Origin of the sequence: Agrobacterium sp. Azo12 (genome assembly GCF_029193765.2) — a bacterium.
In the GTDB taxonomy this organism is placed as follows: Bacteria; Pseudomonadota; Alphaproteobacteria; order Rhizobiales; family Rhizobiaceae; genus Agrobacterium.
Genome location: NZ_JARFYO020000001.1, coordinates 850,845 through 908,515, shown reverse-complemented (window position 1 = coordinate 908,515; position 57,671 = coordinate 850,845). Strand labels below are relative to the sequence as shown.

The window sequence follows — 57,671 nt, the reverse complement described above, 5'->3', positions numbered from 1 at the left end:
AAGCCTGCCAACCGAACGCCACGCCGAGACCGACAAAGATCAACCCGCAAACGGCTTCGGACATATTGAAGGAAACTGATTTCATAGAAGCTCCGCTTCCGCGCATGCATCAGACGCTAGCGCACCATGGAAAGGGCTAAAGGGACCGGCGGCCTTGCCGCCGGTTCTTTCAGATAGAGGTATCAGTCGGCGTATTGGCCAGCAGACTCGATGACCGGCTTCCAGCGGGCGATTTCGCTTTCAAGCTTGGCCTTCAGCGCGGCTGGCGTACCATCTGCTTCCGGGGATGGGATGGTGCCAAGTTCAGCAAAGCGCGCTGCAATGTTCGGGTCCTTCAATGCGACCTGAAGCGACTTCGAGAGACGATCGACAGCCTCCTGCGGTGTGCCCTTTGGTGCATAGACACCATGCCAGATACCCACTTCAAAGCCGGGAAGGCCTGCTTCAACAGCAGTTGGTACGTCAGGCAGAACATCAAGACGATTTGGCGAGGTCACTGCGAAGGCTTTTACTGTTTTACCCTGGATCTGCTTGGTGGTGTTGGTTGTCTGGTCGCACATGATATCAACCTGGCCGCCGAGAAGGTCAGTCATCGCTGGACCAGTTCCCTTGTAAGGCACAGTCACCAGCGGTGTCTCAATCGCGCTCATGAACAGCATGCCGCACAGATGCGAGGCGGCACCGATACCGGCATTGGCAACCGTTACTGTGTCCTTGTTGGCCTTGGCATATTCAATCAGGCCCTTGAGGTCCGTCGGCTCCAGATCCTTGCGTGACAGGATGGTCATCGGCACTTCAGTGACGAGGCCAACATATTCGAATGCATTGAGCGTATCATAGGCCAGCTTGCGATAGAGCGTGGCGCTGGTTGCCATGCCGATATGGTGCAGCAGGATCGTGTAACCATCAGGATCAGCAGCGGCGACGCGACCGGCACCAAGCGTGCCGCCGGCACCGCCAACATTTTCAACGACGATTTGCTGGCCAAGGTCTTTGGACATGGATTCCGCAACCAGACGGGCTACAGTATCGGTGGGACCACCGGCTGCAAAAGGCACCACCATGGTGATACCGCGATCGGGATAGGTCTGCGCAGAAGCAGACATCGCAATCAGCGAAACGGTTGCAGCCATGACGGCAGACGACAGTGTCTTAAAAAAATTCATCGGTTCCTCCCAGAATGTGACGATGATGTTCGCAAGAACCGACTCCTCAATCGGAACCTGCGGATACGTCATTTGCAGCGGGGGGAAACGAAACTGCAATCGGCTTCGCATGACGCCGCAGCATCTTTTGCTATGAACAAATGGTAAATGGGTGGAATTCGAAACATTGCGGAAAAATGACGGGTGGAAATCCACCCATCTGGCCAGTTGGCGTTACAAAGCTTCTTCATCAAGTTGGGTCATACTACCCAAATGGCGTTTATCGAGGCCGTATTTCTGCATTTTTTCGTACAGCGTTTTGCGTGAAATGCCGAGCGCTTCATAGACAGCCTTCAGATTTCCGGCATTAAGGGCGATTGAACGGGCAATCAGATCGCGCTCATAAGACGCCACTTTATCCGCCAGACGATGTGGTTGCCTGTTATCATCATCGGCGACCACCTGCTCGGCATTTTCAGATGAAAGGCCAAGCACAAAACGGTCGGCAGCATTGCGCAGTTCACGCACATTTCCTGGCCATTCCCGCGTCGCTATATCCGCGATAACACTTTGCGGAACCTCCCTATCCTCGCGGCCATAACGAGCCGCCGCCTCACGCACCAGATGCAGGAACAGCAGCGGAATATCGGACCGCCTTTGTGCCAGCGATGGCACGTGCACGGTTGCGACGTTTAGCCGATAGAGCAGATCAGGCCGAAAACGGCCGGCAGCCACCTCTGCCTCAAGATCGACCTTACTGGTGGCAATAAAACGGACATCCAGTTCCACAATGTCGTTGGAACCAAGACGGGTAATAACCCGCTCCTGCAGTACGCGCAGGAATCTTGCTTGAATGTCGATTGGCATCGAACCAATTTCATCCAGCAGAATGGTACCGCCACGAGCGTGTTCAAATTTGCCGTAGCGGGCACGAATGGCCCCGGGAAAGGCGCCTGCCTCATGGCCAAACAATTCGCTTTCAATCAGGTTCTGTGGCAAGGCCGCACAATTGATCGCCACGAACGGACGATTGGCGCGGTTGCTGACATCATGCAGGGCACGCGCCACGACTTCCTTGCCGGCACCGGTTGCGCCAATAATCAAGGTATCGGCATCGGCGGCACCAATCGCTCGGATACGATAGCGAAGATCCACCATGACTTGGGTGCGCCCGGGAAGCCTCGTTTCAAGATCATCACGTTTGCCAGCGACGGCGCGCAGGCGTCTGTTTTCCAGAACCAGCGACCGTTTATCCATGGCGCGGTGAATGACACCTGACAGATATTGCGCAGTGAAGGGCTTTTCCATGAAGTCGTAAGCGCCATTGCGCATGGCATTAACGGCCAGTTGCACGTCGCCGTGGCCGGTTACCAGAATAACCGGAATTTCTGCATCCAGTTCCCGGACCTTTTGCAGCAATGTCATGCCATCCATGCCAGGCATCCTGATATCGCTGACGACAACACCATCAAAACTATAACCGATCAGTTCAAGGGCATGTTCGGCACTGGACAGCATGGTCACGGAAAAACCGGACAGTTCCAGCGCCTGCGCCGTGGAAAGGCGAAGCTCTTCCTCATCATCGATCAGCAAGACACGGGCACCATTCATTCCGCAGCGACCTCCGCAATACGCTCAGCCACCGACAATTCGATAACGAACTCGGCACCGCCGCCGTCGGGGTTCCGTACGCGCAGTTCTCCGCCAAAATCCTTGATAATGTTGTACGAGATGGACAGGCCAAGTCCCAAGCCACGACCGACGCCCTTGGTGGTAAAAAACGGATCGAAGATACGTTCCATGATCGCGGCTGGCACTCCCGGGCCATAATCCCGCACCGAAATCAGGACCCTGCCATCATGCTGTTTCGCAGTAACAAAGATCCGGCGGTCTTCCAAAGTCTCCACCGCATCCGCAGCATTTGAAATGATATTCACCAGAACTTGCTGCAAACGGACGAGGCCCGCCTTGACGCTCAAGGGGTTGGTCCCAAAATCCACGATAAGATCGGCGTTGGCGGCCCTCAATCGCGCATGCAGAATTTCCAGCGTGTCCTGCATTGCCTCTTCAAGCGAGACAGACGTCATCTTTTCATTCGGCTTGCGGGCGAAGTTACGCAAGTGGCGACTGATTGACGCCATGCGATCGATCAAAGCCGAGATCCTCTTGAGGTTGTCGCTGGCCTCCTCCACCCTGTCACGTCCGATAAGGAGGGCCGCACTGTCGGCGTAGGTTTTTGCTGCCGCCAGTGGTTGGTTGAATTCATGCGACAGGGCGGCCGACATCTGGCCGAGACCGGCCAGCTTTCCGGCCTGAATGAGGTCCCCTTGCGTTTTTCGCAGCTGTTTTTCGGTTTGCCGGCGTTCGGCAATTTCACGCTCAATATGGCGGTTGACCCGCGCCAGATCTTGCGTGCGCTCCGCCACCCTTCGTTCCAGTTCGGCCTGCGTTTCGGCCTGCAGCACCATACGTTCCTGTAAACGTGCTCGGCGCTGCAAAACTGCGGCAAGGATGAATCCTGCAAGGCAAAGGCAGAGCACCGCGGCAATGACCGTCGTACGTACTTGGTTGCGCACCGAACTGGTGTCCATCAACACCCGCACGGTCCAGCCGGCTTCTGGCATCAGTTGCGACAGGGCGAGATATTCCTGCTCCCCCTGCCCGCTGGCGATCTTGAATAGCGTATGTCCGTCACTGCTTTCGATGCTTAATGGCAATTCACGCAATGTCGCATCGGAGTAGCGGCGAGATGTTTCGGTTCGCAACAACCGATCCTTGGTTAGTGGCAGCAGTGAGGCATAGAGCCACTCCGGCGTACCAGTCATGAAGATGATACCTTCAGGATCAGACACGATGATCCGGTTTTCACCATTACCGAAAGAAGCCTCAATGCCTTCAATATCGACCTTAAAAACGATCACGCCCTTGATGACATTCTCGAACAAAATGGGTGAGGAGAAATAATATCCACGCTTATGCGAGGTGGTGCCAAGGGCAAAGAACCGCGATTGCTGGCCTTTTGCTGCCTCCTGAAAATAGGGCCGGTAGCTGAAATTCTGGCCAATGAAGGTGGCTGGTCCATCGAAGTTGCTGGCAGCAATCGTTTCACCGTCCAGCGTCATGACATAGATGTCCGACGAGTGCAGAAGCGTATTGATCTCTTTCAGATAGATATTGGCGCGGTCACGCAGCAACTGGTTGGAAGGGTTGCTGACCAGTTCCTCAATATCGTCGTGATCGGCCATCAGGGCGGGTAAAGGCTCGTAGCGGCTCAGATGCCCACCGAGAGCCGAAACGGCCAGCCTGAGCGTTGTATGAGCCTGGGAGGAGGCTTCATTCATGAAATGGCGGGAAACAAGTTCGCTGCCCTTGGTCATGGCGACAAGGCCCAGGACCAGACACACGATAGCCACGGGTATCCAGCGATGCTTCACCGGTCATTTCCTCCACTACAGCGCTTTCACGCAATCCCGAACAGTCGCCCGGGTCTCCATCCTCGATGGGAGTGTATGTGGAAGATTGCCGATTTCCAAGATGGCCAATACGCACTGTGCTGCCGTCTGAGTCGTCGGCCAATTGCAGGCACAAAAAAAGCTGGCACAAGGCCAGCTTTTTTTAATCAGTCAGTCAGAAAACGCTTATGCGCTTTCCTTCGGCGTCAGAACCTGACGGCCACGGTACATACCGGTCTTCAGATCGATATGGTGTGGGCGACGCAGTTCGCCGGAGTTCTTGTCTTCAACGTATGTCGAAGCCTTGAGAGCGTCAGCCGAACGGCGCATACCGCGCTTGGACGGGCTTGTTTTTCTTTTAGGTACAGCCATTTGTGTTACTCCACTTAACGGACGAAACGGAGCATGTTGCCACTTATGGCTGAATGCCGCATGTTTCGAAATCGGAAATTTGGCGCGCTTATACATGCCTTACTGGGTCTTGACCAGTCCCCACGCATATTTTTTCAGGTTTTGCAGGGTTATGCCTCACCCTCAGGAACGGTCCACGGCTCGACAATTGCCGCCTGATACCACTTTTGCCATGCAGGATGCGTCTTGATCTCCTGCATATACTCCACAGTATCTTCATTGGAAACCAGATCATAGACATCAAAACGGCAAACAACCGGTGCAAACATAGCGTCTGCAGCCGAAAAAGTCCCGAAAAGATAGGGTCCGCCAGAGCGGGCTCGCAATTCACGCCAGATGTTTTCAATACGCTCGACATCCTTGCGAACCGCGTCGGAGACCTCAAGTTTACTCTTTTTCCTGCGCATGTGCATTGGGCAGGCCTGTCGTAAGGCCCGGAAACCGCTCAGCATCTCCATGGAAACAGAGCGTGCGACTGCCCGGTCTTTTATATTTGTTGGCCACAGCTGTTTTTCAGGGAAGAGATCAGCCACATATTCGATGATCGAAAGTGATTCCCAGACACGCAGATCGCCGTGGTGCAGGACAGGAACCAGCTTGGTGGGCGAGATATCCTTGAACTTCGGGTTGCCAGCCGCAAAGTCGAAGGGAATCAGAACTTCCTCAAAAGGAATTCCCGCCGCTTCCATGGCAAGCCATGGACGGAAGGACCATGAGGAATAATTCTTGTTGCCTATATAGAGCGTCAGCTTTTCCATTCGCTACTCCTGTCACAACGCTTTTAAAACACGCCTGTTGCCAGGCGCGTTTTCAGCCTCTTCCATGACAGATACACGACCGACTGACGATCCTTTGACGGTGATCCGGTTGATGAAGTTTTTTGATGGATGCTCCAAAACCGGGATTAGTGCGCCTCATCCCAGTTGGTCGCGGCTCTCGCATCAACCTTCAGCGGCACGGCCATGGATACGGCAGGCATTGCCGCGTTTTCCATGACAGACACGACAAGCTCCAACGCCTTGTCGATTTCCGCGTCTTCAACCTCGAATATCAATTCGTCGTGCACCTGCAACAGCATCCGCGCCGAAAGCTTTTCCGCCAACAGTGCCGGTTCGACACGCACCATGGCGCGGCGAATGACATCCGCAGCAGAACCCTGAATAGGCGCATTTATAGCCGCGCGTTCGTTAAAGGCACGGACAGACGGGTTGGACGAGCGGATTTCAGGATAATAGGCCCGGCGACCAAAAATTGTTTCTACGTAACCCTTGTCTCGTGCAAAGGCCTTGGTCGCTTCCATATAGTCCTTGATGCCGGGGAAACGCTCAAAATACTTTTTGATGTATTCGCCGGCTTCCGAGCGGCCAATGCTCAGCTGATTGGCAAGACCGAAAGCGGAAATGCCGTAGATGATGCCGAAGTTGATGGCCTTGGCGCGGCGGCGCACTTCTGAAGGCATGCCCTCAACCGGCACGCCAAACATTTCAGAGGCGGTCATGGCATGAATATCGACGCCATTCTCAAAGGCCTGCCGCAGCTGCGGAATATCCGCCACATGCGCCAGCACACGCAATTCAATCTGGCTATAGTCGGCAGACAGAAGCTTGTGACCGGGCGTGGTGATAAATGCCGTTCTGATCTTGCGACCTTCGGCTGTACGAACCGGAATATTCTGCAGGTTCGGTTCGGACGATGACAAACGTCCTGTCGTTGTCGAGGCCATTGCGTAAGATGTATGAACACGCTTTGTCTCGGGATGAATGTAACCCGGCAGTGCATCTGTATAGGTTGACTTCAACTTGGTCAGCTGACGCCAGTCAACAATCTTCGAGGGCAGCTCCGCACCCTCGGCAGCCAAATCTTCCAGCACCTGTGCAGAGGTGGACCATTGTCCGGTCTTGGTTTTGGAACCCCCGGGCAGCCCCATCTTGCCAAACAGGATGTCACCAAGCTGCTTGGGCGAACCGACGTTGAACCGTTCACCTGCCAACGTATAGATCTCTTCTTCTGCGGCAGCGGCCTTTTGCGCCAGCTCCCCAGAGAGACGCGACAGGATTTGACGGTCAATGGTGATGCCGCGCTCTTCCATGCGGCACAGCACAGCCACCAGCGGCCGCTCCAGCCTTTCATAGACTGACGTCAGGCCTTCAGCAGCCAGACGCGGTTTCAGCACGAGCCAGAGGCGGAGTGTGACATCCGCGTCTTCACCGGCATAGGCGGTGGCTTTCTCAATGTCGACGAAATCGAAGGTGACGCTGGCTTTGCCAGAGCCCGCAACGTCCTTATAGGCAATCGGCTTGTGACCAAGCCAACGCTCAGACAGAGCATCCATGCCGTGCGTGCCTTTGCCCGCCTCCAGCACGTATGACATCAGCATCGTGTCGTCATAACCGTCAATCACCACGCCGTGGCGCTTCATCAGCAGGTAATCGTATTTGAGGTTCTGTGCGACCTTCAGGACGGAAGGGTCTTCAAGCAGGCGCTTCAGCCGCTCAAGAGCATCACGGAAAGGTATCTGGCCTTCGCTCAACTTGATGCCATCGCTGAATAGGTCACCACCAGACCCAGTCTTGTGGGTCAAAGGCACATAGGCGGCGCGAATGGTTGTTCCGGAACCATCCTTGTTGTTATCAGCGAGTGCCAGCGAAAAACCGACAAGCTCGGCCTGCATCGGGTCAAGAGACGTTGTCTCGGTATCGAAAGCAACAACGCCTGTCTCGTACGCATCCGCTATCCATCTATCCAAACTCTGCACGTCACGGATCGTCGTATAGCCGGTCGTGTCGATGGGCGATGATGCAAACAGCGCAGCACGCGATGCTGCCAGATCAGACGGCGCAAAACCGTCCTTGTGGACGACCTCTACAGCGTCTGCCGACGCCGCTGCCTGCGATGGCTGTGGTGCAGCTGTTGTGCCAGCACCGACATCAGGACCATGGGCATCTGCGCCCCATTCGACGGGTACGACTGCAGCCTCAATCTCGCCGGCTTCCGCACCTGTGGCCTCTGCCACACGGCGGGTCAGCGTCGTGAACTCCATGGCCTTCAGGAAGGCAACCAGCTTGGGTCCGTCCTGCGGCTCCAGCACCAGCTGGTCGAGCTGCATTTCAAGCGGTACGTCTGTGCGCAACGACACAAGCTGGCGGGAAAGCCGAGCAAGCTCGGTATTGGCAATGATGTTTTCACGCCGCTTTTGCTGCTTTATTTCGCCCGCACGCTCAAGCAACGTATCGAGATCACCATACTCTTCCAAAAGCTGGGCCGCCGTTTTCGGACCGATGCCTGGAATGCCCGGAATATTGTCGGTCGAATCTCCCGTCATTGCCTGCAGGTCGATCATCTTTTCCGGCGGTACACCCCATTTTTCGATGACTTCCGGGATGCCGATCTGCTTGTCCTTCATGGCATCGTACATGTGCACGTTGGCCGTGATGAGCTGCATCAGGTCCTTGTCAGACGAAATGATGGTGGTGTCGGCGCCCACCGCCTCGGCCTGCCGGGCGTAGGTGGCGATCAGATCGTCGGCCTCAAATCCTTCCTTTTCGATGCACGGCAGGTTGAACGCACGGGTCGCATGACGGATCAATCCGAACTGCGGGATCAGGTCCTCTGGCGGTGCAGAGCGGTTTGCCTTGTAAAGGTCATAAAGCTCGTTGCGAAATGTCTTTGAGGAATAGTCAAAAATGACGGCAAAATGCGTGGGCGTAACGCCAACATCGGTATTGCGTGCATCCCTGAGCAATTTCCAGAGCATGTTACAGAAGCCGGAGACTGCATTCACCGGCAAGCCGTCAGACTTGCGGTTCAATGCTGGAATTGCGTGAAACGCCCGGAAAATAAAGCCGGAACCGTCAACGAGGAAGAGATGATCGCCTTTTTTCATGGTGCCATCGTTACCTTGCGCCTCATCTTGCGTCCACAGAAAGTTAGATTTGGCCCGGTTTCATGCCCAGAAAGATTCAGTCAAAATCCGTGCTCACCGCTCACCTTAACGTTACCGATTTGTAATAGTTTCTTCCCTTGAAAAGCCTCATTTGCAGCCACAATTATTACTCAACGGCGCCTGATCACGCCGTAGTCTGATAGCTGGCTCGTCCCCCGCCGCGTCAGACCGGACAAAGGCCTTCCCCCCTCTCCGGGCCTTTGTCCCTCGATAAGCCGCCATGGCCGACCCCCTCCCGGCCGTGGCGGTTTTTTTATTGGCCTCACCCCGCAAAAATACCTCAGCTTTGACGCCTAAAAATGTCGCCGCATGTTTGGGGAAAGAATGGACCATTATGCGTAAGCCGCCCTGCCGATGCCATCGACCAGTGCGAGACTTGTTTTCAGGACCTCAAATCGCATGCGCTTTTCAAGAACCGATTCTGCTGCCTATCTGACTGCCCAGCTGGCCAAGGCCTTTTCACGTGCCTTGCATAAAAAAGCCTCGGCACTTGGCTTTTCTCCAGGCCAATTTCCGATCTTGCTCGAGCTCTGGAATGAAGATGGCATCACACAACGGCAATTGCTTGATCGGCTGGATATCGAGCAGGCAACGCTTGCCAATACATTGGCCCGCATGCAGCGCGACAGCCTGATCACCCGCAAGCAGCACCCCAAGGACAAACGCGCCCAGATCATCGAACTTACCGCGCAGGGTCGCTCGCTCGAGGAACAGGCTATTACCGCTGCCAAAGAGGCGGATGAATTGGCATTTTCCGGCTTCCGTCGCTTCGAGCGCGAGTTGCTGATCGAGTATGTACAGCGCGCACTCAAAAACACTTCCGCGATGTAGGTCGATGCGATAACGTTGTTATCGGCAACTGACTGCGCATTTCGACTAAATGCGCAAGCCCGGCTTCGAATTAAAAAGGCAGCATTCCCATCAAACCCCGCGGGTTTCAGAATGCTGTCCAATGGCAGGATACCCAATGACTGATATTTCCAACGTTTTGGCCAAGGCCGATGAAAATCTGACGTCGAGCCTCGACAGGTTGTTTGAACTTGTCAGAATAAAGTCCATCTCTACCGACCCGGCTTTCAAGGCTGAATGCCGCAAGGCCGCCGAATGGCTGACAGCCTCGCTGTCGTCGATTGGTTTCGACGCGTCGGTTCGTGATACCGCAGGCCACCCGATGGTCGTTGCGCACCATGCGGCAGCGACAGCGGATGCTCCACACGTTCTGTTTTATGGCCATTATGACGTACAGCCGGTCGACCCGCTGAACCTGTGGGAAAACGATCCGTTCGAACCTGCGATCAAGGATCTTGGCAACGACCGCAAGGTCATCACCGGCCGTGGCACATCTGACGACAAGGGTCAGTTGATGACCTTCGTTGAGGCATGCCGCGCCTACAAGGAAATTCACGGCTCGCTGCCGATCCGCGTGACCATCCTGTTTGAAGGTGAAGAAGAGTCAGGCTCCCCGTCCCTCAAGCCATTCCTCGAAGCCAATGCCGGCGAGTTGAAGGCAGAGTTTGCACTCGTCTGTGATACCAGCATGTGGGACCGGGAAACACCGGCGATTGCGGGCGCATTGCGGGGTCTGGTTGGCGAAGAAGTCGTCATCACCGCTGCGGACCGCGATCTGCATTCCGGCCTGTTCGGGGGTGCCGCCGCCAACCCGATCCACATTCTGGCCAATATCCTGGCCGGTCTGCACGACACGACAGGTCGCGTGACGCTTGACGGTTTCTATGACGGTGTTGAAGAAACGCCAGCCAATATCAAAGCTTCCTGGGAAACGCTCGGCCGCACCGCAGAGGCTTTCCTTGGCGAAGTTGGCCTGTCCGTACCTTCAGGTGAACAAGGACGCTCGGTTCTCGAGTTGACATGGGCCCGACCCACCGCCGAAGTGAACGGGATTATCGGCGGTTACACCGGCGATGGCTTCAAGACCGTTATCGCCGCGCAGGCATCGGCAAAAGTCTCCTTCCGTCTGGTTGGCAAGCAGGATCCGGCCCAGGTGCGTGAAGCATTCCGCGCCTATGTTCGCGCCAAAATTCCAGCGGATTGCTCGGTCGAGTTCCACGAACATGGTGGCTCACCGGCTATCCAGCTGTCTTATGATTCTCCGGCATTGACGAAGACAAAAAATGCGCTCTCCGACGAATGGCCAAAGCCTGCCGTTGTTATCGGCATGGGCGGCTCGATCCCAATCGTGGGTGACTTCCAGAAGATGCTCGGCATGGATTCGCTTCTTGTCGGTTATGGCCTCACCGATGACCGTATCCACTCCCCGAACGAGAAGTACGACCTGCAGTCCTTCCACAAGGGTATCCGCTCCTGGATCCGGATCATGGATGCGCTGGCCGCGAAATAAACAAAAGCCCCGCTTCGGATCACCGGAGCGGGGCTTTCTAAAATAAAGGCGTCTTAAAAAATATCAGACAAAGGCCAAAAAATCAGAAGCCTTTGCCACCCTTGAGTTCAGACCACAAAGTTCCGAAAATAATTCTGATATCCAGCCACACCGAGAAATTGTCGACGTAGTAGATATCCGATGCGATACGGGCTCTTGCCTTGTCGGCACGGTCCGTCGGGCCACGAAGGCCACGCATCTGCGCAAGGCCGGTAATGCCTGGACGCACAGTGTGACGCTTGTGGTAGTTTGGTACGAGATCCTCATAAAGACGGCCGCCTGCAAACATGCCAATGGCATGGCAACGTGGTCCGACCAGCGACATGTCACCCTTCAGGACATTGATCAGCTGTGGCAGTTCATCAATGTTGGTCTTGCGCAAAATAGCGCCCATCTTTGTAACACGAGGATCATTTTTCACGGTCTGCGCGACACCCGTTGCGTCGCACAAATCTGTTCTCATCGAGCGGAATTTATAAACGCGGATTTTCTCTCCATTCATTCCCCAGCGAATCTGGGAGAAGAATACCGGCCCCTTGCTATCAAGTTTCACAAGAAGAGCGACGACACCAAAGAGTGGAGACAACATTAAGAGAGCAGAAAAAGCACCAAAGACATCAATAAGGCGCTTAACTGCAAACTGCAATTTCAGCATAGGTGTTTGTTCAACCTGATCATTCTCAAATAAAATATTTTGTGGTTCTAGAACAATACTACCAGACTGCTGAATCTCTTCGAACCCACCTGCGCGAGCCTCGCCAAGTCTAAACATCTTAATCCTCAATTAAAAAAATTTAGTACAGCAACTAAGCATTCCAATAATCATAAGTAATAATTCATTTACCCTGGAAAGTCATCAGAAATGGGGCAGCCAATGAAAAAACAAGCCTTAGGGTTAATTGAAACGAGCCAAACGGGCGTTAGAAATTAGATATTATTGATAAAAATCAGAACTTTAGAAAAACGATTGGAAAAATCAACCAAAACACGAATTCCAAATTTTGAAGGCCGAATGAACGAATTCTGCCCAAGGCGTCGGTAACATCGCTGGCAATCGCCCGGCACCAAGATGTCGCATTAAGAGACAAGACTCACCTGCAGCCTCCTGCTCGTCAATTTCCCATCAGAAAATCGAGAAGCGTCGTCTGTCTTGCCGGCTGAGGACCGCGTTGATCACTTGCTCCAACATCGGCGGGCGGCACCGGCCCATTTGAATAGGATGGCTCGCCCGGATAAGAGCGCTGCGGAATATCCATCGGCTGACCATTGGCCGAACCAACCTGCTCAGGCGGCATGCCTTGCGATGACGGACGGTCACCGAAGGCGCCAGAGATAATGTCAGTTATAGACCCCGGCTGGTTCTCGTTGGGACGATCGGATGGAAAAACCGGTTCATCGGTCACATAACCCTGACCAAACAATGGTGATGGGGTCAGGCCCGAATGCGCGGCGGTCATGAAGTCATGCCATACTTTTGCAGGCAGGCCACCGCCGGTCACCTTCTTCATGGGCGTACCGTCATCATTGCCGAGCCAGATGCCGGTCGTCAGGTTGCTTGTGTAACCAACGAACAGCGCATCACGGAATGACTGGGTTGTGCCGGACTTACCAGCAACCTGCCAACCCTTCAGCCTGGCGGCCTTACCCGTGCCTTCATCGACAACACGCGTCAGCATGCTATTCATGGCAGCGACGATCGCTTCGCTTAGCACACGAGGTGGATTATCATATTTGTTTTCATAGAGTACGTTGCCGTCCATGTCAGAAATGCGTTTGACGATATGAGGCGTAGCCTTGTAACCGCCATTCATGAAAGGCGCATAGGCGGCCGTCAGTTCTGTCAGAGAGACTTCCGAAGTCCCGAGCGCAATCGAGGCATTGGCTTGCAACTGGGATTCGATGCCCAGACGATGCGCCACCTTGGTCACATGGTCAGGACCGACCTCCATCACCAATTGCGCAGCGATGGTGTTGAGCGATTGTGCCAGAGCGGATGACAGCGTTACCTCGCCCCTATATTTCTGGTCATAGTTCTCAGGCGTCCAATTGCCGATGCGAACCGGACCGTCATTACGGATGGAGTTGGGATGCAGACCGGCTTCCAAAGCCGCCACATAAACGAATGGCTTGAAGGCGGAACCGGGCTGACGCTTGGCTCTGGTTGCGCGGTTGAACTGGCTGTCAGCGTAGCTTGCGCCACCGACCACTGCACGAATGGCGCCGGTGCCATCGATCGCCGCGAGAGCGGCCTGCGAAACGCCGAGCTTCTTTCCTTCGGAAGCCAATGCCTTGGTAATGGCCTCATCAGCCTTTTCTTCAAGGCCGAGATCAAGGGTGGTATCGACAACCAGATCCTGCTTCACCTCACCGACCAGCGAGCGTACCTCATCGATCACCATGTCGGCAGCGTAGTGCTGGGCACCCGACCAGAAATGTTTGGCCTTGGTTGGCGGCTGCGACATCGCCGTCGCGCTTTCGCTATCGGTGATGTAACCTTCCTCGCGCATGGCAGAGAGAACGATCTGTGCCCGTTCTTCGGCGGCTTGCGGATCTCGCGCAGGCGACAGACGGGACGGCGCCTTCAGGAGGCCAGCCAAGAGAGCGGCTTCTCCAAGGTTTACATCCCGTGCAGACTTGTTGAAGTAACGGCGGGATGCGGCCTCCACACCATAGGCATTCGAGCCGAAATAAACGCGGTTCAGATACATCGCAAGAATCTGGTCCTTGCTGTATTTTTGCTCCAGCCAAAACGACAGCAGCACTTCCTGTACCTTGCGCTCAAGCGTGCGCTCTTGGGAGAGGAACAAGTTCTTGGCAAGCTGCTGGGTTAGTGTGGAGCCACCTTGTACCATACGCCCTGAGGTCACGTTGGTGACCACGGCACGCGCCAAACCGAGCGGGTCAACACCAAAGTGCGAATAGAACCGCCGGTCTTCAATGGCCATGACCGCCTGCGGTATGTAAGGAGACATGTCCTCAAGCGCGACAGCTTCACCGCCGGTAGTCCCGCGGTTGGCAATGACTTCGCCATCAACGGAAACGATCCTGACGTTCGGTGGTCTCTCAGGAATAGACCAGGTGCTGGCAGCAGGCATGCGTGCACCATAATAAAGAACCAAACCCGTGACGGCGATGCCGCCCCAGATGCCCAGCACCACACACCAATAAAACAAGCGCCTGACCAAGCGGACCAACCCTCCTGATTTCGCGACTTTTACAGGTGCTGCTTTGCTCTTTCTGGATTTCTTGGGTGCGGCCGCAGTAGCGGCGGTTTTGCGGCGAACGGCGGAATTTCCGGCAATGCGGTCGCCAGCATCAAGGCGCATCTCTTCATCTTCGAGCTCATCATCCTCGAATGAAGGTTCTATTCTGCGACCTGATTTGCTTTTGCCTGCCATATGGCCGAAACCACTCCTGATACGATAAGCCCTTGCAAACGGGCGTGTTTCGACGCTCGATCTGCATTTCATTCGAATGAGAATAAAATACGGCGATTTAAGGTGCGGTTAAACTCACGGGCCTACCAACTTTATGTTATTGGCAGACATCAACCCATTGTGCGTTGGTGAGCGATGCCATCAGATCCGGCGAGATGCGGACAGCAGCATTGGTAGCGCCAGCCGCAGGCACAACTTCCTGATAGTTCTTCAATGACACATCGCAATAAACCGGAACATCCGTGGCAAGGCCGAACGGGCACACACCACCGATCGGATGACTGGTAACAGCCACGACCTCTTCCCCATCCAACATGCGGGGTTTAGCTTGAAACTGCTCCCGGAACTTCTTGTTATCAAGCCGCCTGGTTCCGGCTGTTACAACCAAAAGAACAGTCTCACCGGCACGCAGGCAGATAGTTTTAGCAATCTGATCTGGCTCCACACCATGCGCCTCAGCGGCGAGTGCCACCGTTGCGGAGCTTTTCTCCGTCTCGATGACGGTGATGTCAGGGGATCTGGAGGCGAAATATGTACGGACCGATTCAATGCTCATGCTTAAATGATAGGCGGCCGATTGAGTAAGGGCAATAGAACAGCCCCAAGCCATGCACTAACTGCAAAGCTGCGCTGCAATCATGTGGCTGTATTTTGTGCGGGTTTCCGGTACATTTAAATCATCGACGCGGCGCACTCCTCCTCCCAGCGCCCGCCGATTTGGACTGACAATACTCCTCCTCCCAATTGTCAGTCAGTTTCAAGAACCCGGTGCACCTCCTCCCGCACCGGGTTTTTGCTTTTCAAGCCTTTGACAAACTTTCCTGTCTCTTGACAAGCAACTGCAAAGCCAATTATGTCGGCGCCATCGATATTTGTTTGACGACCAGACTTCGGCGCCGCATAGACGCAAACGACGATCTTTTTTCTGCAAATTCGACCAACTGCTCTCGAAAGGACTATTTTTCGAGGCTAATTCAATTTGCCAACGGAAGGAAATCGTTATGGCAACTGGTACAGTTAAATGGTTCAACTCGACCAAGGGTTACGGATTCATTCAGCCTGACGACGGCACACAGGACGTATTCGTACACGTTTCTGCTGTTGAGCGCGCTGGCATGAACGGCCTCAAGGATGGCCAGAAGATCACCTACGAACTGGTTCAGGACCGTCGTTCGGGCAAGATGTCTGCAGACAACCTGCAGGCTTAATAAGCTTTCAGTTTTTTGCACACGATTAAAGGCCGGTTTTACCGGCCTTTTTTATTGGCGTTATATTTGAGGTTGCAAAAGCTGTTTTATTTTAGCAGGCCTTGAAAAAGCCCTTATGCGACGGCATATAGGGTTCACATGTATTTCACACGTCGCTCACGGCACAAGATTACTGCATTCGCTGCCTTGACGTTAACTTGATGTTAACCAATTGGCGCGAGGATGTGAGCAACGAGACGAAAACCTCAGGTTGTGGTCCAGAAATACAAAATCGCTTCGCCATGACCACGGATGTACTGGCATGAAGCAAAGCGGTTGTGAAAGGTCGGGCTTGCCCGGCCTTTTTGTTTTATGTGCTTTCTGCATAGACAAACGGGGCCTTCGGATATCATCCTGAAAGCCCCGTCTACATAATCCCTTATTCACTCGACTCTATACCGAGGCCTCAACGGCCGTAGCGGGAAATCGAAAGATCGGCCGTCTCAATGTCTGGTTTTTGACCGCTGATCAAATCAGAAAGAACGCGGGCGGAACCACAAGACATGGTCCAGCCGAGAGTGCCATGACCGGTGTTGAGATACAGGTTTCCATAACGGGTCTTACCGATAACCGGCGTACCATCTGGTGTCATCGGGCGTAGGCCCGACCAGAACAGGGCCTGCGACTGATCTCCTGCCCCGCCAAACAGATCTTCCACGGAATGGGTCAGAGTTTCCTTGCGTGCCTGGGGCAGATCGTTGCTGAAACGGGCGATTTCCGCCATGCCGCCCACACGGATGCGCGAGCCCAAGCGGGTAATGGCAACCTTGTAGGTTTCATCCATGACGGTCGAAACAGGTGCCCGTGCTTCATCGATGATCGGCACGGTAATCGAGTAGCCCTTCACTGGATAAACTGGCAGATCAAGGCCGAGTGGCTTGACCAGCGCCGGCGAGTAGCTGCCAAGGGCCGCGACAAACACATCAGCTTCAATCCGGCCCTTGGAGGTTTCAACTGCCTTGACGACCGAACCTTCTGTGACCAGACGATGGATCGCCGTATCGTAGAGGAAGGTCACGCCAGCCTGCTCGGCCAGCTTCGCCAACTCCGTGGTGAACATGTAGCAATCACCGGTCTCGTCGCCTGGCAGGCGCAGACCACCCACGATCTTGTCACTCGACGGCGCAAGGCCTGGCTCAATTGCCACGCATCCCTTGCTGTCGAGTATTTCAAACGGTACGCCGCCCGCCTTCAGGACGGCGACGTCCTTGGCAATACCATCAAACTGCTTCTGGGTGCGGAACACTTCCAATGTGCCCTGCGTGCGATGGTCATACTGAATACCGGTTTCATCACGAAGTGCCATCAAGCAATCGCGGCTGTATTCGGCAATTCGCACCATGCGACCTTTGTTGGTCGCATACCGGGCTGCCGTGCAGTTGGACAGCATCTTCAGCATCCAGCTCCATGTTGCCGCATCCAGCGTCGGGCGCACGATCAACGGGGCATGTTTCATGAACAGCCATTTCAGCGCCTTCATCGGAATACCTGGCGCTGCCCAAGGCGATGAATAGCCGGGAGAAATTTCGCCGGCATTGGCAAAGCTGGTTTCCAGTGCCGCGCCCGACTGCCGGTCAATAACCGTTACCTTATGCCCTGCCTTGGCGAGGTACCACGCAGATGTCACGCCGATAACACCGGCTCCAAGGATCGTAATGTTCATGCCATTCTCACGCATTGGGGGCACGGTCAGTCAATGCTGCTGCGACGTCCCGAGGTTGGATGTATTTTCTCTGATAACGACGGCCGAGGCTCGTCAAAATTTCATAGGCAATGGTACCGGCATCATCGGCCACGTCTTCCAGACTCTGCTGCGGCCCAATCACTTCAACGAGTGAACCGTGCTGCAAGGTTCCCTCAGGCAAAGCGGATATGTCGACAATGATACTGTCCATCGACACACGTCCGACAATCGGCAAGCGCTGGCCATTAAACCACACCGCTCCGATGTTACTCAAAGACCGTGGCAGCCCATCCGCATAACCGGCCGCCAGTGTCGCCAGACGCATCTGGTCCTTTGCAACGAAGGAACCGCCATAACCAACCTGTGAGCCTGCGGGTACGATGCGGGTTTGCACCACAGCGACCTGAAGCCCGACAACCGGCTTCATCGGATTTGGTCGCAGCACCGACGGTGCACCGCCGTAAAGTGCAATACCTGGCCGCATCAGGTGGTTGTGATATCCGCGACCGAGAAAGATACCGCCGGAATTTGAAAAGCAGATTTTGGCATTCGGCAGGCCAAGTGCCGCTTCCAACATGACAGCCAGTTGCGCTGCATTGGCGAGGTTTTCCGGTTCATCAGCGCAAGCAAGATGGCTCATGATATAATCAATGCGCAGCCCCGAAAGTCGGCTTTGGTCCTTCGCCAGGATTTCAAGTTCTTCCGGCGGCAGGCCAAGACGGCACATGCCGGTGTCGACCTGCAAGATTGCTGGCAGCGTCTTGCCGATGCTGATTGCGAAGTCGGACCATTGCGCGACCTGCGCCAAAGAATTGAGAACGGGCGTGATATCGAACGCTTCACAGCTTGCTTCATTGCCGGGCTGCAATCCATTCAGCACATAAAACCGTGCGTCCTGTGCAATAAGTTTGCGAAGGCTGATAGCCTCGTCGATATGCGCAACGAAAAAGTCGCGACATCCGGCGGCGTATAGCGTGGTCGCGACATGGTCTGCGCCCAGCCCATAGGCATCTGCCTTCACCACGCCAGCCACGGCACTTGCTGGTGCCTGCGCCTGCAAAAACCGGTAATTGTCGAATAGAGCGCCCAGATCGATTGTCAGCCAACCGCTTGCATTACCGCTCGCATGTGTGCGGCTGATTTGCATGTTCATTATCGTTCACCCTCATTATTAATGAAGGATGGTAATGCACGTATTGTCGAATTTTCCGGCTATGATGTGTTGATTATTCAGATTATTGCTATTTATTGAAACAATCTGCGACGAAATGAAAGAAACCACATGTCAGGACTCGATGCGATAGACCGGCATATCATCAGGGCGCTACGCGCCAATGCGCGCATCAGCAACACCAAACTTGCAGAGGCCGTTGGTTTGTCACCCTCGGCATGCCTGCGCCGTATCAATATTCTGGAACAGTCCGGCGCAATCCGTGGCTACACGGTACTGACGGGCAATACGTCGGGCGAAGAAGGTATTGCGGTCATCGTTCAGATAACCCTTGATCGACAGACGGAAGACTATCTCAACCGTTTCGAAGTGGCAGTGCGCAAACACTCTGAAATTCGTGAGTGTTTTTTGATGACCGGTGGCGCCGATTATTTCGTGCGGGTGGAAATTGAAAGCGCCGGAGACTTTGAGCGTGTCCACAAGGACATTCTGTCAAAGTTACCCGGCGTTTCACGTATTCATTCGAGCTTTGCGATCCGCAATGTGCTGGCATCGCAAAAAGTCAGAAAGTCCTGACATCAAAAAATCCCGCAAAACCATTGCTTTCGGTTTTGCGGAACATCTTTTTTGTCTCTTACTTCTGTGCGCTCAGGATCTTGAAGCGGGAGTTACGGCATACTTCACCGCTTGTTTTGAATTCGCCGGCAAGAATGGTTTCATAGGGAAGACCACGGTTGGCAACCATCAGCAGCTTGCCGCCATTACGCAGAGCACCTGCCGCTGCCTTGATCAGTGCCTGACCCAAGGCAGGCTCAGCTGCCTGTCCACCTGCATGGAAGGGCGGATTCATGATGATCAAGTCGTACTTCTCTTTTGGTAGCTCAGCAGCAAGATCCTGCCAGAAGAAACGTGTCGTCAGTTTCGGGCAGTTTTCTTCGAGATTGGTCTTGGCGAATTCCAATGCATTCCAGTCTGCTTCAAACAAATCGATGCGGGCGGTGCGCGGAGACTTCTCTGCGAGCATGACCGAGAGATAACCCCAGCCGGCGCCAAAATCTGCGGCATTGCCATCAAAATCGGTTGGCAGGCGCGATGCCAGCAATTCGGAGCCATCATCGATACGATCATGCGAGAACATGCCCGGCATTGCCGTGAACCGTCCATCAACCGTGACGGCGTCATGCTTCAGTTTCGCAACGTAAGCAGTCACCTCTTCGGGGCGCTTAAACCACACTGCAATACCATGATATTTTGGTGTGGATTCGACTTCCACACCCAGCTTCAACAGCATCTTGCGCATGGTGGCGATGCCATCTTCTTTTGAACCGGCAATGACGATTGTGCCGCCTGCCTTGACGCGTTCAAGCGCTTCAGCAACGCGGTTTTCATTTTCACCACGGTGCTTGCCGCACAGGATAAGCGCCGCATCGAACGCCTCGCCTGACAGGTCAGGTGTGACATTGGCATGTTCGGCCTGCAAGGCGCGGTAAAGCGGACGAAGGCTCTGAACCGCAACAATCTCGGCCTCAAATCCTTCGAGCCTTGGTGCGCCGGCTTCGGCTCCAAGAAACAGTACGCGTTCACCCTGCACAGGTGCTTCGACCATGCCTGCGGCGAACGGGTGGAACAGGGTTTTGACGGCGTCACGGCTCATATTTGCGACCTTTTTGAAAATAGAAAAAAGGCGCGGAAATCTTCCGCGCCTCGATATCGGAAAGAAACGAAGGCCTTATTCGGCTGCTTCGCCGTCCTTCTTCTCGGCTTCCTTGCCAGTTGCCTGATCGACAACCTTCATGGACAGGCGAACCTTGCCACGCTCATCAAAGCCCATCAGCTTGACCCAAACCTTGTCGCCTTCCTTGACGACGTCGGAGGTCTTGGCAACGCGCTCGGAAGCGAGCTGCGAGATGTGAACCAGGCCATCACGTGCGCCGAAGAAGTTAACGAATGCACCGAAGTCAGCGGTCTTGACGACTGTGCCTTCGTAGATTGCGCCGACTTCTGGCTCTGCAACGATCGAGTGGATCCACTTGCGAGCAGCTTCGATTTCCTTGCCGGAAGAAGAAGCGATCTTCACGGTACCATCGTCTTCGATGTTGATCTTTGCGCCGGTCTTCTCAACGATTTCGCGGATGACCTTGCCGCCCGAGCCGATAACTTCACGGATCTTGTCGACCGGAATGTTCATCACTTCGATGCGTGGAGCAAATTCACCAAGCTGGCCGCGGCTTTCTGTGATGGCGTTGGCCATCTCGCCGAGGATGTGCTTGCGACCGCCCTGAGCCTGCTCGAGAGCAACCTTCATGATCTCTTCGGTGATACCGGCGATCTTGATGTCCATCTGAAGCGAGGTGATGCCGTCCGCAGTACCAGCAACCTTGAAGTCCATGTCGCCGAGGTGATCTTCGTCGCCGAGGATGTCGGAGAGAACCGCAAAACGGTCGCCTTCGAGGATAAGGCCCATGGCGATACCCGCAACTGGCTTGGCCAGAGGAACGCCAGCGTCCATCAGAGCGAGCGATGTGCCGCAAACGGTTGCCATCGAGGAAGAACCGTTAGACTCGGTGATTTCAGAAACCACACGCAGTGTGTACGGGAACTGCTCAGCGGTTGGCAGCATTGGGCGGATTGCGCGCCATGCCAGCTTGCCGTGACCGATTTCACGACGGCCTGGGGAACCCATGCGACCTGTTTCACCGACCGAGTAGGGCGGGAAGTTGTAATGCAGCAGGAAGCGTTCCTTGTACATGCCGGTCAGGCTGTCAACATACTGCTCGTCTTCGCCGGTGCCGAGTGTGGCAACAACAATCGCCTGCGTTTCGCCGCGTGTGAACAGCGCCGAACCATGCGTACGTGGCAGAAGGCCAACTTCCGAAATGATCGGACGAACGGTGGACAGGTCGCGGCCGTCGATACGGCTCTTGGTGTCCAGAACGTTCCAACGAACGATCTTGGCCTGCAGGTGCTTGAACACTGCGCCAATTTCTTCGGCTGTGTACTTTGCTTCGCCTTCTTCCGGCAGGAAGTGAGCCTTCACCTTTGCCTTCACTGCGTCGACAGCAGCGTAACGTGCAGCCTTTTCAGTGATCTTGTACGCGGTACGCAGTTCTGCTTCGGCAAGGCCGAGCATTTCTGTTTCGAGCGCGGAGAAATCTTCCGGTTCGAATTCGCGTGGTTCCTTGGCAGCAACTTCGGCCAGCTTGATGATGGCGTCGATAACTGGCTGGAAGCCCTTGTGGCCGAACATGACGGCGCCGAGCATGATTTCTTCGTTGAGTTCCTTTGCTTCGGACTCAACCATCAGAACTGCGTCCTGCGTACCGGCGACAACCAGATCGAGAACAGACTCGTCCATCTCGTCAAGGTGTGGGTTCAGTACGTATTCGCCGTTGATGTAACCAACGCGCGCGCCACCGACCGGGCCCATGAAAGGAACGCCAGAAAGTGTCAGCGCAGCAGAAGTTGCGACCATCGACAGGATATCAGGGTTGTTTTCCAGATCATGCTGGATAACGGTCACGACAACCTGCGTGTCGTTCTTGTAGCCTTCAGGGAAAAGCGGACGGATTGGACGGTCGATCAGGCGCGAAACCAGTGTTTCGTTTTCGCTTGGACGACCTTCGCGCTTGAAATAGCCGCCTGGGATTTTACCGGCAGCATAGGTCTTTTCCTGGTAGTTTACGGTCAGCGGGAAGAAGTCCTGGCCTGGCTTTGGAGCCTTGGCAGAAACGACTGTCGCGAGAACCATGGTCTCGCCGTAGGTTGCGATGACGGCGCCGTCAGCCTGACGGGCAACTTTGCCTGTCTCAAGCTTGAGCGGGCGGCCTGCCCATTCGATTTCCACGGAATGTTGCTTGAACATATTTTGTCCTTAACTGTCGCTGCAAAAATGTCTCAATCTTCGCAGCTACGACACATCACGGGCAAGACAACTGGAGGCTTTGTTCATTGCAACGTCATCAGCGTTGCAAAAGCATCCGGCAATCCTGCCCCATGACAGGTCATCGGTTGTTTCAGACGGTACCGGCCCATCCGGCCCATCTTCCTGTTCCCCGGCGATACCTGTGTGGTATTCGGGGCATAGTCCGGCAGACTGCCGGATAGAAAAACCGGCGGGCATCGAACCGATGACCCGCCGGATTTTTTTTAGCGGCGTACACCAAGAGCTGTGATCAGCTTTGTGTAACGGGCTTCGTCTTTCTTCTTGAGATAATCAAGAAGCGAACGGCGGCTCGAAACCATGGTCAGAAGGCCACGACGTGAGTGGTTGTCCTTCTTGTGACCCTTGAAGTGTTCCGTCAGATTGTTGATCCGCTCCGTCAGAATTGCGACCTGAACTTCAGGCGAACCTGTGTCGCCTTCAACGGTTGCGTATTCCTTGATAAGGGCGGCTTTGCGCTCTGCAGTAATCGACATCGTACGATCCTTTCTATTGTCTAAGGAAAATCGGGACGCCTAGAGCCGGGATGTCGTCCAGCTCTGGCCATTCATTGGCAAAAGGCAAAAGCCTTAAGCTGGGGCTGCCTATAAACCATCTGCAACACAAAGAAAAGGGGCGATTACTCGCCCCCCTCCTGCATGGTCTTATCCGAAAACCCGCTTGGGCCTGAACTCTCCCTGCCCGATTTCACCGATGGCAACCAGTTTGCCACGTGCCATGGCATAGGCCTCGGGGTGATCGGCCGGGGCATCACGGCCGCGCAACAGAATTGGATTACCCATCTTCAGGCGATGCGCCTGATCATCACTAATGACCAGCTGTGGCAGCGACGAAAGGGCTTCAGCCGTATCGATCAGGAAGGCATCGAGCGCTGCAAGTCGCTCATCACGATCTTCAACCGCCTCAAACTCGATAAGCTTGGCAAGCGGCACCATGACGTCTTCACCAAATGGTGCAACCATGGTGCGACGCAGTTCAGTGATATGCCCGAAACAGCCAAGATCGCGGCCCATATCGCGCGCCAATGCACGCACATAAGTACCCTTGCCACATTCCACTTCAAAATGCGCGTGGTTGTTATCGGTAACAGCAAGCAAGCTCAGACGGTAAATCTCGACTTCGCGTGCCGGAATTTCGACGGTTTCACCTTCACGTGCCAGATCATAAGCGCGCTCGCCGGCAATCTTGATGGCCGAAAACTGCGGCGGTGTCTGAAGAATGGTACCGGTGTATTTCGCCAGAAGGTCACGGATCGCCTGTTCTTCCGGACGAGCCTCGGAACTTTCGACTATTTCGCCTTCAAGGTCGTCGGTCGCGCGTTCTTCGCCCCACGTCACCGTGAATTCATAAATTTTCCGGCCATCCATGACATATGGCACAGTCTTGGTTGCATCACCGAGGGCGATGGGCAACATGCCAGACGCCAAGGGATCAAGCGTTCCCGCGTGACCGGCCTTCTGGGCGTTAAACAGCCACTTGATTTTGGAAACAGCCTCGGTCGAACCGAAATCCAACGGCTTGTCGAGAATAAGCCAGCCGGAAATCGGGCGGCCCTTGGGCTTGCGGTGTTGTGGTTTACGCTGTTTGGACATGCCGTATTTCTATTCTTCGTCTTTATCTTCGGAGACTTTGCCTGCAGACGCTCCAAGATCACGACTGACTTCCGGCGAGCGCAACAGCGCATCGATCTTCTGGTAATTGTCAAAACTCGTATCATCCCGGAAACGCAGTTCCGGCATGTACTTCATCTGTCGCAATTGCGCGCCGAGACGACCACGAATATATTTCGCGTGCCGGTTCAAAGCGTCAATCGTCTGGGTGTGATCAGCAACGCCAAGCGGCGTCACATAGGCAGTTGCCATTTTCAGATCAGGCGACATCCGCACTTCTGAAATCGACACGACCGTCTTTTCCAAGAGATCGTCGCGGACTTCACCACGTTGCAGGACCTGAGTTATTGCGGCGCGCACCTGTTCGCCAACGCGCAACATGCGCTGTGACGGGGCGGAAGAAGTTGCTTTTACCATTTTATTAGCCTCAAACGGAGCGAGCGCCGACTAACCGGCGCCCGTCACATTTTCTAGTCGTTTCGAGCAGCGAACTTAGAGCGTTCTGATGATATGCTCTACGCGGAAGCACTCGATCGTATCGCCTGCACGGATGTCTTCGTAATTTTCGAAGGCCATACCGCACTCCTGACCGACCGGCACTTCGCTGACTTCGTCCTTGAAGCGCTTGAGCGTCTTGAGCTTGCCTTCGTGGATAACAACGTTGTCGCGCACCAGACGTACACCGGCACCACGCTCGACCTTGCCTTCGACAACACGGCAACCGGCAACCTTACCGACCTTGGTGATGTTGAACACTTCCAGAATTTCAGCGTTACCGAGGAAGGTTTCGCGACGTTCTGGCGAGAGCAGACCGGACATTGCTGCCTTAACGTCATCTACCAGATCGTAGATGATGTTGTAGTAGCGAATCTCAATGCCAGCACGTTCCGAAGCCGTACGGGCCTGGGCATTTGCGCGGACGTTGAAGCCGATGATCGCGGCGTTGGATGCCTCGGCAAGCGAGATATCCGATTCCGTGATCGCACCGGCGCCTGAATGCACGATACGGGCACGCACTTCGTCGGTACCGAGCTTGTCGAGCGATGCGATAATCGCTTCGACCGAACCCTGCACATCAGCCTTGATAACCAGCGGGAACTCTTTCAGTCCCGACGTCTGCAGCTGGCTCATCATCTGTTCGAGCGAACCGCGCTGACCCGTCTGACGGGCAACAGCCTTGTCGCGTGCCAGACGCTGACGGTACTCGGAAATTTCACGAGCACGGCTTTCGTTTTCAACAACCGCAAAACGGTCACCAGCAGATGGCGTACCGGACAGGCCGAGGATTTCGACAGGCATAGCCGGACCGGCTTCCTTGACGTGTTCACCCTTGTCGTTGACGAGAGCGCGGACACGGCCCCACTGGTCGCCAGCCACAATGATCTGACCCGGACGCAGTGTACCCTTTTGAACCAGAACGGTAGCCACGGCACCACGGCCACGGTCAAGTTCAGCTTCAATAACGGTACCTTCCGCCGTACGGCTTGGATCAGCCTTCAGGTCAAGAATTTCGGCCTGCAAAAGCACGGCTTCCAGCAGCTTGTCGAGGTTGAGCTTGTTCTTGGCCGAAACTTCGACGTCCAGAACTTCACCACCCATGGATTCCACGAACACTTCATGCTGCAGCAGCTGCTGGCGAACCTTTTCAGGATTTGCCTCGTGCTTGTCGATCTTGTTGATCGCAACAATGATCGGAACACCAGCTGCCTTGGCATGGTTGATCGATTCAATTGTCTGCGGCATCACGCTGTCATCAGCAGCAACCACCAGGATGGCGATATCGGTTGCCTGCGCACCACGTGCACGCATCGCGGTAAATGCGGCGTGACCGGGGGTGTCGATGAAGGTGATCTTGTGACCGTTCTGTTCAACCTGATAGGCGCCGATATGCTGGGTAATACCACCGGCTTCGCCAGCAACAACGTTCGCCTTACGGATCGCGTCGAGCAACGAGGTTTTACCATGGTCAACGTGACCCATGATGGTAACGACCGGAGGACGTGGCAGCATTTCACCTTCGTCATCAACCACGTTGAAGATACCTTCTTCAACGTCGGATTCCGAAACGCGCTTAACCGTGTGACCGAATTCGCCAGCGATCAGTTCTGCCAGATCGGCGTCAATGACGTCACCCGGCTTCATCATCTGGCCTTCCTTCATCAGGTACTTGATCACGTCAACGGCCCGTTCGGACATACGCTGCGACAGTTCCTGAATGGTAATGGTTTCCGGCAGAATGACTTCGCGCGTAATCTTTTCGCGGGTTTCCTGCATCTGGCTGCGACGGAACTTTTCCTGACGACGACGCATCGAGGCCAAGGAGCGGCCACGCTTTTCTTCGTCAAGACCGGCAGCAGTCACAGTCAACTTGCCACGACGTCGTTCATCTTCTGTCTTCAGACGTGCAGCAGGCTTGGCGGGAACCGGCGTGGCAACCTTGCCACGGACAGGCATACCCGGACCACGGCGCACACCACGATCATCATCGTCGCTGGTGTTTGGACGACGGACACGTGCTGCAGCATTCGGAGCTGGTTCTTCATTTGCAGGAACAGGGCGTGAGCCTTGCGGACGAGCGTCAGGGCGGGCAGCCTGTGGTGCAGCCGCAGAGCGTGGAGCAACAGACTGCGGCTTTTGTTCAGCCACGGCAGCCTGTGCTGCTGCGGCCTTGGCAGCAGCAGCTTCTTCAACTGCACGACGTGCAGCCTCTTCACGCTCTTCAGCAATACGGCGTTCTTCTTCCACCTTGCGGCGGGCTTCATCTTCAGCGCGCTGCTTGGCTTCAACCACGTCGCGAGCCTGCGCTTCTATCAGCGCGCGGCGACGGGCTTCCATCTCACCGGCCGACAGATCGTGCAGAACATTGCCACGCGGACGATCAGGCTGGCGCGATGGCTGGCTCTGCTGACCCGGGCGGTTCTGCTGCTGGTTCGGACGGTTTGGCTGCTGTCCAGAAGATGGCTGGTGGATGCGTGGCGCAGGCGCCGCAGGCTGCTGCTGCGGACGGGCGGCAACTGGTGCTGCCGGTGCCGCTGGCTTGGGAGCCGGTGCAACCGCTACTGGAGCCTGCTTTTCGTCTTCAGGACGCGAGGGACGACGCTTGCGTGTTTCCACTACAACCGCGTTGGTGCGACCTCGACCCATATCCTGACGCACAGTACCCTGACTCATCCCGCTCGGCTTGAGAGTGAGAGTCTTTTTGGGCTGTGCGTTGAGTGTCTTGTCGTCGTTGTTGTCGGTCATTCCGTTCCCGTTCCTTCGGACGCGGGCCGGATGACAAACATCAGGCCCCGTCGTTCAATTGCTGTATCCGAAACACAGCGTCGACCTTAGCCGATAACCGCGTCATTCTTCATTCCGGCCAGCGCCGCCTTCTGCCCCGGACTGACCGCCATCGCGATACCTTAGGAGCATGTTTGCGCGCTTCACTACACCCTCACCTGCCTGCCCTGCAAGCACGCAAGCGTGGATAAAAGCATTCTGACCCATCAACTCGTCCATTTCTGCCGCAGTAAACGGCCGAATGGACGGTATTGCTGCCTCGGTTTCCATTCCGAGATGCCAGGCCGTTCGGGCCTGGTTTATTTTCCGAACGCCGTCCGGCGCCGCATCAGCGGCATGGAAGACGGCAAGGGCTGCACCGGAACGCACAGCCGCATCGACTTTTGTTGCGCCGGTAATGAATTGGCTGGCCTTACGGGCGAGGTTCATCATTCCGGCAAGCTGTTGCACCAGAAGCCTGTCAACCATGTCGACAAGCTCAGGGCCAGCCTTCACTTCCTTTTTGAAAGCGCGCGCGAAGAGCTTCTTCGCAATTGCTTTCTCCACATATTGCCGCTCGGCCTTCACCCAGCAGCCGCGACCCGGCAGTTGACGCTTGATATCCGGGACGACAACGCCGTCAGGACCAAGTGCAAACCGGATCAAATCATCTGGCTTGTCGCTCTCGCGGGTCACAATGCACATGCGACCGTTGATAGCGCCGAAGCCGTCATCCTCGATGACGGCATCCGACTGGCGTAACTTGCCACTCATTCCTGTTCAGCGGCGTCTGCCTCCTCCTCAGCAGGCTGCTGGGCATCCAGGTCTTCCTGGGTGATCCAGCCAGCGAGCAGACGAGCCTGAACAACCATGTTTTCAGCTTCAACGCGCGAAACATCGAGCTTCGAGAAGATACCCTCGAACTTCTTGGTCTCACCGTCCTTGCGTTCGCTCCAACCAATCAGGTCGTCAGCAGCGCAACCGGCAAAGTCTTCAACGGACTTGATGCCATCTTCACCGAGAGCAACCATCATCTGCGATGTCAGACCTTCGATCTGCAGCAGTTCGTCGGAAACGCCGAGTTCCTTGCGCTTAGCATCCATTTCCGCTTCGACGCGCTCAAGATATTCGCGTGCACGGGTCTGGATTTCGTTTGCAGTGTCTTCGTCGAAGCCGTCGATAGAGGCGATTTCGTCGAGGTCGACATAGGCAAGCTCTTCAACCTGGGCAAAGCCTTCGGATGCCAGAACCTGACCGACCATTTCGTCAACGTCGAGTGCATCCATGAACAGGTTGGTGCGCTCGTTGAATTCCTTCTGGCGGCGCTCGGATTCTTCCTGCTCCGTCATGATATCGATATCCCAGCCGGTCAGCTGCGATGCCAGACGTACGTTCTGACCACGGCGACCAATGGCCAGCGACAGCTGCTCATCAGGAACCACAACTTCGATACGCTCTGCATCTTCGTCGAGAACGACCTTGGCCACTTCAGCAGGCTGCAAGGCGTTGACGATGAAGGAAGCCGGATCCTGGCTCCACGGAATGATGTCGATCTTTTCGCCCTGCAGCTCACCAACAACCGCCTGAACGCGGGAACCGCGCATACCAACGCAGGCGCCGACCGGATCGATCGAGCTGTCGCTGGAGATAACGGCGATCTTGGCGCGCGAACCCGGGTCACGGGCAACCGACTTGATCTGGATGATGCCGTCGTAGATTTCCGGCACTTCCATGGTGAAAAGCTTGACCATGAACTGTGGATGGGTACGCGACAGGAAAATCTGCGGGCCACGCTGTTCGCGACGCACGTCGTAAACATAGGCACGAACGCGGTCACCGTAACGCATGTTTTCACGTGGAATCATCTCGTCACGACGGATGATGCCTTCGCCACGGCCCAGATCAACGATGACATTGCCGTATTCAACGCGCTTCACGGTACCGTTGACGATCTCGCCGATACGATCCTTGAACTCGTCGAACTGACGGTCACGCTCGGCTTCACGCACCTTCTGCACAATAACCTGCTTGGCAGACTGCGCAGCAATACGACCGAAGTCCATTGGTGGCAGCGGATCAGCAATGAAGTCACCGATCTTGGCATCCGGATTGCGATCACGCGCCAGTTCCAGCGGGATCTGCGTGGAATAGTCTTCGGCCTTTTCGACAACCTCGAGAAGACGCTGAAGGCGAATTTCACCGGTCTTGGAATTGATATCCGCACGAATGTTGGTTTCAGAACCATAACGCGAGCGGGCAGCTTTCTGGATGGCGTCTGCCATCGCGGCAAGCACGATTTCGCGGTCGATAACCTTTTCGCGTGCCACAGCATCGGCGATCTGCAAAAGCTCAAGCCGGTTTGCACTCACTGCCATTTGTTCGTCTCCGTAAGTCGCATGATTGCGTTAGCTGCCCCCTCTTTGAAGGGCATTACGTTGGAATTATTCTTCGTCGTTTTCTTCGTTCTGGTTGGCTGCAGCCGCTTTCGCCTGCTTGTCAGCCTTCAATGCGTCACGAATGAGATCATCGGTCAGCACCAGCTTTGCGTCAGAAAGAGCATTGAACGGAATAACAACCGTCGGCTCTTCGCCGTAGGCAATCTGATCACGCTCTAACGTAAAATCGTCCGCACCGATTTCGGCAATCTTGCCGCGGAACCGCTTGCGGTTATCAACCAGGATCGATGTTTCGATCTTTACCAGATGACCCTGCCAGCGCGAGAAGTCGGACTTGCGCACCAGCGGTCTGTCGATACCCGGTGAGGATACTTCCAGATGATACGCCTTTTCAACCGGGTCTTCTACATCCAGAACCGGAGAAACCGCCATTGAAACTGCTTCGCAGTCCTCAACGTTCATCGTTCCATCCTGACGCTCAGCCATAATCTGGAGCGTTGAGCCATTTTGGCTGGAAAGTCGCACTCTGACAAGAACGAAACCCATGCCAGTCAGAACAGGTTCGACAATGTCGGCAATCCGACGATCAACTCCTGTTTCAACAATAAGCCGTGGCTCGGTAGTGTATTCCGACATATGCGTCTTTCCGGTCCGTTTTCTCAACTGGGACCACTTAACGAAAAAGAGCGGAGCCTTGCGGCTCCACTCTTCATCAAGTGATCAAGAATTTGAACCATATATAACCCGTCATCCCCCCAATTGCAAGGACGGCGGCAGAAAGGCAGTGGATATTGCCATTTGTCACAATTTAACCGCTTCCACACTTCAAACGGTGGCATCCTTCATTTGTGTGTTTATACTCACGCAAAACAACTGACATCAAAATTACTGGACAGGCCGTGCCGGACCGGAAATCGCCTCTTGCTCCCCTTAGACACCAGACCTATCGCACCATCTGGATAGCCAGCCTTGCATCCAATTTCGGCGGCCTTATTCAGGCTGTCGGCGCGGCCTGGATGATGACGTCCCTGTCCAGTTCGGAGAACATGATCGCGCTGGTTCAGGCCTCGACCTCGCTGCCGATCATGCTGTTCTCGCTGATATCAGGCGCGCTTGCCGACAGTTTCGACCGGCGCCGCATCATGATCTCCGCGCAGTTCCTGATGCTTGTTGCTTCGGTCATGTTGACGGTGTTCGCCTGGCTCGGCTGGCTGTCACCGTGGCTGCTGCTGTTTTTCACCTTCATGATCGGCTGCGGTACTGCCCTCAACAACCCGTCCTGGCAGGCATCGGTTGGCGAAATGGTGCCGCGTGAAGATTTGCCGGCCGCCGTGACGCTCAACAGTGTGGGTTTCAACATTACCCGCAGTGTGGGACCGGCAATCGGTGGTGCCATCGTTGCCGCAGCAGGTGCTGCAGCAGCTTTTCTTGTCAATTCACTCAGCTATTTCGCGCTGATCTACGCGCTGATGCAGTGGAAGTTGCCGGCACCGACCTCACAATTGCCGCGAGAACATCTGGGTGCCGCTATCTCTTCCGGTATGCGTTATGTGGCGATGTCACCCAACATTGGCAAGGTGCTGGTACGCGGTTTTCTATTTGGCCTGTCAGCCAGTGCCATCCTGGCCCTCATGCCCGTTGTGGCGCGTGACCTGGTACAGGGCGGCGCCTTGACTTACGGCGTGATGCTGGGCGCTTTCGGTCTCGGCGCCATTGGCGGTGCGCTGATCAGTGCGCGGTTGCGCGAGGCACTTTCCAGCGAATGGATCGTGCGTGTTGCCTTCCTCGGTTTTGCCTTTAGTTCCGGCATGACGGCCATCAGCACCAACGCCATACTCACGAGCCTTGCGCTTACCATAGCTGGCGCCTGCTGGGTGCTGGCGCTATCACTGTTCAACACTATCGTGCAGCTTTCGACGCCGCGCTGGGTGGTTGGACGTGCACTTTCTCTCTATCAGACCCTGACCTTTGGCGGCATTGCACTGGGCAGTTGGGTCTGGGGTGCGCTGTCGGAAATCCATGGTGTTTCCTTTGCCCTTCAGCTTTCCTGTCTTCTGATGCTGTTTGGCGTGCTTGTCGGCTATTTCCTGCAGATGCCAGCCTTCGCTTCGCTGAATCTCGATCCGCTGAACAGGTTTGTCGAACCGCCTCTGCGCCTCGACATCAAACCACAGAGCGGTCCCATCGCCATTCTCATCGACTATGAAATCGACGATTCGGACCTTCCGGAGTTCATGGCGCTGATGACCGAGCGCCGGCGTATCCGCATTCGTGACGGGGCACGTAACTGGAACCTGATGCGCGATCTGGAAAACCCTGACATCTGGACGGAAAGCTACCATGTTCCGACATGGGTGGAATATGTGCGGCATAACCACCGCCGCACCCAGGCGGATGCGGAGGCCTGGGACAAGCTGTTGACGCTGCATCGTGGCGACAAACGTCCTCGCGTTCATCGCATGATCGAACGCCAGACCATTCCGCCAACCGATGACATCTTTCACAAGGCCCACACCGACCATCATTGATGGTCGGCTTGATGGGTCAGCGCAGCTTGGTTTTCAGGGTTTCGTCCGGAAAACACGTCGGCGCGATATTGGATTTCGATTGCCAGTCACCGAGAGAGCGACGGGTTTTGAAACCAGCCAGTCCATCCGCCTTGCCAACGTCATAACCCTTGGCAACCAGTGCCTTCTGCATGGCCAGCACATCTGAGCGCAGCATCGAACCAACCGCCCCCCATTCACCGCGGAACGGACCGGCATTATAAGCGATGCGGTCTGCAAGATTACCAATGAACAGAGCGTAGAGGTCGGAGTTGTTATACTCCTTAATGACATAAAAATTCGGTGTCACCAGAAACTCTGGGCCGTGGCGGCCCGCGGGTACCAACATCATGCCAGCAGCATCCAGATCGTTCGACGGAAAGCCCTTGCCGCTAATGCGAGTGATGCCCATCGATGCCCATTGTTTGACGGGTTTGGCCAGATCCGGACCTTCCTGCGCGCAACTGACATTGGCGGGGATGGAGACTTCAAAACCCCAATCGCGGTTTCGTTGCCAGCCCTTCTTGGCAAGGTAATTGGCAATTGATGCCAGACTGTCGGGCACCGAGTTCCAGATGTCGCGACGGCCGTCTCCGTCAAAATCGACCGCATATTCAAGGTAGCTGGACGGCATGAATTGCGGCTGCCCAAGGGCTCCGGCCCAGGACCCCATCATACGGTCGGCAGCGACATCTCCGCTATCGACGATATGCAAGGCGGCAATCAACTCATTGCGGAACATGTCCTTGCGGGTAGACATGTAAGCCTTCGTCGCCAGCACATCGATGACGGAATGCGGCAGCTTGGCACGGCCAAATCCGGACTCCCTGCCCCAGACGGCAACAAGAACTGAAGCAGGCACCCCATAGGTCTGCTCGATACGGCGCAGTGTCGTGGCATGCGTTGAAGCTAGCCCGCGGCCGGTTGATGCCAAGGCCTGCAGGCGTTTTTCCGAGAAATAAGCTCCCGGGGATGAAAATTCGGCCTGGCTCTGGCTTTGTTCCTTCGGCGGTTTTTGTCCGGGGATGACCAGATCCGGCAGCTGCCAGTTGATGGAGATGCCGTTCAATGTGCGTTCAAGCGTCTTTTGGGAGACCCCAGCCTTGCGGGCTTGCGGCCAGACTTCCTTTTTCAGCCAGGCATTAAACTCCGCGTCATAACGGGCCGCAGCAGCAGCTGGCGGTTTTGCCGTCTGTGCATTGGCAGCCGATGACAGAACCAATGGAAAAACGGTGGCGGCAAGCATGGAAAGCCATCTGGTTTTCATTTTCTCTCCCAATAAATCAGCTCCGATGCTTCTCGGAAATTTACGGCATATATGTGCCTGAACGCAGGATTTTTACCCGCCGGGACCGGATTTCAGATCGTCGTGCGCGCCCTGAGGGCTGCAGTCAGCGTACCCTCATCCAGATAGTCCAGCTCTCCACCCACCGGCACGCCATGCGCAAGGCGCGTAATCTTGACGGGCAAACCCGCCAGTCTATCGGTGATATAATGCGCAGTTGCCTGCCCCTCGACGGTGGCGTTTACGGCAATGATGATCTCACGAACTTTTTCATCATTGGCGCGGTCGATGAGACCGATAATGTTCAGGTCTTCCGGACCAACTCCGTCCAGAGGCGAAAGGGTACCGCCTAGAACGTGATAGGCAGTGTTCATAGCACTTGCACGCTCCAGCGCCCATAGATCAGACACGTCTTCGACCACGATGATGACTGAATGGTCGCGGCGATCGTCTGAGCACACGGTGCATGGATCAATCGTATCGACATTGCCGCAGCAGGAGCAGATCTTTACCTTGTCATAGGCCTCGCCCATGGCATGACCAAGCGGGCCGAGCAGTTGCTCTTTTTTCTTGATAAGATGAAGCGCTGCGCGACGCGCGGAACGCGGACCTAGTCCCGGCACTTTTGCCAGAAGCTGGATCAGTTTTTCAATTTCAGGACCAGTGACTCGTTTTGCCATAAGCATTCTCTACTGCATAAAAGAGACAACGGGAATCAGGAGCGAAAGCATCCCATGAAAATTCAGGCCATTTGCCTAGCCGATGCACAGATCCTGCCGGGCAAAACCAGCAAGACCGGTATATTCAAACACCCGGTAAACGGTGCCGTCATGGTCGATCGCGAAGGCCTTGTCGGTGATGCTGTCTGCAACCGCAAACATCACGGCGGACCGGATCAGGCCATTTATGCCATGGGCTCGGCCGATCTCGATTACTGGTCTCGTGACCTTGGTCTGACCGTTGAACCGGGATTTTTTGGCGAAAACCTCGTCATCGATGGCATCGACAGCGCAAAACTACATGTCGGCGACCGGTTGACGATGCAAGAGGTCGAGTTGGAAGTGACCGCAGCGCGTATTCCCTGCGCCACCTTGTCTGCCCGCATCGGTGATCCAGACTTTGCACCACGCTTCAAGGCAGCAGGCCAGCCGGGGTTTTATTGTCGCGTGCTAAAAGGTGGATTTCTGCAGGCTGGTGAAGCGGTGGAATTCACGCCCTACCAGGGCACGAAACTGCCCATCCCCATTGTGCTTCAACGTTTTCGGCCCAGTCGCCTGAGCGAACAGGAACGGATTGCCTATCGCGACACGCCGCTTGCATCCCGTTTCCGCGCCATGCTGGAAAGTTGAAGCGGCTTTTGCAAAACCGCTTCAAACATGTCGGATCAATGAGCGCTTAGAACGGGAACTTCATGCCGGGCGGCAGTGGAAGACCGGCGGTGAGGCCAGCCATCTTTTCCTGCGCCTGGGCTTCACCCTTCTGTTTTGCATCCTTGTGGGCTGCAACAATCAGGTCTTCAAGGATTTCAACTTCGTCTTCCTTGAACAGCGAAGGATCAACCTTCACACCACGCATTTCGCCTTTGCCGTTCAGAATAACGGTCACCAGACCGCCACCGGATTTGCCTTCGATTTCAAGGGCGGCAATTTCTTCCTGCACCTTTTCCATCTTGGCCTGCATTTCCTTGACCTTGCCCATCATACCCATGATGTCACGCATGTCGTAACTCCTTGAATTGCTTACTTTCAGAATTCGATGTCGTCGCCCGGCAGAATATCACCTTCACTGGATTCAACGACCGCTGGCGGTGGAATATTCTCGTTATCGTCAGGCAATGGGGCGCGAATGCGCACGTCGGTGATTTTTGCACCGGGATATTGTGACAGGATCGCCATGATGTCCGGATCCTGGCGTGCGTCGAGCATACGAGCCGTGCGCGCATTGCCTTCGGCTTCAACCAGCGTCGGTTGCCCCTGCTCCTTGCTGAGGCTGACAATCCAATGAATGCCGGTCCATTCCTTGAGCTTTACACCCAGTTCACCTGGCAAGGTTCCCGGCGCGCCCTCACCCAGACGGATATCGAGCTTGCCCGGCTCCAGTCGTACGCCGTGCACGAAGTTGCGCACCTTGGCTTTCATCACCGGATCGCGGTTCTTGCCGCAGAGATCAGCAATATCCTGAATGGAATTGACGGGAACGCTTGGTTCCGGACGTTCTTCCGTGCGGGGTGCTACGACCTGCATATCCTGCGGGCGGCTATCCGGCACTGCACGCAGCATTGCGGTTGGTGCGGGTGATGCCTGCCGCTGCGGTGCCGCCATCGATTGGGCCGAGGCGACCGCCTGGACGGATGAATAGGACGCACGTGCGCCACCACCATTGCCGCCGCCGGATGGCATTGGCGAACCATTGCTATCGCCAGCAGCGATATCCTGCAGACGGCGCGCAGCATCCTCCGGTGATGGAAGATGCGCAGCGTGGGTCAGGCGGATCAAAACCATTTCTGCCGCACCGGCAGGCCGCGACGAGTTTTCCGTTTCCGGAATGCCCTTGAGCAGCATCTGCCAGATGCGCGACAAGGCAGATACGGCAACGCCCTGCGCAAATTCGCTGCCGCGGACACGTTCGATTTCCGACAGCGACGGATCGTCGGCGGCATCGGGAATATATTTCAGTCGCGTGACGAGATGAGTGAAATCGGCAAGATCATTCAACACGACAACTGGGTTTGCACCTGCTTCATACTGGCTGCCAAATTCCGACAGAGCAGCAGCGACATCGCCTTTCATGACGTGGCTGAAAAGATCGACGATACGGGCGCGGTCGGCAAGACCCAGCATGCCACGGACAGCGTCCGCCTCAACACGGCCACCGCCGTGGGCAATTGCCTGATCCAGCAAAGACAAACCATCACGCGCCGAGCCTTCGGCCGCGCGCGCAATCATTGACAATGCCTCCGCTTCGGCTTCGATGCCTTCCTTGCCGGCGATGGTCGTGAACAGGCCGACGAGATCTGCTGCACTGATTCGGCGCAGGTCGAAACGCTGACAGCGCGACAGAACGGTGATCGGTACCTTGCGAATTTCCGTCGTCGCAAAAATGAATTTTACATGCTCAGGCGGCTCTTCAAGCGTCTTCAACAGGCCGTTAAAGGCCTGCGTGGACAGCATGTGAACTTCGTCGATGATGTAAACTTTGTAGCGCGCCGAGACCGGGCGGTAACGCACCTGCTCAATGATTTCTCTGATGTCGTCGATACCGGTATGAGAGGCGGCATCCATTTCAATCACGTCGACATGGCGGCCTTCCATGATCGCCTGACAATGTTCGCCGGGTAAGCGCAAGTCGATTGTCGGGCGGTCAATTTCCGGTGTCTTGTAATTCAGTGCGCGTGCCAGAATGCGGGCCGTGGTCGTTTTGCCAACCCCACGAACGCCGGTCAGCATGTAAGCCTGCGCAATGCGGCCGGTTTCGAACGCATTGGTCAGCGTGCGAACCATCGGCTCCTGGCCGACCATAAGGTCAGAAAAATCCTTGGGGCGATATTTTCGTGCAAGAACGCGATAGCCAGCCGTTGGCTGCGAATCGGTTCCTGCTTTTTGTTCGCTATCGCTCATTGCCCTCGCCAGCTTTGCGTTTTGGCCTGTTTTACGGGCATAGCTGCCCGGCAAAAGCTGAGGCACAGGAAAAAAGGGTGGGAGGCTGGCACGGCGACCCGTGCCTGGCTCGTTAGGGCTGCTTCCTTCCGGACCTGACCCGGTTGGCGAGTGGCTCGTCCACCACCAACCTCCCGAAGGCACATATCGGCAATATCGAAAGCAAATGCAAGCCAAGCATTCAAAAAACTGCTATCACAATGAAAACATCCTATGGAGGAACCACTTGTCCACATTCAAACTGGATGAACGGATCGCGCGCGACAGCGAACTGATCACGACACTTGGCCTTTGTCAGCTGCGTTTGCAGAACGACAAAAGGTGGCCATGGCTGGTTTTGGTGCCGCAACGCAACGATCTGAGCGAAGTTTTTGAGCTGACGCCGCTCGATCAGGCCATGCTGACCTTCGAAACCAATATGGTCGCCGAAGCGCTCAAGACTGTTACCAAAGCCAAAAAGATAAACATCGGTGCACTTGGCAATATCGTCAGCCAGCTCCATGTTCACATCATCGCCCGCAACGAGGGCGACACGTGCTGGCCGGGGCCAATCTGGGGTCACGGTACTGCGCAACCCTATGACCATGCTGAAAAACGCGATCTCATCAAAAGATTGACCGGTGCTCTTTAATGAACAAAGCGACTATTTTCGATACTGACGCCCCGCATCCCGAAGCAAGTAATCTCACTGCATTTTCACAAAACGCCCTCGACCGCCAGGCCGAGAAACGCGACGATGATTGCGTCTCAACAGCGCTCGCCATTGAAGGTACGCATATTCTCGCCTTCACCACTGGAAAACTCGTTCTCAAACATGACGATCAGGTTCTCGATCCACTGTTTGCCGCCTATGAGCTGGCTGAACTGAAGCCCGATTTCGACAACGCAATCCTGCTAGGCTACAAGCAGAATGGCGAACCGAGAATTGCCGTACCGGTGCAGACAACGGAAGAAGAACTGGCAAGCCACTTCAAACCCGTGGATGCCCGTGCGCTGTACCGCGATCAACTGCTGGACGAGGACCTGTTGGGTGAAACAGCGCAGGCTGTCAGTCTGTTGCGCTGGAATGATGACAACCGTTTTTGCGGCCGTTGCGCTTCGCGCATGGATTTGAAAATCGGCGGTTACAAGCGAGTTTGCAGCAGCTGCGGCCACATGATTTTCCCACGCACCGATCCTGTGGTTATCATGCTGACAATCGATCTGGAGCGCGATCTTTGCCTGCTTGGCCGTGGCCCGCATTTTGCGCCGGGCATGTATTCCTGCCTGGCCGGTTTCGTGGAACCTGGTGAAACCATCGAAAATGCCGTTCGTCGCGAGACGCATGAGGAATCCGGCATTGCGGTTGGTCGCGTGCGTTATCACGCATCGCAGCCATGGCCGATGCCGCATACGCTGATGATTGGCTGTTTTGCTGAAGCAACCTCATTCGACATTACCCGCGATGAGGCAGAGCTTGAGGATTGCCGCTGGTTTACCCGTGATGAAGTGGCAGCACTTCTGGCTATGACTGGCGCGGACGGTCGCTCACCGCCGCCGAAGGGTGCCATCGCGCACCGGTTGATGCGCGACTGGCTGGAATGGGATCCGCGTGAGGATCAGACCTGACCGTTTTGCAAACGGCCACGCATCGGATGGCCTTTGTAAACGCCGAGAATGCGAACTTTTTCTGAGAAGAAACGCAGTTCCTCGAGTGCATGACGAACCGGGGCATCATCCGGATGCCCTTCAATATCGGCATAAAACTGCGTGGCCACGAACTTGCCACCAATCTGGTAGCTTTCGAGCTTCGTCATATTGATGCCGTTGGTCGCAAAACCACCCATTGCCTTGTAAAGGGCGGCCGGAATGTTGCGTACATTGAAGACAAAGGTGGTCACGATCACCTCGTTGTCGTCCTTGCGCTCTTCCCATTTTTCATCACGCGAGAGAATGACGAAACGGGTGACATTGTTTTCCGTATCTTCGACATTTTCCGCAATGATATCGAGACCATAAAGCTTGGAGGCCAGTCGTGGCGCCAAGGCGGCCATGGTTCTATCGCCCTTCTCCGAGACCAGCTTGGCGGCACCAGCCGTATCGCCCGCGACAACCGGTTTCCAGCCGTTGTTGCGGATGATCTTGCGGCATTGCCCCAGCGCATGAATGTGGCTGTGTACGGTCAGGATTTCATCACGCTTGACGCCCGGCAGCACCATCAGCTGAAAGCGGATCGGCATGAAATATTCGCCGATAATGTTGAGGCGGGACTCCGGCAACAGATGGTGAATATCGGCAACGCGACCGGCAATCGTGTTCTCGATCGGGATCATGCCGAGATCGGCCTCACCGCTTTCCACGGCCATAAAGGCGTCTTCAAATGTCGGGCATGGCAGTGGCTCCATGTCCGGGAACATGTCCCGGCAGGCCATATCCGAATTTGCGCCGAAATCACCCTGAAATGCTATGCGGTTGGTTTTCATTGTCATGGACAGTCCGATCAAAGAGATTTTGCAGCCAGAATACGTCTGGCTTTTTCCAGATCCGCTGGCGTGTCGACGCCAAGCGGAACAGATTTCACGATTTCTGCGTCAATGCGCATGCCGTCCTCCAGCGCACGCAACTGCTCAAGTGATTCGCGGCGCTCGAGAACAGAAGGCGGAAGTGAAACGAAGCGCTCAAGTGCGGCGCGGCGATAGGCATAAAGACCGATATGGTGGTAGAGCGGCCCGGGCCCGTAAGGTGCAGTGGCGCGGGTAAAATACAAAGCGCGAAGGCGGGTGTCCGACAGCGGACTGCCAACAACCTTCACCACATGTGGATTGACCTTTTCTTCCTCGCTGACAATTTCCACCGTAAGGGTGGCGATATCCACCTGCGGATTTTCCAGCGGACGCATCGCGGCCAGGATGGTTTCTGGCTCGATGGTTGGCAGGTCTCCCTGCACATTGACCACGAATTCAGCCTCGCGATTCGGGTCAACCTTTTCAAGGGCTTCAAAAATACGGTCCGAACCGGACTGATGATCGTCGCGCGTCATCATCACTTCAAATCCGGCAGCGGCCACAGCGTCGTAAACTTGATGATCATCAACGGCTACGACAATGCGTCCCAACCCCGCTTCACGGGCGCGAAGAGCCACTTGAACGATCATCGGCTTGCCACAGATATCCGCCAAAGGTTTTCCAGGCAGTCTGGTGGATGCAAGCCGTGCCGGGATAAGCACCAAAGCTTTGCCTAAATCCGTATTCTTCATTTCGAGACCCTTCAAATCCCGCCCGAAAAGTGTCAAAACGTCACGGAGTGGGGAGCATATTCAAGTTGCGCAAGCTATGCAAAAGCCATAGCTTTCATGCAATTTCAAGATGGCCCGTTTTGTTATCAAACGGCTGTGAGGGAGCGATTGTAGATGAATTCATATGTAAACATGGGCGTGGGGGCTCTTTTGGGCACCGTATTCGTCCTGATGTCTGTTTCGATAGCGTCGGAAGGGATCTTCCATTCTGCTGCTCCTGAAAAGGAAGGCTTCGCGATCGTTGCAGAAGAAAGTGCCAGTGCCGGTGGTGAAAGCGAAGCAGCAGTTGCAACGCCAATCGCGACCCTTCTTGCAAGCGCCGATGCCGCAAAGGGCGAAGTGGTGTTCAAGAAGTGTCAGAGCTGTCACACCTCGGAGAGTGGCGGTGCCAACAAGGTTGGACCCAATCTCTTCGATCTCGTTAATCGTCCAATCGCCGCACATGAAGGTTTCAGCTATTCGGCTGCACTCAAGGATTTTGCTCAGGGCGGCTCAGTCCATTGGGATTATGACCACCTCAATCACTTCCTGGAAGGTCCAAAGAAATACATCAGCGGCACAGCCATGGGCTTTGCAGGCGTGAAAAAGGAAACGGAACGTGCCGATCTGATCGCGTATCTTCGTACGTTGTCGGCGAACCCTGCTCCGCTGCCGGATCCGGCGGCTGCACCAGCCACCAACTGATTTTTTCTTCTGTCGATCAAAAAAAGCCACCGTCACGCCAGTGCCGGTGGCTTTTTTAATGGGTAATTGCAACTTCGGTCTGTTGTCAGCCCAGCAGCCATGCCCACAGCGAAACCGAGAGAACACCCAGCAGCGTTGATATGCTGATGGTGGATGCTGCGAGGCTATGGCCGGTGCCAAAACGGTTGGCGAGCAGCCATGCATTGATGCCGGTCGGCACAGATGCCGTCAGTACCAGTGCAGCTGTCCATTGCGGGCTGAGGCCCAACAGATGCCCGGCAATCCATACACAGCCCGGCAACAGGAACAGCTTGAATGTGGTCATGGTGGCAGCGATGCGCACATTGCCGCGAATGCTGTATTTGTTGAGTGCCATGCCAAGAGAAATAAGTGCTGCCGGTCCGGCCATGCTGGCAATCTGGTCAATTACCGATTTCAAAACCACAGGTACCGGCACATCAATGGCATGCACTGACATGCCGATGATCAGACCAATGATCAGCGGATTGGAAATGAGATTGCGGCCAATCTGCTTGAGGATTGCGCCGGTGGAGCGCTTTTCACCACCGATGGCTTTATGGGTAGCATTTTCCATCAGAATGGTGCCGGCAATCATCATGACCGGCAGATGGATGGCAAGAAGAATGGACAGAGCAACAAGACCCTCATCACCAACCGAACGACCGACCAGCGGCAAACCGATGAAGATATTGTTGGCAAAGGATGACGAGATACCGGCAATCACGGCAATGCGCAGATCCTGTTTGAAAACATATTTCGCCACGATATGGCCAACAGCCCAGGTCACGGCGACACCGCTGAAATAGGCAATCCAAAGCTTGAACGGCGAAGCTCCGTGGAAATCAGCCTCCACCAACGTGCGGATAATCAGGGTCGGCACGGCAATCTTGAAAACGAAATCCCCCAGGACATCACCGACATCGACCTTGAACAAACCTACTTTTACAATCAGCCATCCAGTGAGGATGAGAATAAAAATAGGGGCAACATTCAGTGCAATCGCGGACATTGGGAGGGAGCTTTCGCGAATATGAGGCGGGAGAATCCAGCTGTAACGCAAATCCCATGGGGGGACAATTCTTGCGCGGCAATTAGCCGAACAGTCACTCACGCGCAGAAATGAAAAAAGCGGGGATCAATCCCCGCTTCATCATCACGGCAAATGCCTGCACCAGTACATCCGTGGTGCGGTTTCGCCGAAAAGCCGGAGAACAATCATGTTTTCCTTACACCGTTCTCTAAAACCGAGAACTATGAATTGGCTGATCCCCGTATAGCCACACCAGATGACAGTGCCATGACGAAGGGGTAAGTTTTTAATCCCTCAAACAACCGCGCTGCGCGGTTTTTCCTTTCCATGCGGGCAGAAATCGGTATGACGGAATCCCGGATGAACTCTCTCCGGACTGGATATATGGCAAAATATGACGTTCTGACCGTCGGCAACGCTATCGTTGATATTATTTCACGTTGCGACGACAAATTTCTCAATGAAAACGGCATTACCAAAGGTGCGATGAACCTCATCGATGCCGAACGTGCCGAACTTCTGTATTCGCTGATGGGCCCGGCTCTGGAAGCCTCCGGTGGCAGTGCCGGCAACACCGCCGCGGGCGTTGCCAATTTCGGTGGCAAGGCCGCCTATTTCGGCAAGGTCGCGGAAGATCAGCTCGGTGAAATTTTCCAGCACGATATTCGTGCCCAGGGCGTCTATTTCGAAACCAAGCCGGAAGGCACCTTCCCGCCAACCGCCCGTTCCATGATCTTCGTGACCGAAGATGGCGAGCGTTCAATGAACACCTATCTCGGCGCCTGCGTTGAGCTGGGTCCTGAGGATGTCGAGGCCGAGGTCGTTGCCGAATCCAAGGTAACCTATTTCGAAGGTTATCTGTGGGACCCGCCACGCGCCAAGGATGCGATCCGTGAATGCGCGCGTATTGCCCATGAACATGGCCGCGAAGTTTCGATGACGCTGTCCGACAGTTTCTGCGTTGGCCGTTATCGGGAAGAGTTTCTCGACCTGATGCGCTCCGGCACGGTGGATATTGTTTTCGCCAACAAGCAGGAAGCGCTTTCGCTGTACGAAACCGACGACTTCGAGCTGGCACTTTCCAAGATCGCGGCAGATTGCAAGATCGCGGCCGTGACGATGAGCGAAGAAGGTGCCGTGATCGTACGGGGTACAGAACGCGTCAAAGTTGATGCCTATGCCGTTCACGATGTCGTGGACACTACAGGCGCTGGCGACCTGTTCGCATCAGGCTTCCTGTTTGGTTACACCACGGATCGTTCGCTGGAAGATTGCGGCAAGCTGGGCTGCCTTGCAGCCGCTGCTGTTATCCAGCAAATCGGCCCAAGGCCAATGAGCTCGCTGAAAACAGCAGGCAGCAAAGCCGGTCTTATTTAAAGGCCTCACCCGGGTAAGCGCCCCAGATTTCCCCCTGGGGCACCCAACCATTTGCCTGCCCGGCTTCGGCGCGACACCAGTCGCCATTGCACTCACCGATCCGGATCATCACGCCAGGCTCGAGTTTGGCGATGACAGACGCAGACGATTGCGGCTCACGGCGCATGTTCACGTAAATGCTTTCACCCTTGCCGCGCATCCATGGAGCGGCAACGGCTGTACGCTCTCCGGACAAAAGAGCCTGGTTCACCCAGCCTTCGGTACCATCCGCATCGCGGATACGGCGCCAGTTTTCGTATTCCTGCACGATTTCAACCGGCATACCTGCCTTTAGGTACATCCATGACACCGCATAATCGGTGCTTGGGCCGATTCGCATGTTAACGCGCTTCGATTTCAGGCTGACAAAACGGGGAAGCGGCAAACCGCTGGCTCCCTTGGCTGCACCTTGCGCGTGGGCAATCTGCCCCAGACCGCCGACAAGCGCCAAAGATAAAGCCATGCAAAAAACAAATGCAGATCTACGCATGCATGCCTCCGTTTTCTTAACCAGAGCCCTTGCCATCAAAGGAAACCCGGTTTTTGATCTCTAGAATACGCTCATCTCCAGATCGGCGAGTTAGGCCATCGAAACCGGAACTCGGTCGGACTTGTCCTGACGAGTTCTGTTGTCTTCCTCGAACGGTCTGGTAGAAACGCGTGAATGAAAGAAATTATCGCTCTTTCTGGTTAACGACCTCTGAACAAGGCATCGGACACATCATGAGCAACAAGAAGAGACCCTCCGTTTACCTCACCCGGAAGCTGCCGGACATGGTTGAAACGCGTATGCGGGAACTCTTCGATGCAGAATTGAACATAGATGACGCCCAGCGCAGCGAATCAGAGCTGGTCGCCGCCATGCAGACAGCCGATGTTCTGGTGCCGACCGTGACCGACCGCATCACCGCTGCGATGATCGAAAAAGCCGGTCCACAACTGAAACTGATCGCCAGCTTTTCAAACGGCATCGACCACATTGATGTCGACGCCGCTGCGCAAAAAGGCATCACCGTTACCAACACACCCAATGTGCTGACCGAAGACAGTGCTGACATGACCATGGCGCTGGTGCTGGCCGTGCCGCGCCGGTTGGTCGAGGGCACGCGGGTTCTGGCCAACAATGCCGATGAATGGGGCGGCTGGTCGCCAACTTGGATGCTTGGGCGCCGTATTTCCGGAAAACGTATCGGGATTGTCGGCATGGGGCGCATTGGCACAGCCGTTGCGCGCCGCGCCAAGGCGTTCGGCCTTTCCATCCATTATCACAACCGCCACCGGGTAAACCCCGCCACGGAAGCAGAGCTTGAGGCAACCTACTGGGACAGCCTCGACCAGATGCTGGCGCGTGTCGACATTGTTTCGATCAACTGCCCGTCAACGCCTGCAACCTACCATCTGATCTCTGCCCGGCGTTTGGCGCTGATGCAGCCGACCAGCTACATCGTTAATACCGCACGCGGCGATATCATTGATGAGGCAGCGATGATCCAGTGCCTGCGCGATGGCAAGATCGCCGGTGCCGGGCTTGATGTTTATGAAAATGAGCCGGCGGTTAATCCCAAACTGATCAAGCTGGCACGTGAGGGCAAGGTCGTGCTGTTGCCGCATATGGGATCTGCCACAATCGAAGGTCGCATGGATATGGGTGACAAGGTCATCATCAACATCCGCACCTATTTCGATGGCCACCGCCCACCGAACCGGGTTCTTCCCGGCAAAAACTGAAGATGTTCAGAAAAGCGGTTTTTGCATTTCGATGTAGGTTATGCGCTGATAACCTGCATGCGAACGCTCTTCGGTCTTTTCAAAACCCCAGCGGCCGAACGTCCGGTGATTGGCGATCAGTTCGATACGCGCTTGCAGCCGTAGCGCTTTCAGGCCAAGTTGTTGTGCCGTTTGTTCTGCCACCGCACACAAGGCAGCGCCGATGCCCTTGCCCTGCGCCAACGGGCTGACGGCCAGCTTGCCAATGTAGAGCGTTGCAGGTTCCGTCTTGCAGAAAATACAGCCGAGCAGTTTTCCGTTCTCATCACGCGCGACAAAACAGACTTCGTCGTTGGCCTTCTGACGCAGGTTTTCAAGCGTCAAGGCATGGGCGGACGACGGTGGGTCGATAACACCATCCATATAAGCAAATGCTTCGCAGATCAGTTTCAACAGTTCATCCCAACGGCCAAAACCGTCATTGACCTTGCTGATATCAATCACATCACGCCTCTTTTTTGCGTCGTCTCTTGTAGCGCACAGTTTCAAAACGCGCTGACAAGGCATCGTATAATAACAACCGCCCGACAAGCGGCTCCCCCGTTTGCGTTATGAGTTTGATGGCTTCCATGGACATGATGGTACCGATGACCCCTGTCAGGGCACCGACAATGCCGGTTTCTGCACAGGATGGAACAAGTCCCGATGGCGGCGGTTCGGGAAACAGGTCGCGGTAGCCTGGATAAGCGACACCATCGGGGCCGGTCTCATAGGGCTTCAGCACCGTGACAGAACCGTCGAACCGTCCGACAGCGCCAGTGACCAGGGCAATGTTTGCCTGTTCGGCACTGTCGGCTGCGGCATAGCGCGTATCGAAATTATCCGACCCATCAACGACCAAGTCAAAGCGCGACAAATGCTGGTCCGCCCATTCGCGTGAAAACCGCTCTTCAAACACCACCGTGCGCACATGCGGGTTAAGCCTAGATATCGCATCAACGGCGCTCGCAGTTTTCATTTCTCCGATCGTACCGCTGTCATAGATGACCTGCCGCTGGAGATTGGACAGCGACACCGTGTCATCGTCAATCAGGCCTAGTGTTCCGACACCGGCTGCGGCGAGATAAAGCAAGATCGGCGCGCCGAGACCGCCGGCGCCGATTACCAGCACTTTGGCGCGCTTGAGCCGCTGCTGGCCGACACCACCAATTTCCGGCAGCAATATGTGCCGTTTGTAGCGTTCGATCTCTTCGTCAGTCAGCACGTCCATCACGCTTATCCCCGCATAACCTGCCCGATATTAGGATGAGATCCGTCCATTGGAAACATTGAAGAATTGGGCACGGGAACCCAGCGCTTCAAACATCGAAGCATCGGTCCCGGTCATGAAGCTCTGACCACCAAGCACATGGATGAGATCAAACAGCGTGGCGCGTCGACCCTCATCGAGATGAGCGGCGATTTCATCCAGCAGCAGGACAGGCGCATACCCGGTCATATTTGCAGTCAATTGTGCATGTGCCAGCACCAGCCCCACCAAAAGGGCCTTCTGCTCACCGGTTGAACACCGTCCTGCGTCCATATCCTTTTCACGGTGGCGCACGAACAGATCGACACGGTGCGGGCCATCCAACGTGCGTCCGGCGGCAGAATCTCTGTGCCGGCTGCCGCGCAACATGGCGAGGTACATGTCTTCCTGCTCGACGGCTGGGCGCAGTGGATCGTCATCCATGAAACCGGACAGTTGCAAGCTTGCCGTCGGGAAAGCGGCACTCTCTGCCCGGTCGGCAATCAGTGCGGTGAGAAGGCCGAGAATTTCCTGACGCGCCGATGCCATGGCAATGCCGAGAGCCGCCATCTGCGTTTCGATACCATCCAGCCACACCGGGTCAAACCGGCCATCGGACAGCAAGCGGTTGCGGCTGCGCATGGCTTTTTCAAAGTCGCCTGCCCGGCGGCCATGTGATGGGTCAATAGACAACACCAGCCTATCGAGAAACCGACGACGGTCTGCCGATGGGCCGCTGAACAGCCCGTCCATAGCAGGCGTCAGCCACAGAACACGCAGGTGATCGGTCAATTCATCTACGGATTTGACACTGGTGCCATTCAGGCGCAGGCGGCGTGTAACCGTATCTCCGGTATTTTCAATGCCTGTGCCGATGGCAACGTCGCCTTCCATGCCTTCAGCATGGGCAAAAATTGAAAAGCCCTTGTCTTCGGCACCCACCCTGGTGACTTCCGGCAGGGTGGCACGTCTTATTCCCCGTCCCGGCGACAGAAACGAAACGGCCTCCAGCAAGTTGGTCTTGCCGGAGCCATTGTTGCCAGTGAGTACCACATGGCGGTCGTCCATATCCAGGGCAGCATGGGCGTAATTTCTGAAATCCGCCAACTTTAACTGCGAGAGAAAAACCTTCGATGTCATGTGCATGAGCTAGGACGAAGATGGGCCAATGGCAAGTTTTGAATGATCAAAGCCTGCAAAAGCCCACCAAAAATATGGGCAGATAAATCCGGATACCCACGCTATGTTGCAAATTACGAAAATCGCTTCGCAGTTCGGTTTCTCGTGTTTATATGAGGGATTATTTTTTACACGCAGTTGCAGAGGCCCCAACTTCTCGCCTGCAGGCATTGTTTAGGACACGTTCTGGCTAACACGCCGGTGCATAATTCAGGTGGTTGATGGCACGCGCATTTCTACTCGTTCTCGATTCCTTCGGCGTTGGCGGAGCTGTCGATGCGATACGATACGGCGATGATGGCTCAAACACTCTGGGTCATATTGCCGAATTTTGCGCAGCCGGCGCGGCTGACCGGCCCGGTTTGCGGTCCGGTCCGCTCGATTTGCCCAACATGTCATCGCTTGGCCTCGTGCACATATCCCGCCAGGCGACCGGTGAGTTTCCGCTGGGAATGCGCATTCCCTCACGAATTTTTGGCCTTTATGGCAGCGCCAGTGAAGTCTCCAATGGTAAGGATACCCCGTCCGGTCACTGGGAAATCGCCGGCACACCGGTTTCATTCGACTGGGGATATTTCCCTAGCGAAGGTGATGCATTTTCCCCGGAACTGGTCGACGCGATCTGTCGCGACGGCAACATTCCCGGCATTCTCGGCAACTGCCATGCCTCCGGTACGGATGTGATTGCCAAACTCGGTGCCGAACATATCAGGACCGGCAAACCAATGTGCTACACTTCGTCGGACTCGGTTTTTCAGATCGCAGCACATGAGCGATATTTCGGCCTCGAGCGCCTGATCGAGCTTTGCAAGGCCGTACGCGTTTTGCTGGATCCGCTCAATATCGGGCGCGTCATTGCGCGACCCTTTGTCGGCGAAACCGCAGCGACCTTCCAGCGGACCGGCAACCGGCGCGATTTTTCCGTTTTGCCACCGGAGCCAACCCTGCTTGACCGGCTGGTTGCGGCAGGTCGCAACGTACATGCCATTGGCAAGATCGGCGACATCTATGCCCATCAGGGCGTTAGCCGCGTCATCAAGGCCAATGGCAACGAAGCGTTGATGCAAGCCACACTCAAGACAATTGATGAAGCCGAAGACGGTGATCTGGTTTTTACCAACTTCGTTGATTTTGACATGCTGTACGGCCACCGGCGGGATGTTGCCGGATATGCGGCAGCTCTGGAGGCTTTTGATCTGCAGCTTCCAGAAATACACCGCAAGATGCGCCCCGGTGATATTGCCGTCATTACGGCCGACCACGGCTGTGATCCGACATGGCGCGGAACCGACCATACACGCGAACGAGTACCAATCATGGTGTTTGGTCCGGGCATCCGTTCACGCAGCATAGGAATTCGCAGCACCTTTGCCGACATTGGCGAAAGCGTTGCTGCACATCTGGGAATAGAGCCGGGAAAATACGGCAGGAGCTTTATGTGACGACGAAACTATTAAAAGCAGAAATTCATTGCCACCTTGAGGGTGCAGCCCCGCCTGCCCTTGTTGCAAAACAGGCCGAAAAATACGGTATCGACAGCAGTTCCTTCCTGCGGGACGGCGCTTATGTCTGGTCAGATTTTGCAGAGTTCATTCGCTGTTACGATGCGGTGGCCGCGGTATTCCGCACTGAGGAAGATTATGCCCTTCTGACCGAAACCTATCTTGCAGAACTGGCGGCCGTCGACACGATCTACAGTGAGCTTATCATCTCGCCGGATCATGGTGACCGTATCGGTCTGGGTGCTGACGCGTATCTTGCCGGTGTCGTCGCTGGTATTGAAGCGGCCAAGGAAAAGACGGGCATCGAAGCGCGCATTATCGTGACAGGTGAGCGTCATTTCGGACCGGAAAAGGTTATTGCCGCTGCGGAATATGCCGCACGCGTCAAACATCCGTTGATCACCGGCTTTAACATCGCTGGTGAAGAACGCATGGGCCGCGTCGCCGATTATGCCCGCGCCTTCGACATCGCCCGTGATGCTGGTCTTGGCCTCACGATCCATGCCGGTGAAGTGTGTGGCGCATTCAGCGTCAGCGATGCGCTGGATCTGGTCAAGCCATCGCGCATCGGTCACGGTGTTCGCTCGATCGAAGATGCGGCACTGGTCGAACGACTGGTGGAAACCGGCACGGTGCTTGAGGTTTGCCCTGGCTCCAACATTGCCTTGGACATCTATCCGGATTTTGAAAGCCACCCGCTGCGCCGCCTGAAGGAAGCCGGTGTGCGTGTCTGCATCAGTTCGGATGACCCGCCATTTTTCCATACCTCGCTGCAGCGCGAATATGACCTTGCCGCCGGTGTTTTCGGATTTTCCAAGCCGGAAATCGATCAACTGACCCGCACATCGCTTGAGGCGGCCTTCGTTGACGAGGCCACCCGCACTGCACTGCTTGCCCGTCTGGACGAGAGTGCTGCGTAAAAGGCCATATGACAGGGTAAAACCTTCTGAAACCCTTGCGAAAGCAAGGGTCGGTGACATAGAAGAGCAAGATAACAAACAGAGGGAAGGTCATTTCTCCATGAACGGCGTCACAGTCATCAAGCATCCGCTGGTGCAGCATAAACTCACCATCATGCGCAAAAAAGAAACCTCGACGGCAGGCTTTCGTCGCCTGTTGAGGGAAATCTCAACGCTGCTTTGCTATGAGGTCACACGCGATCTCGAAATGACGATAGAAACCATCGACACGCCGATGGAAACGATTGAAGCACCGGTTCTGGAAGGCAAGAAGCTTGTTTTTGCGTCCATTCTGCGCGCTGGCAACGGCCTTCTGGAAGGCATGCTGGAGCTGGTGCCTTCGGCCCGCGTCTCGCATATTGGCGTTTACCGCGACCACGATACGCTGGAAGCGGTTGAATATTACTTCAAGGCTCCGGAAAGCCTTGATGCCCGCCTGGTCATCGTTGTTGACCCGATGCTTGCCACCGGCAACTCCTCGATTGCAGCTGTTGAAAAGCTCAAGGAACGTGGTGCAAAGAACATTCGTTTCCTTTGCCTGCTGGCCGCCCCTGAAGGCATCAAGAACTTCCAGGAAGCACATCCGGATGTTCCGATTTACACGGCCGCGATTGATCGCCATCTCAATGAACAGGGCTATATCGTTCCTGGTCTTGGTGACGCAGGCGACCGTATGTACGGCACGAAATAATAGAGCCTTCATCGTCTCTTAACCAGAACGGCCATTTGTCCTTATAAGTCAGGACAAATGGCCGTTTTATTTGCATCCTGCAAAACATAACGGACTATATTTACCCGACGATACCTTGCGAAAGCTTGTCCGGTTAAAACGAGATTGTCCCTATGTTTATGCGCAGCGTCTTTTTACTGATCAGTCTTTCGGCCAGCGCAACGCAGGTCCCGGCAATCGTCAAGATGCTGACTGAAAAGCCGCAGGAAACACCGACCGTATCGGCCCCCGTTCGCGAGGTTGCCATTACACCGGGTTCGGTGGTGCTGAAACAGGATGCGCGCGGCCATTTCAATGCGACACTCAAATTGAATGGCAAGGCGGTCGACGGGCTGATCGACACCGGCGCATCGGCAATCGTCATCAACGAAGCAACAGCGCGGCGCTTGGGTTACGGCGTCAACAGCCTCGATTTCAAATATCCGGTATCAACGGCCAACGGTCGTACAAAGGCCGCCTATATCAATCTGGACCGGGTGGAACTCGGCAATATCCGTGTGCGCGACGTTGAAGCCTATGTCATGAAAAACGAGGCGCTCAGCACAACGCTTATCGGCATGACATTCCTTCGCAAGCTGTCATCTTTCAAGGTTGAAAACGGCACCCTGAAGCTGGTCAGGTAATGCGTGCCACGATTTCGGTTGTTGGTTCCGGCTTTTCATCACTGATCGTATAAAGTCCGGCCAGTTTCTGCGCCATATGGCGTGCCTGATCTTGGTCAGCGGCATGAACCAGCGCAATCTCATCGCCGGCTTCAACGCGGCTTCCCAGCGGCTTTATAGCGGACAGTCCAACACGATGGTCGATCGTGTCTGTCGCCGCGACACGGCCACCACCGAGTTCGACCACGGCCATACCGATATCACGGGTTTCACAGGCGGCGAGCCAACCGCTGTCTTTCGCCAGAACCGGATGAACGACAGGCGCTGCGACAAGATATTCGCCAGAGCGTTCGACAAAATCAGCTGGCCCGCCAAGCAAGGTGACCATCCGCGCAAAATGTTCCAAGGCCCGACCTGACGACAGGGCGTGCATGGCCTGATCATGGGCGTCGGCAACACCGGAGGCCACACCGGCCTGCAACAGCATTTCCGCAGCAAAGGCCATCACTACCCGCTCAAGTCGGGTGCCCGCTTTTTTTCCCGCCAGAAAATCGAGGCAGTTGATGATTTCAAGCGTATTGCCGGCCGCATCGGCCAACGGCTGGTTCATGTCGGTGATCAAGGCGGATGTGTTGACGCCGGCGCCATTGGCAACCTCGACGAGGGAACGAGCCAGTGTTTCCGCATCCTGCTTGTTTTGCATGAACGCGCCATTCCCGATCTTCACATCAAGAACGAGAGATTGCAGACCAGCAGCCAGTTTTTTGGAAAGGATAGAAGCCGTAATCAGTGGCACAGATTCAACGGTCGCGGTAATGTCCCTGATGGCGTAAAGCCGCCGGTCTGCCGGCGCGAGATTGGCCGTTTGGCCAATGATAGCGCAGCCTGCCTGTCGCAACACATCACGAAACAGCGCAGCGTCAGGGGCGATATTATAGCCCGGTATCGATTCCAGCTTGTCCAGCGTACCACCGGTATGGCCAAGACCACGCCCGGAAATCATCGGCACGGCGACACCACAGGCCGCAACAATGGGAGCCAACATCAAGGAGACATTGTCACCGACACCACCAGTCGAGTGTTTATCGGCAATCGGCAGGCCGATATCGCTCCAATCCAACACCTCACCGCTATCGCGCATGGCCAGTGTCAGGGCGACGGTTTCATCACGTGTCATGCCGTTGAAATAGACAGCCATGGCAAATGCGGCCGCCTGGCCTTCAGAAATTCGCTCTTTGGCCAAACCATCGATGAACACTGCGATGTCTGCAGCGTCCAGAATTTCCCCATCACGTTTACGGCGGATGATTTCTTGTGGCAGCAAGATCAGTATCCGTTGGAAACTTTGGCCGATGTACCGCCACCCAGCACGTTCAAGATGTCATCCAGCAGGCTGGAGGCACCAAAACGGAAGGTGGATGGCATGGCCCAATTTGGCTGCATGATCGTTTCAGCCAGTCGCAGGTAGAGCGTTGCATCGTCGACACTGGAAATGCCACCCGATGGCTTGAAACCGACCTTCTGCCTGCTGTCGCGAATGGCCTGCAACATGATGTCTGCCGCCTCTAGCGTGGCATTGGTGGATACCTTGCCGGTGGAAGTCTTGATGAAGTCTGCACCTTCGGCGATGGAAATTTCCGACGCGCGGCGAATAAGAACGCGATCCTTGATTTCCCCGCTTTCCAGAATGACCTTCAGCAGAACAGGTGCCGGGCAGACCTTGCGCACTGCAGCGACCATTTCCGAAACGGCCGCCTCATCGCCGGCCAGCAGTTTTTTGTAAGGGATCACCAGGTCGATCTCATCGGCGCCATCGGCAACCGCACGTTCGGTTTCCCTGACCACTGTTGCAACGTCGAGATCACCCGACGGAAAATTAACAACTGTCGCGATTTTCACGCTGTGGTTTGAGCCGAAGGCGGCCCGCGCCTGTGCAACATACCGTGGCCAGATGCAAATCGCAGCCGTGTTGCCATAGGACGTCTGCGCACGATTGATCAGTGCGGCAATCTGTTCAGGCGTGCAGTCATCATTCAGGTTGGTGAGGTCAAGCAGTGACAATGCGAGAGCCGCAGCTTCGCGAGAGCTCTGGAGTTCCATGTTATTCTCCTCCTGAAATCATTTCGCGCACGATAGCAGCAAGGCGCTTTCCACCGATCGGTGCCATGTCCTTGGTTTCTTCGTGGCTGAGTTCAGCCCCTGTCATGCCTGCACCATAATTGGTAATAACCGATGCAGCGGCAACGCGCATGCCAAAAAATCTGGCAAGAATGACTTCCGGCACGGTGGACATGCCGACGGCATCTGCACCGAGAATGCGCGCCATCCGGATTTCGGCGGGTGTTTCAAAGCTTGGACCGGAAAACCACATGTAGACGCCGCTCAACATTGGCACACCAGCGCGAATGGCAGCATTGCGCATCGCAACGGCCATTTCCGCATCATAGGCGGTGGTCATGCCCACGAAACGGCGATCACTTTCCTCGCCAATCAGCGGGTTCATGCCAGAATAGTTGATGTGGTCGACGATCTGCATCACCGAGCCGGGCGGCATATCTTCACGCAGCGACCCAGCCGAATTGGTCAGGATCAGCGATTGCACGCCAAGACCGGCCAGCGCCTCGATCGGAACGCGCATGGCAGCGGCGTCGCCTTTTTCATAATAATGCACACGGCCAGACAGCATGATGACCGGTTCGCCACCGAGGTAACCGGCAACCAGCTCACCGGCATGACCGGAAACGCCGCTTGCCGGAAAATCCGGCAGTTCTGAAAACGGGATCCGAACCGCATCGGTCAATTCTTCAACGAGCGAACCAAGGCCGGAGCCCAGCACGATGGCGACGCGCGGCATCATGCCTTGCAAACGATCTACCAGCAGATCGAAAATAGCTTGTGACATCAAGGCAGCTCGGTCTTGAAGCTGAAAGGCAGAAGTTCATCCATCGACATGACCTTCTGAACGCCGGTCTCATCGCAAAGATAGACCTTGGTATCCGCATTTGCGAATTCCGCAATCTTCTGACGGCAGCCACCACAGGGCGGGCAGAGCGCCAGCTTTTCGGCAATCACGGCGATTTCCTTGATCTGTTTGGCTCCGCCCATGATCATGGCGCTAATGGCGCTAGGCTCAGCACACCAGCCCTGCGGGAAGGACAGGTTCTCGATGTTGGCGCCCTTGTAGATCTGCCCATCCTCGGCGCGGATAGCCGCGCCGACAGGGAACTTCGAATAGGGGGCATGGGCAAATGACATGGCATCGCGCGCGGCTTCAAAAAGATCGTGAGACATGTTCAGCGTTCCTTCGAATAGGCAACACCACCGGCCTTCGGCGGTTTTGCGACACCAATAAACCCGGCCAGCAGGACGCAGGTCAGAATATACGGCAGTGCCTGGAATATCTGTACCGGTACTTCACCGATCAGCGGCACGGATTTGCCCTGCATGAAGTTGGCAACCGCATCCAGGAAACCGAACAACAGACATGCAAACATGACAGGAACAGGCTTCCATTTGGCAAAGATCAGGGCGGCAAGCGCGATGTAACCTTTACCCGCCGACATATTGGCAATGAACGCAGCCGACTGCGCAATCGCCAGATAGGCGCCCGAAAAGCCGCACAGGAAGCCGGCAACGATCACCGCACGATAACGCATCCATGTAACGGAAATACCTGCGGTATCGACGGCGCCGGGATTTTCACCCACAGCGCGAAGGCGCAGGCCAAACCGTGTGCGGTAAAGCACCCACCACGATAGTGGTACGGCGAGGAAAGCGAGATAAGTAAGGATATTGTGGCCGGAAATAACGTTGGCATAGAGCGGCCCGATAAATGGAATGTCCCTGACCAGATCAACGCCCGGCAAGGTAATGGGTGTGAAACGGCCACCACCAGCCAACTGCGGTGTACGACCACCCTGCCCGAACCATGCCTGCCCCAACACCACCGTTAGACCCGCTGCAATGAAGTTCAGCGCGACGCCGGACACGATCTGGTTGCCACGATTGGTAATCACGGCAAAACCGTGGGTCAGCGAGAACAGGATCGAAACGGCAATACCGGCAAACAGACCAAGCCACGGGTTGGCCGTGACATAGGCCACACAGGCCGATGCAAAGGCCGCAGCCAGCATCTTGCCTTCAAGGCCGATATCAAACACCCCGGCACGTTCAGAAAACAGACCGGCAAGCGCTGTAAACAGCAGCGGAATTGTCAAACGAACGGTCGAACCAAGAATGCTGACGACGATATCGAAAAAATCCATGGTTTCTCACCCTTTCGTAAATTGCTGGTAGATGCGCACCAGCGCGGGGCGGTACATATATTCAAGTGCACCGGCAAACAGGATCACCAGACCCTGGATCACAACGATCATTTCGCGGGTGATATTCGGCATTTCAAACGACAGGTCGGCACCGCCCTGGTAGAGAATGCCAAACAGCAGCGCGGCAAATAGAATGCCAAGTGGATGGCTGCGCCCCATCAGGGAAACGGCGATGCCGACAAAGCCCGCCCCACCCACGAACTCAACCTGCAAACGTCCCGAGGCGCCCATGACCGGGTTCAGCGCCATCATGCCGGCCAGTCCACCGGAAATCAGCATGGCGATGATCACCGTACGTGCGTAGGGGATGCCGGCATAGACTGCTGCCGAAGGGCTGATACCGAGCGTGCGCATTTCATAGCCAAGTTTGGTGCGCCAAATCAGCACCCAGACAAGGAAACACATGACTAGCGCAATCAGGAACGACACGTTAAACGGTGCCGGGCCAAGCTTCATGCCAAAAATCGCCATCAGCCAATCCAGCTTGGGCAGTTGGCCACCGGGTAGGAATGTGCGGGTTTCCGGCGCCATCTTGCCCGGAACAATAAACACATTCACCAGCAGGTAGACCATCAAGGCTGCACCGATGAAGTTGAACATGATGGTGGTAATAACCACGTGGCTGCCGCGCTTGGCCTGTAGCCAGGCCGGGATGAACGCCCAGGCCGCACCAAACAATGCCGCGCCGATAACGGCGAATGGCATCGTTACATACCACGGCACATAGTGGTCGAGAGACATGGCAACGATGGCCGCACCCAGACCGCCAACATAGGCCTGACCTTCAGCACCGATATTGAAAAGACCGGCATGAAAGGCAACGGCCACGGCAAGACCGGTGAAGATGAAGCTGGTGGTGTAAAACAGCGTAAAACCGATGGCATCACCACGGCCCAGTGCGCCCTGCACCAGCAGATTAAGGGCGGCGAACGGATCTTCACCTATCGACCAGACAACAAGGCCCGAGATCAGAAAAGCCGTCATGATGTTCAACAACGGCATGAGGCCGTAAGAAATCCAATTCGGAAGTGGTACGGAAGCAGTGCTCATAAGGCCCTCATGCGGCGATGCCGGCCATCATCAGGCCAAGTGTCTGTTCTTCGGCATCAGCCGTTTTTTCTCCCACGATCTGACCATCGAACATCACGATGATCCGGTCAGAGAGAGAGCGTATTTCATCCAGTTCCACGGAAACGAGAAGGATGGCCTTACCGGCATCCCGCATTTCAATGATGCGACGATGAATGAATTCGATCGCACCAATATCAACACCGCGGGTCGGCTGGCCGATAATCAACATCTTCGGGTCGCGCTCGATTTCGCGCGCAACGACGATTTTCTGCTGGTTGCCCCCGGAAAAATTCGCGGTTTT

Annotated in this window: 54 protein-coding genes and 1 other RNA gene (2 of these 55 cut by a window edge); 15 read left to right on the top strand and 40 right to left on the bottom strand. The window is 55.4% G+C overall.

Annotated elements, in window-relative coordinates:
• The 7 genes from PYL13_RS04110 to polA form a co-directional block, all read right to left on the bottom strand.
• Positions 1–85 carry the 5' end (the start) of a tripartite tricarboxylate transporter TctB family protein gene (locus PYL13_RS04110; protein ID WP_250983570.1) on the bottom strand. It extends 377 nt beyond the left edge of the window, so the window shows 85 of its 462 coding nt (coding positions 1–85); its start codon is at positions 83–85; its stop codon lies beyond the left edge, outside the window.
• 97 nt (positions 86–182) lie between these two features.
• Positions 183–1,166 (bottom strand): tripartite tricarboxylate transporter substrate-binding protein, encoded by a 984-nt coding sequence (locus tag PYL13_RS04105; RefSeq protein ID WP_250983569.1) that lies wholly within the window; start codon positions 1,164–1,166, stop codon positions 183–185.
• Positions 1,167–1,379: 213 nt separating this feature from the next.
• Positions 1,380–2,756, bottom strand: coding sequence for a sigma-54-dependent transcriptional regulator (locus PYL13_RS04100; protein ID WP_275640548.1), 1,377 nt, complete (start codon positions 2,754–2,756; stop codon positions 1,380–1,382).
• The gene (locus tag PYL13_RS04095) at positions 2,753–4,579 is read right to left on the bottom strand and encodes a sensor histidine kinase (protein WP_275640547.1); all 1,827 of its coding nucleotides are present in this window, start codon (positions 4,577–4,579) and stop codon (positions 2,753–2,755) included. The genes PYL13_RS04100 and PYL13_RS04095 overlap by 4 nt, the downstream gene beginning before the upstream one ends.
• Before the next feature lie 204 nt (positions 4,580–4,783).
• Positions 4,784–4,969: a 50S ribosomal protein L32 gene (gene rpmF, locus PYL13_RS04090; RefSeq protein WP_006724402.1), complete on the bottom strand. Its 186-nt coding sequence runs from the start codon at positions 4,967–4,969 to the stop codon at positions 4,784–4,786.
• A gap of 149 nt (positions 4,970–5,118) precedes the next feature.
• The gene (locus tag PYL13_RS04085; RefSeq protein WP_275640546.1) at positions 5,119–5,766 is read right to left on the bottom strand and encodes a glutathione S-transferase family protein; all 648 of its coding nucleotides are present in this window, start codon (positions 5,764–5,766) and stop codon (positions 5,119–5,121) included.
• A gap of 146 nt (positions 5,767–5,912) precedes the next feature.
• Entirely contained in the window at positions 5,913–8,891 is a 2,979-nt protein-coding gene (polA, locus tag PYL13_RS04080) for a DNA polymerase I (RefSeq protein WP_259147523.1), read from the bottom strand.
• Positions 8,892–9,350: 459 nt separating this feature from the next.
• Here polA and PYL13_RS04075 point away from each other — a divergent pair, with 459 nt between their 5' ends.
• Entirely contained in the window at positions 9,351–9,782 is a 432-nt protein-coding gene (locus tag PYL13_RS04075) for a MarR family winged helix-turn-helix transcriptional regulator (protein ID WP_250983564.1), read from the top strand.
• Between the two features lie 136 nt (positions 9,783–9,918).
• Complete coding sequence (locus PYL13_RS04070; protein ID WP_250983563.1) at positions 9,919–11,310, top strand: M20/M25/M40 family metallo-hydrolase; 1,392 nt, start codon at positions 9,919–9,921, stop codon at positions 11,308–11,310.
• 82 nt (positions 11,311–11,392) lie between these two features.
• Here the strand turns inward: PYL13_RS04070 and PYL13_RS04065 are convergent, their stop codons facing one another.
• The 3 genes from PYL13_RS04065 to PYL13_RS04055 form a co-directional block, all read right to left on the bottom strand.
• Entirely contained in the window at positions 11,393–12,121 is a 729-nt protein-coding gene (locus tag PYL13_RS04065) for a sugar transferase (protein ID WP_303298759.1), read from the bottom strand.
• 340 nt (positions 12,122–12,461) lie between these two features.
• Positions 12,462–14,747 carry a transglycosylase domain-containing protein gene (locus PYL13_RS04060; RefSeq protein ID WP_275640545.1) on the bottom strand — a complete coding sequence of 762 codons (2,286 nt, stop codon included), beginning with the start codon at positions 14,745–14,747 and terminating at the stop codon, positions 12,462–12,464.
• A 136-nt stretch (positions 14,748–14,883) separates the two neighbouring features.
• Positions 14,884–15,342 carry a YbaK/EbsC family protein gene (locus tag PYL13_RS04055; RefSeq protein ID WP_250983560.1) on the bottom strand — a complete coding sequence of 153 codons (459 nt, stop codon included), beginning with the start codon at positions 15,340–15,342 and terminating at the stop codon, positions 14,884–14,886.
• Between the two features lie 445 nt (positions 15,343–15,787).
• Between PYL13_RS04055 and PYL13_RS04050 the strand changes: the two genes are divergently transcribed.
• Positions 15,788–15,994: a cold-shock protein gene (locus PYL13_RS04050; protein WP_192486987.1), complete on the top strand. Its 207-nt coding sequence runs from the start codon at positions 15,788–15,790 to the stop codon at positions 15,992–15,994.
• A gap of 445 nt (positions 15,995–16,439) precedes the next feature.
• Here PYL13_RS04050 and PYL13_RS04045 read toward each other — a convergent pair whose 3' ends face one another.
• Complete coding sequence (locus PYL13_RS04045; RefSeq protein WP_275640544.1) at positions 16,440–17,696, bottom strand: D-amino acid dehydrogenase; 1,257 nt, start codon at positions 17,694–17,696, stop codon at positions 16,440–16,442.
• Positions 17,697–17,703: 7 nt separating this feature from the next.
• Positions 17,704–18,870, bottom strand: coding sequence for an alanine racemase (alr, locus tag PYL13_RS04040; RefSeq protein WP_275640543.1), 1,167 nt, complete (start codon positions 18,868–18,870; stop codon positions 17,704–17,706).
• Between the two features lie 129 nt (positions 18,871–18,999).
• Here alr and PYL13_RS04035 point away from each other — a divergent pair, with 129 nt between their 5' ends.
• Positions 19,000–19,464 carry an Lrp/AsnC family transcriptional regulator gene (locus PYL13_RS04035; protein WP_192486984.1) on the top strand — a complete coding sequence of 155 codons (465 nt, stop codon included), beginning with the start codon at positions 19,000–19,002 and terminating at the stop codon, positions 19,462–19,464.
• A gap of 58 nt (positions 19,465–19,522) precedes the next feature.
• On the opposite strand, the gene PYL13_RS04030 is transcribed toward PYL13_RS04035, so the two are convergent.
• The 9 genes from PYL13_RS04030 to rimP all read right to left on the bottom strand — a co-directional run bounded on the left by PYL13_RS04030 (position 19,523) and on the right by rimP (position 30,731).
• On the bottom strand, positions 19,523–20,542 hold the full coding sequence (locus PYL13_RS04030; protein WP_275640542.1) for a class I SAM-dependent methyltransferase: 1,020 nt from the start codon (positions 20,540–20,542) through the stop codon (positions 19,523–19,525).
• 75 nt (positions 20,543–20,617) lie between these two features.
• Positions 20,618–22,750 carry a polyribonucleotide nucleotidyltransferase gene (gene pnp, locus PYL13_RS04025; RefSeq protein ID WP_192486982.1) on the bottom strand — a complete coding sequence of 711 codons (2,133 nt, stop codon included), beginning with the start codon at positions 22,748–22,750 and terminating at the stop codon, positions 20,618–20,620.
• Positions 22,751–23,034: 284 nt separating this feature from the next.
• A complete protein-coding gene (gene rpsO / locus PYL13_RS04020; RefSeq protein WP_192486981.1) occupies positions 23,035–23,304 on the bottom strand; it encodes a 30S ribosomal protein S15 in 270 nt (89 codons plus the stop codon).
• Positions 23,305–23,472: 168 nt separating this feature from the next.
• On the bottom strand, positions 23,473–24,420 hold the full coding sequence (truB, locus tag PYL13_RS04015) for a tRNA pseudouridine(55) synthase TruB (RefSeq protein WP_275640541.1): 948 nt from the start codon (positions 24,418–24,420) through the stop codon (positions 23,473–23,475).
• A gap of 9 nt (positions 24,421–24,429) precedes the next feature.
• Positions 24,430–24,855, bottom strand: a complete 426-nt coding sequence (rbfA, locus tag PYL13_RS04010; protein WP_192486979.1) for a 30S ribosome-binding factor RbfA — start codon at positions 24,853–24,855, stop codon at positions 24,430–24,432.
• A 75-nt stretch (positions 24,856–24,930) separates the two neighbouring features.
• The gene (infB, locus tag PYL13_RS04005) at positions 24,931–27,681 is read right to left on the bottom strand and encodes a translation initiation factor IF-2 (RefSeq protein WP_275640540.1); all 2,751 of its coding nucleotides are present in this window, start codon (positions 27,679–27,681) and stop codon (positions 24,931–24,933) included.
• A gap of 102 nt (positions 27,682–27,783) precedes the next feature.
• Entirely contained in the window at positions 27,784–28,473 is a 690-nt protein-coding gene (locus PYL13_RS04000; protein WP_250983553.1) for an RNA-binding protein, read from the bottom strand.
• Positions 28,470–30,074, bottom strand: coding sequence for a transcription termination factor NusA (gene nusA, locus PYL13_RS03995; protein WP_192486976.1), 1,605 nt, complete (start codon positions 30,072–30,074; stop codon positions 28,470–28,472). The genes PYL13_RS04000 and nusA overlap by 4 nt, the downstream gene beginning before the upstream one ends.
• A 66-nt stretch (positions 30,075–30,140) precedes the next feature.
• Positions 30,141–30,731 carry a ribosome maturation factor RimP gene (gene rimP / locus PYL13_RS03990; protein ID WP_259147548.1) on the bottom strand — a complete coding sequence of 197 codons (591 nt, stop codon included), beginning with the start codon at positions 30,729–30,731 and terminating at the stop codon, positions 30,141–30,143.
• Positions 30,732–30,994: 263 nt separating this feature from the next.
• Here rimP and PYL13_RS03985 point away from each other — a divergent pair, with 263 nt between their 5' ends.
• Entirely contained in the window at positions 30,995–32,623 is a 1,629-nt protein-coding gene (locus PYL13_RS03985; RefSeq protein ID WP_259147549.1) for an MFS transporter, read from the top strand.
• A 16-nt stretch (positions 32,624–32,639) separates the two neighbouring features.
• Here the strand turns inward: PYL13_RS03985 and PYL13_RS03980 are convergent, their stop codons facing one another.
• Entirely contained in the window at positions 32,640–33,887 is a 1,248-nt protein-coding gene (locus tag PYL13_RS03980) for a lytic murein transglycosylase (protein WP_250983710.1), read from the bottom strand.
• Positions 33,888–34,000: 113 nt separating this feature from the next.
• Positions 34,001–34,606 carry a recombination mediator RecR gene (gene recR / locus PYL13_RS03975; RefSeq protein ID WP_192486973.1) on the bottom strand — a complete coding sequence of 202 codons (606 nt, stop codon included), beginning with the start codon at positions 34,604–34,606 and terminating at the stop codon, positions 34,001–34,003.
• A gap of 54 nt (positions 34,607–34,660) precedes the next feature.
• On the opposite strand from recR, the gene PYL13_RS03970 reads away from it, so the two are divergent.
• Positions 34,661–35,275, top strand: coding sequence for an MOSC domain-containing protein (locus PYL13_RS03970; protein ID WP_250983550.1), 615 nt, complete (start codon positions 34,661–34,663; stop codon positions 35,273–35,275).
• A gap of 46 nt (positions 35,276–35,321) precedes the next feature.
• Here PYL13_RS03970 and PYL13_RS03965 read toward each other — a convergent pair whose 3' ends face one another.
• The 3 genes from PYL13_RS03965 to ffs form a co-directional block, all read right to left on the bottom strand.
• Positions 35,322–35,645: a YbaB/EbfC family nucleoid-associated protein gene (locus PYL13_RS03965; protein WP_192486971.1), complete on the bottom strand. Its 324-nt coding sequence runs from the start codon at positions 35,643–35,645 to the stop codon at positions 35,322–35,324.
• A 26-nt stretch (positions 35,646–35,671) separates the two neighbouring features.
• A complete protein-coding gene (locus tag PYL13_RS03960; protein ID WP_275640539.1) occupies positions 35,672–37,543 on the bottom strand; it encodes a DNA polymerase III subunit gamma/tau in 1,872 nt (623 codons plus the stop codon).
• Between the two features lie 77 nt (positions 37,544–37,620).
• An RNA gene (ffs, locus tag PYL13_RS03955) (signal recognition particle sRNA small type) lies at positions 37,621–37,717 on the bottom strand.
• 31 nt (positions 37,718–37,748) lie between these two features.
• Here ffs and PYL13_RS03950 point away from each other — a divergent pair.
• Together PYL13_RS03950 and nudC are read left to right on the top strand one after the other, a co-directional pair.
• Entirely contained in the window at positions 37,749–38,213 is a 465-nt protein-coding gene (locus PYL13_RS03950) for an HIT domain-containing protein (RefSeq protein ID WP_192486969.1), read from the top strand.
• On the top strand, positions 38,213–39,190 hold the full coding sequence (gene nudC / locus PYL13_RS03945; RefSeq protein ID WP_250983547.1) for an NAD(+) diphosphatase: 978 nt from the start codon (positions 38,213–38,215) through the stop codon (positions 39,188–39,190). Before PYL13_RS03950 ends, nudC begins: the two co-directional genes overlap by 1 nt.
• Here nudC and PYL13_RS03940 read toward each other — a convergent pair.
• On the bottom strand, positions 39,181–40,050 hold the full coding sequence (locus PYL13_RS03940) for a prephenate dehydratase (protein ID WP_250983546.1): 870 nt from the start codon (positions 40,048–40,050) through the stop codon (positions 39,181–39,183). The genes nudC and PYL13_RS03940 overlap by 10 nt on opposite strands.
• An 11-nt stretch (positions 40,051–40,061) precedes the next feature.
• A complete protein-coding gene (locus PYL13_RS03935) occupies positions 40,062–40,817 on the bottom strand; it encodes a 3-deoxy-manno-octulosonate cytidylyltransferase (RefSeq protein ID WP_259147565.1) in 756 nt (251 codons plus the stop codon).
• 153 nt (positions 40,818–40,970) lie between these two features.
• On the opposite strand from PYL13_RS03935, the gene PYL13_RS03930 reads away from it, so the two are divergent.
• Entirely contained in the window at positions 40,971–41,540 is a 570-nt protein-coding gene (locus PYL13_RS03930) for a c-type cytochrome (RefSeq protein ID WP_192486965.1), read from the top strand.
• An 85-nt stretch (positions 41,541–41,625) separates the two neighbouring features.
• Here PYL13_RS03930 and PYL13_RS03925 read toward each other — a convergent pair whose 3' ends face one another.
• Entirely contained in the window at positions 41,626–42,570 is a 945-nt protein-coding gene (locus PYL13_RS03925; RefSeq protein WP_275640538.1) for an AEC family transporter, read from the bottom strand.
• A gap of 405 nt (positions 42,571–42,975) precedes the next feature.
• On the opposite strand from PYL13_RS03925, the gene PYL13_RS03920 reads away from it, so the two are divergent.
• A complete protein-coding gene (locus tag PYL13_RS03920) occupies positions 42,976–43,968 on the top strand; it encodes an adenosine kinase (RefSeq protein ID WP_275640537.1) in 993 nt (330 codons plus the stop codon).
• Here the strand turns inward: PYL13_RS03920 and PYL13_RS03915 are convergent.
• The gene (locus tag PYL13_RS03915; RefSeq protein WP_259147573.1) at positions 43,961–44,497 is read right to left on the bottom strand and encodes an SH3 domain-containing protein; all 537 of its coding nucleotides are present in this window, start codon (positions 44,495–44,497) and stop codon (positions 43,961–43,963) included. The genes PYL13_RS03920 and PYL13_RS03915 overlap by 8 nt on opposite strands.
• Positions 44,498–44,730: 233 nt before the next feature.
• Between PYL13_RS03915 and PYL13_RS03910 the strand changes: the two genes are divergently transcribed.
• Complete coding sequence (locus PYL13_RS03910; protein ID WP_192486961.1) at positions 44,731–45,735, top strand: 2-hydroxyacid dehydrogenase; 1,005 nt, start codon at positions 44,731–44,733, stop codon at positions 45,733–45,735.
• A gap of 6 nt (positions 45,736–45,741) precedes the next feature.
• Here the strand turns inward: PYL13_RS03910 and PYL13_RS03905 are convergent, their stop codons facing one another.
• Genes PYL13_RS03905 through recF form a run of 3 tightly spaced genes read right to left on the bottom strand, consistent with a single transcriptional unit; the run spans position 45,742 to position 48,142 of the window.
• Positions 45,742–46,218 carry a GNAT family N-acetyltransferase gene (locus PYL13_RS03905; RefSeq protein WP_275640536.1) on the bottom strand — a complete coding sequence of 159 codons (477 nt, stop codon included), beginning with the start codon at positions 46,216–46,218 and terminating at the stop codon, positions 45,742–45,744.
• A gap of 1 nt (position 46,219) precedes the next feature.
• Positions 46,220–46,984 (bottom strand): molybdopterin-synthase adenylyltransferase MoeB, encoded by a 765-nt coding sequence (locus PYL13_RS03900; protein ID WP_275640535.1) that lies wholly within the window; start codon positions 46,982–46,984, stop codon positions 46,220–46,222.
• Between the two features lie 30 nt (positions 46,985–47,014).
• Positions 47,015–48,142 (bottom strand): DNA replication/repair protein RecF, encoded by a 1,128-nt coding sequence (gene recF / locus PYL13_RS03895; RefSeq protein ID WP_275640534.1) that lies wholly within the window; start codon positions 48,140–48,142, stop codon positions 47,015–47,017.
• A 260-nt stretch (positions 48,143–48,402) separates the two neighbouring features.
• Here recF and PYL13_RS03890 point away from each other — a divergent pair, with 260 nt between their 5' ends.
• The 4 genes from PYL13_RS03890 to PYL13_RS03875 all read left to right on the top strand — a co-directional run bounded on the left by PYL13_RS03890 (position 48,403) and on the right by PYL13_RS03875 (position 51,995).
• On the top strand, positions 48,403–49,623 hold the full coding sequence (locus PYL13_RS03890; RefSeq protein ID WP_275640533.1) for a phosphopentomutase: 1,221 nt from the start codon (positions 48,403–48,405) through the stop codon (positions 49,621–49,623).
• Positions 49,620–50,603, top strand: coding sequence for an adenosine deaminase (locus tag PYL13_RS03885; protein ID WP_275640532.1), 984 nt, complete (start codon positions 49,620–49,622; stop codon positions 50,601–50,603). The genes PYL13_RS03890 and PYL13_RS03885 overlap by 4 nt, the downstream gene beginning before the upstream one ends.
• A gap of 100 nt (positions 50,604–50,703) precedes the next feature.
• Positions 50,704–51,333 (top strand): uracil phosphoribosyltransferase, encoded by a 630-nt coding sequence (gene upp, locus PYL13_RS03880; protein ID WP_275640531.1) that lies wholly within the window; start codon positions 50,704–50,706, stop codon positions 51,331–51,333.
• A gap of 152 nt (positions 51,334–51,485) precedes the next feature.
• On the top strand, positions 51,486–51,995 hold the full coding sequence (locus tag PYL13_RS03875) for a TIGR02281 family clan AA aspartic protease (protein ID WP_275640530.1): 510 nt from the start codon (positions 51,486–51,488) through the stop codon (positions 51,993–51,995).
• Here the strand turns inward: PYL13_RS03875 and deoA are convergent.
• The 7 genes in view from deoA to PYL13_RS03840 are tightly spaced (at most 7 nt apart) and all read right to left on the bottom strand, a layout consistent with a single transcriptional unit that may run on beyond the window.
• On the bottom strand, positions 51,988–53,304 hold the full coding sequence (gene deoA / locus PYL13_RS03870; protein WP_275641368.1) for a thymidine phosphorylase: 1,317 nt from the start codon (positions 53,302–53,304) through the stop codon (positions 51,988–51,990). The two genes, PYL13_RS03875 and deoA, sit on opposite strands and share 8 nt — an antisense overlap.
• Positions 53,301–54,074, bottom strand: a complete 774-nt coding sequence (gene deoC / locus PYL13_RS03865; protein WP_275640529.1) for a deoxyribose-phosphate aldolase — start codon at positions 54,072–54,074, stop codon at positions 53,301–53,303. Before deoC ends, deoA begins: the two co-directional genes overlap by 4 nt.
• A 1-nt stretch (position 54,075) precedes the next feature.
• Positions 54,076–54,876 carry a purine-nucleoside phosphorylase gene (locus PYL13_RS03860; protein ID WP_192486953.1) on the bottom strand — a complete coding sequence of 267 codons (801 nt, stop codon included), beginning with the start codon at positions 54,874–54,876 and terminating at the stop codon, positions 54,076–54,078.
• Positions 54,876–55,265 carry a cytidine deaminase gene (locus tag PYL13_RS03855; protein ID WP_250983536.1) on the bottom strand — a complete coding sequence of 130 codons (390 nt, stop codon included), beginning with the start codon at positions 55,263–55,265 and terminating at the stop codon, positions 54,876–54,878. The genes PYL13_RS03860 and PYL13_RS03855 overlap by 1 nt, the downstream gene beginning before the upstream one ends.
• Positions 55,266–55,267: 2 nt before the next feature.
• On the bottom strand, positions 55,268–56,239 hold the full coding sequence (locus PYL13_RS03850; RefSeq protein WP_192486951.1) for an ABC transporter permease: 972 nt from the start codon (positions 56,237–56,239) through the stop codon (positions 55,268–55,270).
• Positions 56,240–56,245: 6 nt separating this feature from the next.
• Positions 56,246–57,349, bottom strand: coding sequence for an ABC transporter permease (locus PYL13_RS03845; protein WP_250983534.1), 1,104 nt, complete (start codon positions 57,347–57,349; stop codon positions 56,246–56,248).
• Between the two features lie 7 nt (positions 57,350–57,356).
• Positions 57,357–57,671, bottom strand: partial view of an ABC transporter ATP-binding protein gene (locus PYL13_RS03840; protein WP_275640528.1) — the 3' portion only. 1,197 nt of this gene lie beyond the right edge of the window; only the last 315 of its 1,512 coding nucleotides appear in the window; its start codon lies beyond the right edge, outside the window; it ends in the stop codon at positions 57,357–57,359.

Bases quoted from the DNA above. Each gene is read 5' to 3' on its own strand.
- PYL13_RS03910 (WP_192486961.1), top strand. From the start codon at position 44,731: ATGAGCAACAAGAAGAGACCCTCCGTTTACCTCACCCGGAAGCTGCCG.
- PYL13_RS03915 (WP_259147573.1), bottom strand. From the start codon at position 44,497: ATGCGTAGATCTGCATTTGTTTTTTGCATGGCTTTATCTTTGGCGCTT.
- polA (WP_259147523.1), bottom strand. From the start codon at position 8,891: ATGAAAAAAGGCGATCATCTCTTCCTCGTTGACGGTTCCGGCTTTATT.
- PYL13_RS04055 (WP_250983560.1), bottom strand. From the start codon at position 15,342: ATGAGCATTGAATCGGTCCGTACATATTTCGCCTCCAGATCCCCTGAC.
- PYL13_RS03980 (WP_250983710.1), bottom strand. From the start codon at position 33,887: ATGCTTGCCGCCACCGTTTTTCCATTGGTTCTGTCATCGGCTGCCAAT.
- deoC (WP_275640529.1), bottom strand. From the start codon at position 54,074: ATGGAACTCCAGAGCTCTCGCGAAGCTGCGGCTCTCGCATTGTCACTG.
- PYL13_RS04030 (WP_275640542.1), bottom strand. From the start codon at position 20,542: ATGAGCCGTGACGCCGTCAAAACCCTGTTCCACCCGTTCGCCGCAGGC.
- PYL13_RS03950 (WP_192486969.1), top strand. From the start codon at position 37,749: ATGCAAGCCAAGCATTCAAAAAACTGCTATCACAATGAAAACATCCTA.
- upp (WP_275640531.1), top strand. From the start codon at position 50,704: ATGAACGGCGTCACAGTCATCAAGCATCCGCTGGTGCAGCATAAACTC.
- PYL13_RS03900 (WP_275640535.1), bottom strand. From the start codon at position 46,984: ATGGACGTGCTGACTGACGAAGAGATCGAACGCTACAAACGGCACATA.
- infB (WP_275640540.1), bottom strand. From the start codon at position 27,681: ATGACCGACAACAACGACGACAAGACACTCAACGCACAGCCCAAAAAG.
- PYL13_RS03890 (WP_275640533.1), top strand. From the start codon at position 48,403: ATGGCACGCGCATTTCTACTCGTTCTCGATTCCTTCGGCGTTGGCGGA.
- nusA (WP_192486976.1), bottom strand. From the start codon at position 30,074: ATGGCAGTGAGTGCAAACCGGCTTGAGCTTTTGCAGATCGCCGATGCT.
- PYL13_RS04000 (WP_250983553.1), bottom strand. From the start codon at position 28,473: ATGAGTGGCAAGTTACGCCAGTCGGATGCCGTCATCGAGGATGACGGC.
- PYL13_RS04065 (WP_303298759.1), bottom strand. From the start codon at position 12,121: ATGTTTAGACTTGGCGAGGCTCGCGCAGGTGGGTTCGAAGAGATTCAG.
- rimP (WP_259147548.1), bottom strand. From the start codon at position 30,731: ATGTCGGAATACACTACCGAGCCACGGCTTATTGTTGAAACAGGAGTT.
- PYL13_RS03855 (WP_250983536.1), bottom strand. From the start codon at position 55,265: ATGTCTCACGATCTTTTTGAAGCCGCGCGCGATGCCATGTCATTTGCC.
- PYL13_RS03930 (WP_192486965.1), top strand. From the start codon at position 40,971: ATGAATTCATATGTAAACATGGGCGTGGGGGCTCTTTTGGGCACCGTA.
- PYL13_RS03940 (WP_250983546.1), bottom strand. From the start codon at position 40,050: ATGACAATGAAAACCAACCGCATAGCATTTCAGGGTGATTTCGGCGCA.
- PYL13_RS03965 (WP_192486971.1), bottom strand. From the start codon at position 35,645: ATGCGTGACATCATGGGTATGATGGGCAAGGTCAAGGAAATGCAGGCC.
- PYL13_RS04045 (WP_275640544.1), bottom strand. From the start codon at position 17,696: ATGAACATTACGATCCTTGGAGCCGGTGTTATCGGCGTGACATCTGCG.
- PYL13_RS04060 (WP_275640545.1), bottom strand. From the start codon at position 14,747: ATGGCAGGCAAAAGCAAATCAGGTCGCAGAATAGAACCTTCATTCGAG.
- PYL13_RS04075 (WP_250983564.1), top strand. From the start codon at position 9,351: ATGCGCTTTTCAAGAACCGATTCTGCTGCCTATCTGACTGCCCAGCTG.
- PYL13_RS03960 (WP_275640539.1), bottom strand. From the start codon at position 37,543: ATGAGCGATAGCGAACAAAAAGCAGGAACCGATTCGCAGCCAACGGCT.
- PYL13_RS04100 (WP_275640548.1), bottom strand. From the start codon at position 2,756: ATGAATGGTGCCCGTGTCTTGCTGATCGATGATGAGGAAGAGCTTCGC.
- alr (WP_275640543.1), bottom strand. From the start codon at position 18,870: ATGAACATGCAAATCAGCCGCACACATGCGAGCGGTAATGCAAGCGGT.
- recR (WP_192486973.1), bottom strand. From the start codon at position 34,606: ATGGCAAAACGAGTCACTGGTCCTGAAATTGAAAAACTGATCCAGCTT.
- PYL13_RS03860 (WP_192486953.1), bottom strand. From the start codon at position 54,876: ATGTCACAAGCTATTTTCGATCTGCTGGTAGATCGTTTGCAAGGCATG.
- PYL13_RS03845 (WP_250983534.1), bottom strand. From the start codon at position 57,349: ATGAGCACTGCTTCCGTACCACTTCCGAATTGGATTTCTTACGGCCTC.
- pnp (WP_192486982.1), bottom strand. From the start codon at position 22,750: ATGTTCAAGCAACATTCCGTGGAAATCGAATGGGCAGGCCGCCCGCTC.
- PYL13_RS03920 (WP_275640537.1), top strand. From the start codon at position 42,976: ATGGCAAAATATGACGTTCTGACCGTCGGCAACGCTATCGTTGATATT.
- rpmF (WP_006724402.1), bottom strand. From the start codon at position 4,969: ATGGCTGTACCTAAAAGAAAAACAAGCCCGTCCAAGCGCGGTATGCGC.
- PYL13_RS04050 (WP_192486987.1), top strand. From the start codon at position 15,788: ATGGCAACTGGTACAGTTAAATGGTTCAACTCGACCAAGGGTTACGGA.
- PYL13_RS04035 (WP_192486984.1), top strand. From the start codon at position 19,000: ATGTCAGGACTCGATGCGATAGACCGGCATATCATCAGGGCGCTACGC.
- PYL13_RS04085 (WP_275640546.1), bottom strand. From the start codon at position 5,766: ATGGAAAAGCTGACGCTCTATATAGGCAACAAGAATTATTCCTCATGG.
- rbfA (WP_192486979.1), bottom strand. From the start codon at position 24,855: ATGGTAAAAGCAACTTCTTCCGCCCCGTCACAGCGCATGTTGCGCGTT.
- PYL13_RS03970 (WP_250983550.1), top strand. From the start codon at position 34,661: ATGAAAATTCAGGCCATTTGCCTAGCCGATGCACAGATCCTGCCGGGC.
- PYL13_RS04070 (WP_250983563.1), top strand. From the start codon at position 9,919: ATGACTGATATTTCCAACGTTTTGGCCAAGGCCGATGAAAATCTGACG.
- PYL13_RS03925 (WP_275640538.1), bottom strand. From the start codon at position 42,570: ATGTCCGCGATTGCACTGAATGTTGCCCCTATTTTTATTCTCATCCTC.
- PYL13_RS04105 (WP_250983569.1), bottom strand. From the start codon at position 1,166: ATGAATTTTTTTAAGACACTGTCGTCTGCCGTCATGGCTGCAACCGTT.
- PYL13_RS03875 (WP_275640530.1), top strand. From the start codon at position 51,486: ATGTTTATGCGCAGCGTCTTTTTACTGATCAGTCTTTCGGCCAGCGCA.
- PYL13_RS03935 (WP_259147565.1), bottom strand. From the start codon at position 40,817: ATGAAGAATACGGATTTAGGCAAAGCTTTGGTGCTTATCCCGGCACGG.
- recF (WP_275640534.1), bottom strand. From the start codon at position 48,142: ATGACATCGAAGGTTTTTCTCTCGCAGTTAAAGTTGGCGGATTTCAGA.
- rpsO (WP_192486981.1), bottom strand. From the start codon at position 23,304: ATGTCGATTACTGCAGAGCGCAAAGCCGCCCTTATCAAGGAATACGCA.
- truB (WP_275640541.1), bottom strand. From the start codon at position 24,420: ATGTCCAAACAGCGTAAACCACAACACCGCAAGCCCAAGGGCCGCCCG.
- nudC (WP_250983547.1), top strand. From the start codon at position 38,213: ATGAACAAAGCGACTATTTTCGATACTGACGCCCCGCATCCCGAAGCA.
- PYL13_RS03850 (WP_192486951.1), bottom strand. From the start codon at position 56,239: ATGGATTTTTTCGATATCGTCGTCAGCATTCTTGGTTCGACCGTTCGT.